Annotated in this window: 57 protein-coding genes and 1 pseudogene (1 of these 58 only partly in view); 33 read left to right on the top strand and 25 right to left on the bottom strand. The window is 59.7% G+C overall.

Annotated features, from left to right (window positions below; translation table 11 throughout):
- A protein-coding gene (locus H8F23_RS13010) for an HvfB family MNIO-type RiPP peptide maturase (RefSeq protein ID WP_194934630.1) crosses the window boundary here: on the top strand, positions 1 to 426 show its 3' portion. It extends 414 nt beyond the left edge of the window; the window shows 426 of its 840 coding nt (coding positions 415-840); its start codon lies beyond the left edge, outside the window; it ends in the stop codon at positions 424 to 426.
- Positions 419 to 1,171 carry an HvfC family RiPP maturation protein gene (locus H8F23_RS13005; protein ID WP_194934629.1) on the top strand — a complete coding sequence of 251 codons (753 nt, stop codon included), beginning with the start codon at positions 419 to 421 and terminating at the stop codon, positions 1,169 to 1,171. The genes H8F23_RS13010 and H8F23_RS13005 overlap by 8 nt, the downstream gene beginning before the upstream one ends.
- Position 1,172: 1 nt before the next feature.
- Here the strand turns inward: H8F23_RS13005 and H8F23_RS13000 are convergent, their stop codons facing one another.
- The 4 genes from H8F23_RS13000 to H8F23_RS12985 all read right to left on the bottom strand — a co-directional run bounded on the left by H8F23_RS13000 (position 1,173) and on the right by H8F23_RS12985 (position 6,654).
- A complete protein-coding gene (locus H8F23_RS13000) occupies positions 1,173 to 2,201 on the bottom strand; it encodes an NAD(P)/FAD-dependent oxidoreductase (RefSeq protein WP_194934628.1) in 1,029 nt (342 codons plus the stop codon).
- Positions 2,188 to 4,368, bottom strand: coding sequence for a hypothetical protein (locus H8F23_RS12995; protein ID WP_194934627.1), 2,181 nt, complete (start codon positions 4,366 to 4,368; stop codon positions 2,188 to 2,190). The genes H8F23_RS13000 and H8F23_RS12995 overlap by 14 nt, the downstream gene beginning before the upstream one ends.
- A 241-nt stretch (positions 4,369 to 4,609) precedes the next feature.
- The gene (locus H8F23_RS12990) at positions 4,610 to 5,917 is read right to left on the bottom strand and encodes an ATP-binding protein (RefSeq protein WP_194934626.1); all 1,308 of its coding nucleotides are present in this window, start codon (positions 5,915 to 5,917) and stop codon (positions 4,610 to 4,612) included.
- Positions 5,914 to 6,654, bottom strand: a complete 741-nt coding sequence (locus H8F23_RS12985) for a response regulator (protein WP_007919579.1) — start codon at positions 6,652 to 6,654, stop codon at positions 5,914 to 5,916. The genes H8F23_RS12990 and H8F23_RS12985 overlap by 4 nt, the downstream gene beginning before the upstream one ends.
- Positions 6,655 to 6,950: 296 nt before the next feature.
- Here H8F23_RS12985 and H8F23_RS12980 point away from each other — a divergent pair, with 296 nt between their 5' ends.
- From H8F23_RS12980 to H8F23_RS12970, 3 genes are all read left to right on the top strand, one after another.
- Positions 6,951 to 7,214: a DUF2790 domain-containing protein gene (locus tag H8F23_RS12980; RefSeq protein ID WP_194934625.1), complete on the top strand. Its 264-nt coding sequence runs from the start codon at positions 6,951 to 6,953 to the stop codon at positions 7,212 to 7,214.
- Positions 7,215 to 7,277: 63 nt separating this feature from the next.
- Complete coding sequence (locus tag H8F23_RS12975) at positions 7,278 to 7,574, top strand: hypothetical protein (RefSeq protein WP_194934624.1); 297 nt, start codon at positions 7,278 to 7,280, stop codon at positions 7,572 to 7,574.
- A 37-nt stretch (positions 7,575 to 7,611) separates the two neighbouring features.
- The gene (locus H8F23_RS12970) at positions 7,612 to 8,823 is read left to right on the top strand and encodes a cytochrome c biogenesis protein DipZ (protein ID WP_194934623.1); all 1,212 of its coding nucleotides are present in this window, start codon (positions 7,612 to 7,614) and stop codon (positions 8,821 to 8,823) included.
- Between the two features lie 16 nt (positions 8,824 to 8,839).
- Here H8F23_RS12970 and H8F23_RS12965 read toward each other — a convergent pair whose 3' ends face one another.
- The gene (locus H8F23_RS12965) at positions 8,840 to 9,301 is read right to left on the bottom strand and encodes a GNAT family N-acetyltransferase (protein ID WP_194934622.1); all 462 of its coding nucleotides are present in this window, start codon (positions 9,299 to 9,301) and stop codon (positions 8,840 to 8,842) included.
- Between the two features lie 225 nt (positions 9,302 to 9,526).
- On the opposite strand from H8F23_RS12965, the gene H8F23_RS12960 reads away from it, so the two are divergent.
- Positions 9,527 to 9,799 carry a DUF4242 domain-containing protein gene (locus H8F23_RS12960; protein ID WP_093438958.1) on the top strand — a complete coding sequence of 91 codons (273 nt, stop codon included), beginning with the start codon at positions 9,527 to 9,529 and terminating at the stop codon, positions 9,797 to 9,799.
- A 33-nt stretch (positions 9,800 to 9,832) separates the two neighbouring features.
- A complete protein-coding gene (locus tag H8F23_RS12955; RefSeq protein WP_186624851.1) occupies positions 9,833 to 10,645 on the top strand; it encodes a class I SAM-dependent methyltransferase in 813 nt (270 codons plus the stop codon).
- Positions 10,646 to 10,797: 152 nt separating this feature from the next.
- Here H8F23_RS12955 and pcsA read toward each other — a convergent pair whose 3' ends face one another.
- The gene (gene pcsA / locus H8F23_RS12950; RefSeq protein WP_007919592.1) at positions 10,798 to 11,520 is read right to left on the bottom strand and encodes a phosphatidylcholine synthase; all 723 of its coding nucleotides are present in this window, start codon (positions 11,518 to 11,520) and stop codon (positions 10,798 to 10,800) included.
- Positions 11,521 to 11,779: 259 nt separating this feature from the next.
- Between pcsA and H8F23_RS12945 the strand changes: the two genes are divergently transcribed.
- Positions 11,780 to 12,538, top strand: a complete 759-nt coding sequence (locus tag H8F23_RS12945; RefSeq protein WP_194934621.1) for a tellurite resistance TerB family protein — start codon at positions 11,780 to 11,782, stop codon at positions 12,536 to 12,538.
- An 89-nt stretch (positions 12,539 to 12,627) separates the two neighbouring features.
- Here H8F23_RS12945 and H8F23_RS12940 read toward each other — a convergent pair whose 3' ends face one another.
- Positions 12,628 to 13,086 (bottom strand): REP-associated tyrosine transposase, encoded by a 459-nt coding sequence (locus tag H8F23_RS12940; protein ID WP_194934783.1) that lies wholly within the window; start codon positions 13,084 to 13,086, stop codon positions 12,628 to 12,630.
- A 315-nt stretch (positions 13,087 to 13,401) separates the two neighbouring features.
- Here H8F23_RS12940 and H8F23_RS12935 point away from each other — a divergent pair, with 315 nt between their 5' ends.
- The 3 genes from H8F23_RS12935 to ligD are packed head-to-tail and all read left to right on the top strand — an operon-like array spanning position 13,402 to position 18,352.
- Entirely contained in the window at positions 13,402 to 14,778 is a 1,377-nt protein-coding gene (locus H8F23_RS12935) for an iron-containing redox enzyme family protein (protein ID WP_194934620.1), read from the top strand.
- A gap of 11 nt (positions 14,779 to 14,789) precedes the next feature.
- Positions 14,790 to 15,743 carry a methyltransferase gene (locus H8F23_RS12930; RefSeq protein ID WP_116255375.1) on the top strand — a complete coding sequence of 318 codons (954 nt, stop codon included), beginning with the start codon at positions 14,790 to 14,792 and terminating at the stop codon, positions 15,741 to 15,743.
- Between the two features lie 17 nt (positions 15,744 to 15,760).
- Positions 15,761 to 18,352: a DNA ligase D gene (gene ligD, locus H8F23_RS12925; protein WP_194934619.1), complete on the top strand. Its 2,592-nt coding sequence runs from the start codon at positions 15,761 to 15,763 to the stop codon at positions 18,350 to 18,352.
- Here the strand turns inward: ligD and H8F23_RS12920 are convergent, their stop codons facing one another.
- The 3 genes from H8F23_RS12920 to sodC all read right to left on the bottom strand — a co-directional run bounded on the left by H8F23_RS12920 (position 18,353) and on the right by sodC (position 19,831).
- Positions 18,353 to 18,754, bottom strand: coding sequence for a hypothetical protein (locus H8F23_RS12920; protein WP_175559657.1), 402 nt, complete (start codon positions 18,752 to 18,754; stop codon positions 18,353 to 18,355).
- Positions 18,755 to 18,834: 80 nt separating this feature from the next.
- Complete coding sequence (locus H8F23_RS12915) at positions 18,835 to 19,149, bottom strand: DUF2388 domain-containing protein (protein WP_194934618.1); 315 nt, start codon at positions 19,147 to 19,149, stop codon at positions 18,835 to 18,837.
- Positions 19,150 to 19,309: 160 nt separating this feature from the next.
- On the bottom strand, positions 19,310 to 19,831 hold the full coding sequence (gene sodC / locus H8F23_RS12910) for a superoxide dismutase family protein (protein WP_194934617.1): 522 nt from the start codon (positions 19,829 to 19,831) through the stop codon (positions 19,310 to 19,312).
- A 226-nt stretch (positions 19,832 to 20,057) separates the two neighbouring features.
- On the opposite strand from sodC, the pseudogene H8F23_RS29300 reads away from it, so the two are divergent.
- A pseudogene (locus H8F23_RS29300) lies at positions 20,058 to 20,831 on the top strand (MCP four helix bundle domain-containing protein); the annotation flags it as partial.
- Positions 20,826 to 21,689, top strand: a complete 864-nt coding sequence (locus H8F23_RS29295; RefSeq protein WP_407692560.1) for a methyl-accepting chemotaxis protein — start codon at positions 20,826 to 20,828, stop codon at positions 21,687 to 21,689. The pseudogene H8F23_RS29300 and the gene H8F23_RS29295, both read left to right, overlap by 6 nt.
- Positions 21,690 to 21,864: 175 nt before the next feature.
- Here H8F23_RS29295 and H8F23_RS12900 read toward each other — a convergent pair whose 3' ends face one another.
- Entirely contained in the window at positions 21,865 to 22,296 is a 432-nt protein-coding gene (locus H8F23_RS12900; RefSeq protein WP_038369331.1) for a nuclear transport factor 2 family protein, read from the bottom strand.
- Between the two features lie 480 nt (positions 22,297 to 22,776).
- Between H8F23_RS12900 and mqo the strand changes: the two genes are divergently transcribed.
- Positions 22,777 to 24,423 carry a malate dehydrogenase (quinone) gene (gene mqo, locus H8F23_RS12895; protein WP_194934615.1) on the top strand — a complete coding sequence of 549 codons (1,647 nt, stop codon included), beginning with the start codon at positions 22,777 to 22,779 and terminating at the stop codon, positions 24,421 to 24,423.
- A gap of 164 nt (positions 24,424 to 24,587) precedes the next feature.
- Here the strand turns inward: mqo and H8F23_RS12890 are convergent, their stop codons facing one another.
- Entirely contained in the window at positions 24,588 to 25,019 is a 432-nt protein-coding gene (locus H8F23_RS12890) for a nuclear transport factor 2 family protein (protein ID WP_194934614.1), read from the bottom strand.
- Positions 25,020 to 25,092: 73 nt separating this feature from the next.
- On the opposite strand from H8F23_RS12890, the gene H8F23_RS12885 reads away from it, so the two are divergent.
- The 4 genes from H8F23_RS12885 (at position 25,093) to H8F23_RS12870 (ending at position 27,897) form a co-directional block, all read left to right on the top strand.
- Complete coding sequence (locus H8F23_RS12885; protein ID WP_228759221.1) at positions 25,093 to 25,362, top strand: hypothetical protein; 270 nt, start codon at positions 25,093 to 25,095, stop codon at positions 25,360 to 25,362.
- Between the two features lie 88 nt (positions 25,363 to 25,450).
- Positions 25,451 to 25,897 carry an NUDIX hydrolase gene (locus H8F23_RS12880; protein WP_026000463.1) on the top strand — a complete coding sequence of 149 codons (447 nt, stop codon included), beginning with the start codon at positions 25,451 to 25,453 and terminating at the stop codon, positions 25,895 to 25,897.
- A gap of 121 nt (positions 25,898 to 26,018) precedes the next feature.
- Positions 26,019 to 27,230 (top strand): helix-turn-helix domain-containing protein, encoded by a 1,212-nt coding sequence (locus H8F23_RS12875; protein ID WP_194934613.1) that lies wholly within the window; start codon positions 26,019 to 26,021, stop codon positions 27,228 to 27,230.
- A gap of 31 nt (positions 27,231 to 27,261) precedes the next feature.
- Complete coding sequence (locus H8F23_RS12870) at positions 27,262 to 27,897, top strand: Vgb family protein (protein ID WP_194934612.1); 636 nt, start codon at positions 27,262 to 27,264, stop codon at positions 27,895 to 27,897.
- A 119-nt stretch (positions 27,898 to 28,016) separates the two neighbouring features.
- On the opposite strand, the gene H8F23_RS12865 is transcribed toward H8F23_RS12870, so the two are convergent.
- Positions 28,017 to 28,208, bottom strand: coding sequence for a hypothetical protein (locus H8F23_RS12865; protein WP_194934611.1), 192 nt, complete (start codon positions 28,206 to 28,208; stop codon positions 28,017 to 28,019).
- A gap of 291 nt (positions 28,209 to 28,499) precedes the next feature.
- Between H8F23_RS12865 and H8F23_RS12860 the strand changes: the two genes are divergently transcribed.
- From H8F23_RS12860 to H8F23_RS12845, 4 genes are all read left to right on the top strand, one after another.
- Complete coding sequence (locus H8F23_RS12860; protein WP_194934610.1) at positions 28,500 to 29,996, top strand: helix-turn-helix transcriptional regulator; 1,497 nt, start codon at positions 28,500 to 28,502, stop codon at positions 29,994 to 29,996.
- A 136-nt stretch (positions 29,997 to 30,132) separates the two neighbouring features.
- Positions 30,133 to 30,390, top strand: coding sequence for a DUF1652 domain-containing protein (locus tag H8F23_RS12855; protein ID WP_194934609.1), 258 nt, complete (start codon positions 30,133 to 30,135; stop codon positions 30,388 to 30,390).
- 740 nt (positions 30,391 to 31,130) lie between these two features.
- Positions 31,131 to 31,343: a hypothetical protein gene (locus H8F23_RS12850; RefSeq protein WP_194934608.1), complete on the top strand. Its 213-nt coding sequence runs from the start codon at positions 31,131 to 31,133 to the stop codon at positions 31,341 to 31,343.
- Positions 31,328 to 31,978 carry a trimeric intracellular cation channel family protein gene (locus H8F23_RS12845; RefSeq protein WP_228759220.1) on the top strand — a complete coding sequence of 217 codons (651 nt, stop codon included), beginning with the start codon at positions 31,328 to 31,330 and terminating at the stop codon, positions 31,976 to 31,978. Before H8F23_RS12850 ends, H8F23_RS12845 begins: the two co-directional genes overlap by 16 nt.
- Positions 31,979 to 32,103: 125 nt before the next feature.
- Here H8F23_RS12845 and H8F23_RS12840 read toward each other — a convergent pair whose 3' ends face one another.
- From H8F23_RS12840 to H8F23_RS12815, 6 genes are all read right to left on the bottom strand, one after another.
- Positions 32,104 to 32,871 carry an SDR family oxidoreductase gene (locus tag H8F23_RS12840; RefSeq protein WP_034152479.1) on the bottom strand — a complete coding sequence of 256 codons (768 nt, stop codon included), beginning with the start codon at positions 32,869 to 32,871 and terminating at the stop codon, positions 32,104 to 32,106.
- Positions 32,872 to 32,893: 22 nt separating this feature from the next.
- Positions 32,894 to 33,961, bottom strand: coding sequence for a phosphotransferase family protein (locus H8F23_RS12835; RefSeq protein ID WP_093437060.1), 1,068 nt, complete (start codon positions 33,959 to 33,961; stop codon positions 32,894 to 32,896).
- Between the two features lie 220 nt (positions 33,962 to 34,181).
- Positions 34,182 to 35,150: a 2-hydroxyacid dehydrogenase gene (locus H8F23_RS12830; RefSeq protein WP_194934607.1), complete on the bottom strand. Its 969-nt coding sequence runs from the start codon at positions 35,148 to 35,150 to the stop codon at positions 34,182 to 34,184.
- A gap of 171 nt (positions 35,151 to 35,321) precedes the next feature.
- Positions 35,322 to 35,750: a hypothetical protein gene (locus H8F23_RS12825; RefSeq protein ID WP_194934606.1), complete on the bottom strand. Its 429-nt coding sequence runs from the start codon at positions 35,748 to 35,750 to the stop codon at positions 35,322 to 35,324.
- Positions 35,751 to 35,765: 15 nt separating this feature from the next.
- Positions 35,766 to 36,245, bottom strand: a complete 480-nt coding sequence (locus H8F23_RS12820) for a DUF4822 domain-containing protein (RefSeq protein WP_099758669.1) — start codon at positions 36,243 to 36,245, stop codon at positions 35,766 to 35,768.
- A 467-nt stretch (positions 36,246 to 36,712) separates the two neighbouring features.
- On the bottom strand, positions 36,713 to 37,096 hold the full coding sequence (locus H8F23_RS12815) for a tautomerase family protein (RefSeq protein WP_095047464.1): 384 nt from the start codon (positions 37,094 to 37,096) through the stop codon (positions 36,713 to 36,715).
- 242 nt (positions 37,097 to 37,338) lie between these two features.
- Here H8F23_RS12815 and H8F23_RS12810 point away from each other — a divergent pair, with 242 nt between their 5' ends.
- The 4 genes from H8F23_RS12810 to H8F23_RS12795 all read left to right on the top strand — a co-directional run bounded on the left by H8F23_RS12810 (position 37,339) and on the right by H8F23_RS12795 (position 41,076).
- The gene (locus tag H8F23_RS12810) at positions 37,339 to 37,533 is read left to right on the top strand and encodes a hypothetical protein (RefSeq protein WP_194934605.1); all 195 of its coding nucleotides are present in this window, start codon (positions 37,339 to 37,341) and stop codon (positions 37,531 to 37,533) included.
- 102 nt (positions 37,534 to 37,635) lie between these two features.
- Positions 37,636 to 37,818: a hypothetical protein gene (locus H8F23_RS12805; protein ID WP_095047462.1), complete on the top strand. Its 183-nt coding sequence runs from the start codon at positions 37,636 to 37,638 to the stop codon at positions 37,816 to 37,818.
- 244 nt (positions 37,819 to 38,062) lie between these two features.
- The gene (locus H8F23_RS12800; RefSeq protein ID WP_093437075.1) at positions 38,063 to 39,343 is read left to right on the top strand and encodes an HAAAP family serine/threonine permease; all 1,281 of its coding nucleotides are present in this window, start codon (positions 38,063 to 38,065) and stop codon (positions 39,341 to 39,343) included.
- Positions 39,344 to 39,423: 80 nt separating this feature from the next.
- The gene (locus H8F23_RS12795) at positions 39,424 to 41,076 is read left to right on the top strand and encodes a SulP family inorganic anion transporter (protein ID WP_194934604.1); all 1,653 of its coding nucleotides are present in this window, start codon (positions 39,424 to 39,426) and stop codon (positions 41,074 to 41,076) included.
- 51 nt (positions 41,077 to 41,127) lie between these two features.
- Here the strand turns inward: H8F23_RS12795 and acnB are convergent, their stop codons facing one another.
- A complete protein-coding gene (acnB, locus tag H8F23_RS12790) occupies positions 41,128 to 43,737 on the bottom strand; it encodes a bifunctional aconitate hydratase 2/2-methylisocitrate dehydratase (protein ID WP_093437081.1) in 2,610 nt (869 codons plus the stop codon).
- Positions 43,738 to 44,205: 468 nt separating this feature from the next.
- Here acnB and H8F23_RS12785 point away from each other — a divergent pair, with 468 nt between their 5' ends.
- Entirely contained in the window at positions 44,206 to 44,676 is a 471-nt protein-coding gene (locus H8F23_RS12785) for a DUF1289 domain-containing protein (RefSeq protein ID WP_064117650.1), read from the top strand.
- Positions 44,677 to 44,836: 160 nt separating this feature from the next.
- Here the strand turns inward: H8F23_RS12785 and H8F23_RS12780 are convergent, their stop codons facing one another.
- Complete coding sequence (locus H8F23_RS12780; RefSeq protein ID WP_194934603.1) at positions 44,837 to 45,700, bottom strand: universal stress protein; 864 nt, start codon at positions 45,698 to 45,700, stop codon at positions 44,837 to 44,839.
- A gap of 159 nt (positions 45,701 to 45,859) precedes the next feature.
- Here H8F23_RS12780 and miaE point away from each other — a divergent pair, with 159 nt between their 5' ends.
- From miaE to H8F23_RS12765, 3 genes are all read left to right on the top strand, one after another.
- Positions 45,860 to 46,468 (top strand): tRNA-(ms[2]io[6]A)-hydroxylase, encoded by a 609-nt coding sequence (gene miaE, locus H8F23_RS12775; RefSeq protein WP_122600041.1) that lies wholly within the window; start codon positions 45,860 to 45,862, stop codon positions 46,466 to 46,468.
- A 245-nt stretch (positions 46,469 to 46,713) separates the two neighbouring features.
- Positions 46,714 to 47,421, top strand: a complete 708-nt coding sequence (locus H8F23_RS12770) for a winged helix-turn-helix domain-containing protein (RefSeq protein ID WP_194934602.1) — start codon at positions 46,714 to 46,716, stop codon at positions 47,419 to 47,421.
- Positions 47,422 to 48,708, top strand: a complete 1,287-nt coding sequence (locus H8F23_RS12765) for an ATP-binding protein (protein WP_116255393.1) — start codon at positions 47,422 to 47,424, stop codon at positions 48,706 to 48,708.
- 173 nt (positions 48,709 to 48,881) lie between these two features.
- On the opposite strand, the gene H8F23_RS12760 is transcribed toward H8F23_RS12765, so the two are convergent.
- Positions 48,882 to 49,370 (bottom strand): GFA family protein, encoded by a 489-nt coding sequence (locus H8F23_RS12760; RefSeq protein ID WP_194934601.1) that lies wholly within the window; start codon positions 49,368 to 49,370, stop codon positions 48,882 to 48,884.
- A 138-nt stretch (positions 49,371 to 49,508) separates the two neighbouring features.
- Between H8F23_RS12760 and glsB the strand changes: the two genes are divergently transcribed.
- Entirely contained in the window at positions 49,509 to 50,417 is a 909-nt protein-coding gene (gene glsB, locus H8F23_RS12755) for a glutaminase B (RefSeq protein WP_007911001.1), read from the top strand.
- A 180-nt stretch (positions 50,418 to 50,597) separates the two neighbouring features.
- On the top strand, positions 50,598 to 52,100 hold the full coding sequence (locus tag H8F23_RS12750) for an aldehyde dehydrogenase family protein (protein WP_194934600.1): 1,503 nt from the start codon (positions 50,598 to 50,600) through the stop codon (positions 52,098 to 52,100).
- 50 nt (positions 52,101 to 52,150) lie between these two features.
- Here H8F23_RS12750 and H8F23_RS12745 read toward each other — a convergent pair whose 3' ends face one another.
- The 3 genes from H8F23_RS12745 to cynS form a co-directional block, all read right to left on the bottom strand.
- The gene (locus H8F23_RS12745) at positions 52,151 to 52,810 is read right to left on the bottom strand and encodes a carbonic anhydrase (protein WP_194934599.1); all 660 of its coding nucleotides are present in this window, start codon (positions 52,808 to 52,810) and stop codon (positions 52,151 to 52,153) included.
- A 12-nt stretch (positions 52,811 to 52,822) separates the two neighbouring features.
- Positions 52,823 to 53,059, bottom strand: a complete 237-nt coding sequence (locus H8F23_RS12740) for a DUF2790 domain-containing protein (protein WP_194934598.1) — start codon at positions 53,057 to 53,059, stop codon at positions 52,823 to 52,825.
- An 80-nt stretch (positions 53,060 to 53,139) separates the two neighbouring features.
- Complete coding sequence (gene cynS / locus H8F23_RS12735) at positions 53,140 to 53,607, bottom strand: cyanase (protein ID WP_194934597.1); 468 nt, start codon at positions 53,605 to 53,607, stop codon at positions 53,140 to 53,142.
- A 120-nt stretch (positions 53,608 to 53,727) separates the two neighbouring features.
- Here cynS and cynR point away from each other — a divergent pair, with 120 nt between their 5' ends.
- Positions 53,728 to 54,615, top strand: coding sequence for a transcriptional regulator CynR (gene cynR, locus H8F23_RS12730; protein WP_194934596.1), 888 nt, complete (start codon positions 53,728 to 53,730; stop codon positions 54,613 to 54,615).
- The last annotated feature ends 114 nt before the right edge of the window (positions 54,616 to 54,729 follow it).

Raw genomic sequence — 54,729 nt, 5'->3', positions numbered from 1 at the left:
CGGCGCCTGGCCGTGGAAAACGTCTCCTACTATGCCGCCCCGCGCCAGGACATGGACGAGGTGAGCTTCACCAATGCCGTGTTGCGCGAGGCCGATTGTGACCTGCTGCTGGACGTCAACAATGTCTATGTCAACGCGATCAATCACGGCTTCGATCCGCAAACCTTTCTCGCCGGTATCGAGCCGGACCGGGTGGTCGGGATGCATGTGGCGGGGCATTTCGATGAGTCCGACACGCTGAAAATCGACACCCATGGTGCCTCAGTCAAACCGGTCGTGTGGTCTCTGCTGGCGGAGGCTTATAGGCGGTTTGGCGCGCAGCCAACGCTGCTTGAGCGGGACTTCAATTTCCCGGCATTTTCCGAACTGGTCGCCGAGTTGCAGACCATTCGCCATTTGCAAGCCGGAGGTCGCCCTCGTGGATAACCTGATACTGCAACAACAGGCGCTGACCCGGTATTTGCGCGATCCCGAACATCAATCGCCACCGGCCGACATGAACGTGGCGCGGGTCAACGTTTATCGCGATCTGGTGTTCAACAACGTTTCGCAATTGTTGAGCGGCACGTTTCCGGTGTTGATCCGAATCATCGGGGAACAACGCTGGGGCCTGCTGGTACGAGGCTTTTTGCGCGAGTGGCGGGCGCAGACCCCAAAGTTTGGAGAGATTGCCGAAACGTTTCTCGACTATCTCGCTTCGCCACCGCAGGTGTTGCGCGAGGGCGAGTGGCCGGCGTTTCTGCTCGAGCTGGCGCATTACGAATGGGTCGAGATGGCCTTGCAGCAGTCCGATGCTCAGGCGCTGCCGCCAAGCGATCCGGCGCTGTTGCTGGAGCGTCCGCTGCAGATCTCGGCACTGGCCTGGCCATTGGCGTATGTGTGGCCGGTGCATGCACTTGATCCGAACCATCAGCCCGCCACGCCGCCGGCGCATCCGACCCTGTTGCTGGTGCGGCGCACGGCAGACTGGAATGTGCAGTTTTCCGAGCTGAGCCCGCTGGCCTGGCGCCTGTTACAGCGCATTGAAGCGTTTCCTGACCTTGATGGCCGCCAGCAATTGCAAGATCTGGCAGTAGAAGCAGGGGTGGCCGACACCGAAACGTTCATGGACAGCGGATCGGCGTTGTTGCGGCAGTTTCACCAGGAGGGCGTGCTCGCCAGCGTCCTTTAAGTCATGCGGCAGGCAGCCACGACGGCGGGCAGGGATGCAGACGATAGAAGTCGCGCAGGTGCGCCACATCGCGTGCGAATCCTGCGTTCAGCCATTGGCGATATTGCGCCTGCGCCGCTGTTTGCAAGGCCGGTTGGCGCAGACCATCCGCTACGGCTTGCGCGGCTTGCATACCGCTCATCAACGCTTTGAGCACGCCGTGGGAGGACGCCGGGTCGAGCCGGTTGGCGGCATCGCCCACCAGAAAATAGCCGGCACCGGTGACGGCCGGGGTGATGTGCCAGGTTACATCGGCGCCGCGTATCCGCCCTACGGCTGGCAATGCTTGCAGGGCCTCGGGAAGCTTCGTCGAGCGCCTGTTGTTCTCGAACGTCAGGTGCGTCCAGTGCAGCAACTGCGGCTCGACCTGGGCGATCCAGGTCCATCCGTCAGGATCGGCCAGCAAGTGCGCGGTTGTTGCATAGGTTGCGCTGTGACCTTGCAAGTAGCCGTAACGCGCCACCAGCGGCGGTGAACAGTGGCGAACCGGCAGACCGAGTTGGCGAGCGAGCCAGTCGCAAGCGCCACTGGCATCGATCAGGCAGGTCGCGTAAAGGCGTGCGCTGTCGGTCTCCACACCGATCACCTGATTGGCCTGAGTCAGCACTCGCCGTGCCCGGCAGGGCTGACTGATCTCCACCCCTAACGTGGCCGCTTGCGCCAGTAACGTCGCATCCAGTTGCGCCCGCTCCAGATGAAAGCCCTGCCAGGCGCCGCGATCATCGGCGCCAAAGGCATTGAAGCGCGGCACACCGTTCCAGTGCACCCAGTGGCCGTCAAAGCGCCGGGCTCCGCGGCCACACAGCTGCTCGGCGACTCCCAGTTGTCGGAGCAGCGGTTCGATGCCCGGATGCAGGCTTTCGCCGGGGCGAAACCGGGGGAACGCCTGCCGTTCGATCAAGGCCACGCGCAACCCGTGACGGGCGCAACTGATAGCCGTTGCGCAGCCCGCAGGGCCGGCGCCGACGACCACAACATCAAAATGTTTCATGGGCGACCCGCCATGGCAGGGTGTCGCGTTTGATCAGGATTGCATCGGCGCTGAGCAGCAAGATCACCAGCTCTTCGACTTCGACGTGGCGCAACCTGAAATCACTTGCAGGGATCTGCACGGCACCGCGCTTGTACAGCAAAAAGCGCTGCACCCAGCCGTCGAGGAGCTGCCCGGCTTGCCCCTGCGCGCTGTCCAGTTCCGCGTTCGGCCGCTGCACGTCAACGAACGACAACAGTGGCCAGGCATTGCGCAGGGGTTTATCGCTGGCGGCGCCGAGCGCCCGGTACACGCGATACATCGAACGCACGCGCTGCTGATAGACGGTTTGCGCAGTGTGGCCGGTCGTGCTCAGGGAGAACTGGCCATCGAGGGCCACCTGTGTGTAATCGGCATGGGCGTACGCGTGGTACTGGACGATCAGCCGATCGTCTTGAGTGATCAGTTGCGGGCCGCGCTGATTATCCCAGGCCACGCCGCCCATGCCGATTTCCTCATCGGTCAGGGGAATGATGCTGTGCAGCGTCGAGCGCGGCTCAAAGACCCGTGCCGAATCCGGTGCCACGCCGGGCCAGAAAGAACCTAGCGCCGCGCAGATCTTCGCATCCTCGGGAAACGGGCTGGCCATCTGATAACCGGCGAGGACGTTGATCCACTCGTCGTCTGCCGTGCGCTGGCGAACCCAGCCGACCTCCCAGCCAGGCCCGAACACCCCGGCGGCGCCGTCGGGCAGCGAGGTCGGCCGCGATGACGGTGGTAGCGGGGCAGTGGATTGCACCGTGTCGGTTTGATCGGCGAGGGCAACGATGGCGCTCACCCCTCGGTCAGTCGGGGTGAACAGTTGATCCTGCAGATCGAGGTTGGCGCAGTAGCGTACGTTGGAGAGCGCTTCAAGTCGGGCGTGCCAGAGACCGGCACTTGGTAACGCCGGTTCGTCGCTGACCCAGTGCAACAGCTTGCGTTGACTGCATAACGGATAGAAGTCCGGGGGGCCGATCAGCGAATAGGCTGCGACGAACGGCAAATGGTTTTCCAGCATCGGGCAGCGTGGCAACACCCAGCCATCGGCAGTGCCGTCCTGATAATGCAAGGCGCGATAACCGCCCTGACGTACCAACGCCTCGACACCTTCATGCTCGTTCAGGTCTTCGATGCTGCCATCCGCTTCGACCCGATGACGTCCGTGCACCATGCCGCCGGTATTGGCCGGCAGCACAAAGGACAAGGGCTGCCCCTGATATTCGACGGGCGCCACCAGCCGGGCTCTGGCTTCAGGCACCAGCAGACCGGGGCCGAGATCTACAGTCGAGGCCCAATGCGCAAGATTTTCCGTGACGACGAAGGGTGGCTGGCTGATCTGCGGTTCCTGCCAACCGGTACCGCTGTGGCGCAAATGGACATGCCGCAGTTTTTCGTTGATCTGGTGGTTGCCCAGCGTCACCGTCAGGTTCAGACCCTCCAGGCACTGCGAACCATTGAACAGCTTGTGCACGGGCACCCAGAAATCCAGTCCGGGGTCGAGGTCCACCTGAAAATCCATCGGCCCGAAGCGCTCGGCATCGCCCTTGAGTTGCACGGCAATGTAGGCGCTGTAGCGCACTGGCATCACCCGGATGCCGTGCGGGTCATCGTCGACGAAGGGCAGGAAACTGCGCAGCGTTGCGTCATAGCACGGGGGGGCGGTGCCGACGCGGGCGATACCGGTACGCGAGAAGCACAGGTCGGCATGCCGGCCATGCACGGTGTCGGCGGCGCAGCGATATTCACTGGCAAACGCGACCACCGCCAACGGCGCGCCCCGGGCTTTGTGGCGCAGGCTGTCGAGCGTGGGCGGACTGACGCTGTAGACATAGTCGAGCACGGTCTCGATCTCGGCGGCTGTGGGAAACAGCTGTAATGTCTGGCCGTTTTCATCGCTGAGCACGTTTGGCGAGGCCAGCGCGTGATACAGCAGGCTGTGCGCCGGTGCGCCTGCCTCGATCGCCCGGCTGCCGGTCGTTGCGAAATCGGTAAATCCGGGTATTGACCGGTCGATTTTCAGGGGCTTGTGCAGTTCCGCCGCCAGCGGTTCAGCCAGCAAGTCCAGGCCGTGGGCGAGCATCAGCGAATGCCAGCCGCCGGGCGCCAGGCGCGTACACAGGTGGGTAACGGATTCGAGCAGAGTCATGTTGCGCCTCGACAGATTGGGCCAATTGTCATGGAACCGTAGCCCGGCGCTGACTTGCTACTGTCAGATCTGACAGTGGCGACCAATGGTGAACAGTGCGAAACGGGCAACACAACCATAAGCGCATCAGCCAAGGCGCACAGTCAGTGGATTCTGATGAAGTTGTAGGCATTGGCGCGGCGGTGTGCAGGCTACCGACCGGTACTGGTCGGTAGCGTTTAAACAGGCGCCGTTAAAGCGTTTATGGATGCAGCGGCAGCTTCAGTTCAGCGCACAACCCGCCACCCTCGCGATTGCTCAACGTCAGTGAACCACCGAGCGCCATGGCCAGTTGCTGGGCGATCGCCAGTCCCAGCCCGGTGCCGCCGGTATCGCGATTGCGCGAGTTTTCCACGCGGTAGAACGGTTGCAGCACCTGCGCCAGTTCGGCGTCGGCGATGCCCGGGCCGCGGTCCATGACGGTGATCGCCAGGTTGCCCTTGTTCGCTTCGACCCAGACTTCGGCGGCGCCGGCGAATTTCAGTGCGTTGTCGGTCAGGTTCACCAGAACCCGGCGCAACGCATGAGGACGGGTGTCGATGACCGCCGCACTCTTGCCGACCAGTTGCACCTGCTTGCCCATGTCCTGATAGTCGAACACCAGGCTTTCGAGGAAGGAATCCATGTTGGTGCGGCGGCTTTCTTCGGTCGAACCATGGATGCTGCGCGCATACGCCACGCCTTCGCGCACCAGGTGTTCCATCTCGCTGAGGTCATTCCACAGTTTGTCTTTCTCGGCGCAATCGTCCATGAGTTCGGCGCGCAGTTTCATCCGCGTGATCGGCGTTTGCAGATCATGGGAAATCGCCGCGAGCAATTGCATGCGCTCCTTGAGGTAAGCGGCAATGCGCGCCTGCATCGCGTTGAATGCGCGCGCAGCGTAGACCACTTCGTTCGGGCCGCTTTCGTCGAGGTGGATCGGGTGGGCGTTGGGGTCAAGAGTTTCCACGGCATTGGAAAGCCGGGTCAGCGGGCGGATCGCGATGCGCACGGCCAGCCAGGTGCAGGCAATCATCAACGCCAGTTGGCCGAGCAAGACCACCGGCAACCAGGGCGACAGCGGGACCATGGCGGGGCGCACGTCGATGGTCACCGGGCTGCCGTCGCTCAGGCGCAAATGGCCCTGAAAGTGTTTCTTTGGCCCGGGAATATCGGTGAAGGTCAGCGGATAGCGTTCACCGATGGCTTCGGTGATCGAGGTGACCGCCACCGGTACATCACCGGCCTCGATCGGTGTGCCCGGTTCGCCTTCGCTCAACAGGTAGCCATAATTTTTTCGCGCCAGACGCTCGAGCCAGGCAGGGCGCTCTTCGGCAGGCAAGCGATCAAGGATCGCAATCGAGGTCGACACGTCGGTTTCCAGATTGCCAAGCATGGTGTTCTTGGCGCTTTGGTAACGCTCGTAATATTGCGCGCCGAACGACAGCGCCTGAGCGAGCAACAGGCCGATCAGGAAAATCAGCGACAGGCGCGAGGCGAGGGTGCGCGGCCAGTGCAGATTGACACTCATGCCGGGGCCCCGAGAATTTCGACCGGCAGCGAGAACACGTAACCTTCGCTGCGCACGGTCTTGATGTAGGCCGGCTCGCGCGCATCATCCAGAAGACGCTGACGCAAACGGCTGACCAGCAAATCGATCGAGCGGTCAAACAGATCGGCATCACGACCCTGGGTCAGATTGAGCAGTTGGTCGCGGCTGAGCACCCGTTGCGGGTGATCGAGGAACACTCGCAGCAAACGGTATTCGGCGCCGCTGAGGGCGACCATGGTGCCATCCTTGTCGAGCAGGTGGCGGGCCGATGTGTCCAGTTGCCAACGGCCGAAGGCGAGCAAGCGACCGGCCTCGGTGACCACCAGATTTGGCGGCAGCATCCGCGTGCGGCGCAGTACGGCGTTGATCCGCGCGAGCAATTCGCGGGCGGCGAACGGTTTGGTCAGGTAATCGTCGGCGCCCATTTCCAGGCCGATGATGCGGTCGGTTTCATCGTTGCGCGCGGTCAGCATCAGAACCGGCGTGGCCTTGTGTTTGCCCACCCGCAATTCGCGGCACAACTGCAGGCCATCGTCGCCGGGCATCATGATGTCGAGCACGATCAGGTCGACGGTGTTGGCTTCGAGAAAGCTGCGCATCTGCCGGCCATCGGCGACCACCGTGGTGCGCAGTCCGTTCTTCTTCAGGTAATTGCCGACCAGCTCGCGGATTTCGCGGTCGTCGTCGACGATGAGTATGTGATCGACATGATCCATCGGTGCAAACCTCTATCAAAAGGGACTGCCGTGCAGTGTATCGAGCCTGCTGCGGCTCGGCTGCCTGCCTTTGTATTGCAGTGTATCTGCCGTATCGGTGGATACACGGGAACGCAAAAACGCGAATTTTCCAGGGTTTTGTATCGCTGTGTATCCCCCGATGGCAGGGATACACAGCGATTGAAACGCGCCTGTTCCTGACACAGAGGCGATACCTCGCGAGCCTCAAATAGGCCCCATCGAGGCCCACACAGATCGCCTCGGCTCAAACCCACTGAAGCCTTGAGGAAAACGCCATGAACAACAAATCCGTAATCGCCGCCTGCCTGTTTGCCGCGCTGAACATCTGCACGCTCTCGGCCCGGGCCGAAGCCGCTATTACCGCGCAAACCTACATCTACGGCACCCACCTGGATATCCAGAAAGTGATCTCGCTGAAGGAGGACAACTCGGTGGGTTGCGGCATCGTCGAGGCACGCATGACCTACCTCGATTCGGCCGGCAAAACCCGTGTGCTCGATTACAGCAAATTTGCCGACGGTTGCAACAACGACAACTGAGTCATCAACGGCAATCAAGCCATCAACGGCACCAGGCCAACTCTTTATAGAAGGAACCAGACCATGAACAACGTCGCGCGCTTTTTCACCGCCATTGCTTTCTCCCTGGCCGGCGTCGCCGCCCATGCCAACGCTGCGGTTGAACAGCATAGCTGCCACAGCAGCACCTGCTTCCAACTGACGCCGGTGGCCCAGCAGGGCAGCGACGGCCTGATCGCGGCTGACGGTACCAGTCGTACGCCACAAGGGCAGATGTTTGCCGCTGATGGCTCCAGCCGCACGCCACAGGGCCAGATGTTTGCCGAGAACGGCGCCAGCCGTACGCCGCAGAGCCAATGGCTGGAAAGCCAGAGCGTCTGAACGGCTCGTTACAATCATTGATCAAGGGTGACTCACTATGTACCTCATCGCATTTCTCGGCGGTCTGCTGACCGTGCTCAGCCCCTGCATCCTGCCGGTGGTGCCGTTTCTGTTTGCCGGCGCTCAACGCAGTCGCGCTTCGATACTGTTGACCCTCGGCGGCATGGCCCTGACCTTCGCGCTGATCTCCAGCCTCGCCGTGGTCAGCAGCGAATGGGTGATCAAGGCCAGCAACAGTGGCCGGTACGTCGCGCTGATCGTGATGAGCGTGTTCGCCCTGTCGCTGATCTCGGCGCGCATCGGCGACTGGCTGACGCGTCCTCTGGTGATGCTCGGCAATCGTCTGGACCCGGACACCCGGAAAAAGGCCGGGCCTATGGGTTCGATCATGCTCGGCGTGGCCACCGGACTGCTGTGGGCACCTTGCGCGGGACCGATTCTCGGGGTGATTCTCACCGGTGCCATGCTGCAAGGCGCCAACGCGCAGACCAGCCTGTTGCTGCTGGCCTACGGTGCCGGCAGTGCATTGTCGCTGGGCACACTGATCTTCGCCGGGCGCGGCTTGGTCAACCGCTTGAAACCGTCGATCCCGTTCACCGGTTGGTTGCGTCGTGGTGCCGGGGTTGCGGTACTGGCGACGGCAGCGGTGATTGCCACCGGCTTCGATAAAACCTTGTTGGCGAACACCTCCTCTGAAGGCGTCGCCAGCGTCGAAAAAAGCGTGTTGGAAAACGTGCCGAAAGTGGTCGACTACTTCATCAGCAAAGTCCGTGCGGACTCGCCGATGGAGGAGGGCAAAGGCGCGATGCCGTCACTCGCTGGCGCCGTGCAATGGTTGAATTCGCCTGAACTGAACGCAGATGCCCTGCGTGGCAAAGTGGTGCTGGTGGACTTTTGGACCTACGACTGCATCAACTGCCAGCACACCCTGCCGTACGTCAAGGACTGGGCGAAGAAGTACGAGAAGGACGGCCTCGTGGTGATCGGCGTGCACACCCCGGAATACGGCTACGAGCGGATCATCGACAACGTCAGGGATCAGGTGAAAAAGCTCGGCATCACCTACCCGGTGGCCATCGACAACAACTACGCGATCTGGCGTAACTTCGACAACCAGTACTGGCCGGCGCATTACCTGATCGACGCCAAGGGGCAGGTGCGTTACAGCCACTTCGGCGAAGGTCGCTACGAGGCGCAGGAACAGATGATCCAGCAGTTGCTGGAGGAGGCTAAGGCGCCTGCGGCGTGATCAGCAAACCAATGGCTCAAAGGTCGCGGACCATGAGCCATTGTTCATTGTCCCAGGCGCGAAAACGCTCCAGGACCTGCCAGCCGCGTTTGGCGTAATAGTCCTGCTTGGTCTGCGTATGCAGATACAAACGCGCAAACCCGCACTCTTTCGCCTCCTGACAAATCCCTGCAATCAAGCGTTCTGCCAGGCCTTGCCCGCGCGCTTCAGGACTGACGAACACGCAGGCCAGCCAAGGACCAAGATCAGGGCGCAGGGCGAGGTCATCGCGTGCCAGCGCCGCGCCGCCGACCAGATGTTCACCGTCCATGGCGATCAGGCAGGACCAGTCGCCATTGCCTTGGCCCTCGGCAAATTCACGCTGCCATTCAGCCAGCGGTTGGTCGATGTATTCGTAGGGGAATTGCTGGTGGATCCATTGAGCATAACGGTCGCTGTGGTGCATGTGATGCGCGAGCCAATCGAGTTTCAGTGACATCGGTAGAGTCCGTTCCAGAGGCGAGCGGGCATCAGAAACCAATCCTCGAACGTTGGCAATCTTCCAGGTGTTCCAGACGCTTTACAGATTTCCACCGCTCATCGGCAAACCCCCGGTTTTACGGGGTTGCCAGACGATTGGCAGGGACGCCGAGCGGTCTCGGCGCGATAGTGCCTGAGCAGGGTCACTGCCGGCCTTGCCCCATAACAAGAGCGCGAGGTTGCCATGCCGAAATTCGTGATTGAACGCGAGATTCCAGGGGCCGGGAAGCTGTCCGAAGCCGAACTCAAAAACGTCTCACAAACGTCCTGCCAGGTGTTGCGCGAACTTGGGCCACAGGTGCAGTGGCTGCAGAGTTATGTCACCGCCGACAAAATCTATTGCGTGTACATCGCGCCTGACGAAGAGCAGGTACGCGAACACGCCAGGCTTGGAGGATTTCCTGCCAACAGTGTGGCGCGAGTGATGACGGTCATCGATCCGACGACGGCCGAATGATCACCGACCCCACCCGCAGCGGAGTTCACTCTTATGAGTACCCCGATTGATCTGACAGCCCTGAAGGAACGCCAGAAAGTCGCCTGGGCCAGTGGCGACTACGCCTTGATTGGCACGACGTTGCAAATCGTCGGCGAAAACCTTGCCGAAGCCTGTGACCTGCGTTGCGATGAAGAGGTGCTGGATGTCGCTGCCGGCAACGGTAATGCGACGCTGGCGGCGGCGCGCCGTGGCTGCCAGGTCACCTCGACCGACTACATCGCGGCTTTGTTGGAACGCGGCCAGGATCGGGCCCGGGCGGAGCATCTGGACGTGACGTTTCAGGTGGCCGATGCCGAAGCGCTGCCGTTCGCCGACGAGAGTTACGACGCGGTGCTGTCGACCTTTGGTGTGATGTTCGCGCCGGATCAGGACACGGCTGCGGCCGAGCTGGGCCGGGTTTGTCGCCGTGGTGGGCGGATCGGTCTGGCCAACTGGACGCCGGAAGGTTTTGTCGGGCAGATGTTCAAGGTTTTGGGCCGGCATCTGCCACCGCCGGCTGGTGCCCAGCCTCCCTCGAATTGGGGCTCCGATGCCTGGCTGCACAAACATTTCGATGACCGTGATTTTCTGCTGCGGGTGACACGGCGCGATTTCAATTTCCGCTATCGCTCGGCGGCGCATTTCATCGACATCTTTCGCCATTGGTATGGGCCGGTGCATAAGGCCTTTGCGGCATTACCGCCGGAGAGCGGGCAGGCGCTGGAGAGTGATCTGGCGGATTTGCTCAATCGGTTGAATCGGGCGGGAGAGGGTTCGCTGGTGGTGCCGAGTGAGTATCTGGAGGTGGTGATCACTAAACGCTGAGTCACACACCATTTTCAAATTTGTGGTGATCCCCCTGTGGGAGCGAGCTTGCTCGCGAAAGCGCTGTGTCATTCAACACAGATGTTGTCTGACACTCCGTCTTCGCGAGCAAGCTCGCTCCCACAAGGGTAAATGTAGCTGGGGCGGAAGACCTATTTCACCTGCGGCCGATCAAACCACTCCAGCGCCGTGCGCCAGATGCAGATCCCCAGAAAGTACGCCGACATCAGCAACCACAAGCCCATCACCAACGGGTTGATCACCGGGTGGTTGAGCACCAGCGACAAACTGCACAGCAGCCAGATCGCCGTCACCGCAATGTTGATCGGCATGAACCGGCGCACGCGGAACGGGTGCAGGAACTTCATTCGCGTCACCGTCAGCAACGCCAGACCGATCACGGTCAGGAAGGTGATCCACGGCCCCGGCCCAATGATGTAAAGGCACAGTGCGACCACATTCCACGCCGCCGGAAAGCCGACAAAGTAGTTGTCCTTGCTCTTCATGTTGACGTTGCAGAAGCAGAACAGCGACGACACCAGAATCAGCGACACGGTCAGCAGCAGGGTGTAGTCGGGCAACGGAATGTAGCGATAGATGAACAGCGCCGGGATGAACACGTATGTCAGGTAATCGATCACCAGATCGAGGATCGAACCGTCGAAGCTCGGCAGCACCGATTGCACGTTGACCTTGCGCGCCAGTGCGCCGTCGAGGCCGTCGACAATCAGCGCCACGCCCAGCCACATCAGGCAATGGGTCGGCTGGTTTTCCAACAGGGCGAGGGTGGCCAGGAAGGCTGTGACCACGCCAGTCGCGGTAAAACCATGTGCGCCCCATGCTTTGAGCCTGGCGATGTGTACGGTCGATATCACGGGGGCGTTCTCCAGAAAGTGAAGCAAGCCGGGTATCACCCTTGAGTAGCAGGGCGCCGGCAAACCGGGTCGGGGTTGCAGCTATCGACCGGTCTGGCCGGGATAAGGTTCACCACTGATCAATCTTAGCTGGCCGGCGAAAAAAAACGCGGGCGAAATCCGTCAGACCCTTGAGTGTCAGCCAAACGGTGCTGGCGCTATGGCTTGAGGGGTCTATCGTTGCCAGACGCAGTCACTGCCAATGCTTGAGGATGACGTCATGAACACCAGCGATTTGCTTGAACAACTGCTGCGAGGCCAGGCCTCGGCGGGACAACAATCTTCAGCGTCTGCCGGCGCTGGTTTGGGTGGTTTGGGTGGGTTGCTGGGTGGACTGCTCGGCGGCGGCTCGGGCGCGGCCAGCGGCGGCGGATCTGCCGGTGGACTTGGCGGCTTGGGCGGCTTGCTCGGCGGCGGTGCCGGTGGTGGTCTTGGCGGCGCATTGGGTGGGGCACTGGGCGGTGGGGGCGGTACGCAAAGTCGCTCCGGCGGCACCAACTATGCGGCGTTGGCGTCACTGGGGATGATGGCCTATCAGGCGTATCAAGCCTGGCAACGCAGTCAGGCCAGCGCAGCCCCGCAACAGGTCCCGCAAACGGCGAATCTGCTTGCCGGCCCGGAAGTCGAGGAGCACAGCCACGCTGTATTGCGCGCGTTGATCGCGGCGGCCAAGGCTGACGGTGAGATCGACGCCCGGGAACAACAGATGATCAGTGGGGAAATCAGCAAACACACCGACGACCCACAATTGCAGCAATGGTTTGAGGACGAAGTCTCGAAACCGCTGGACGCCAGCGAAGTCGCGCAGGCGGCCAAAGGCGATCCGGCCATGGCCGCTGAAATGTATCTGGTCAGCGTGATACTCGTGGATGACCAGCAGGACGACGAGCGCAGTTATCTGGATGAACTGGCAGCAGCATTGCGGATCGATCCTGAGTTGCAGGTGCATCTGGAACAGCAGGCCAAGGGCCAGGCCTGAAAGCAACATCAAAAGATCGCAGCCTTCGGCAGCTACAGGGTGTACATCATTCCATGTAGGAGCTGCCGAAGGCTGCGATCTTTTGATCTTCAAAACCAAATTGCATCCCATAACGGGTAGTCCCCCACACGCCGAACCAATCCGGCGCGTATCGGGTTCATAACGATATATCGGGCCGCCGCTTTAAGATCTTCATCGCGACGCAACGCCCGGTCGTAGTAACCGCGATGCCATAACCGTCCCTGACTGCCACGCTTGAGATTGATCGAGCGACAACTGCGCGATTTCACGCGGCACATGAGCGCTGCCAATGAACCTTGTTTCAATTCAATCAGCCAATGCAGATGATCCGGCATCACCACCCACGCCAGCGACTGAACCATTCCCTCGTCATCGGCTGCACGCATTTGCTCTACCAGCAGTCTTCCCAAACGCCAATCCGAAAATATTGACTGACGTTCGTAAACGACGGCGGTGAGCAGATAAATACGTCCAGCCTCGCTATAGCGTCCCTTGCGTAATCCACACGCCTTTGCAGCAACAGGCATTCCTTTGCCCTCCCAAAAACATCGTTCCTGAACGTTAGCCATCCCTCACCTTTACGCGAACTCAACCCATTGCACGATGTAACCCCGTAGGAGATGCCGAAGGCTGCGATCTTTTGATCTTGTTTTTTAAAATCAAAATCAAAAGATCGCAGCCTTCGGCAGCTCCTACAGAGGAATCAAGTGTGTGCGAGGATCGCGCAGACGGCCGTCCGTCCGGGCAATTTTCACGTCGATTGAATTTTTCGCAGGCGCTGCCTCTCTGCTGCTGTAGAGGCGTGTGGAACAGCGTCCTGCCAACCGACCGAGAATTTTGCCATGACTGTCCTGACACCCCTGCAAGCCGCGCCTGCCCAACCGCACCTGATGAACGCCGCCGGGAACATGCGGCAGGTCTATGAAGCGTTGTTGCGCGATGACGATTCCCAAGACCTTGCGCAGGCGTTTTTGCAGGAGCAACTGCAACACGCCGCGCAACTTACCGATGTGTTGCCTGAAGACCCGGCAACGTGGCACGCCTGGGTAGCCGAACATTGCGCCGACGTCGCCCGGCAATACGCCGATTACCTGCAACAGCGCAAGGCCGGCGGGCCTCGGCAATTCTTCCGTGGCAAGGCGCAGGCACTGTATTTTCTGCAAGCGGTCGCACCGACCAAACTAGTCGACGGCGCTTGGCTCCATGGTCTGTTGCCGCGCTGGCAAGACCCGCGTTTCCAGGGCCTGCTGCGAACCTTTCTGGAAGAGCTGGGCGAAGGCAATCCGGCGCAAAATCACGTGGTGATTTATCAGAAATTACTCGCCGAGCACGATTTGCAGGATGGCAGCGCCATCGACGATGAACGCTACCTGCAAGGCGCGATACAGCTGGCCCTCGGTGTCTGTGGTGCTGATTATTTGCCCGAGGTGATCGGCTACAACCTCGGCTATGAACAACTGCCGTTGCACCTGTTGATCAGCAGTTACGAACTCAGTGAGCTAGGCATCGATCCGTACTATTTCACCCTGCACGTGACCATCGACAACGCCAGCACCGGCCATGCGCAAAAAGCCGTACAGGCGGCGCTTGACCTGCTGCCGCTCGAGGCCGATCGCGCCGAATTTCTGCGTCGGGTAGCGCTGGGCTATCGGCTCAACGATCTGGGGCAGGGCAGCCGCGCAATCATTGAAGGCTTCGACCTCGAGCAGCAATTGCTGGCGATGCTCGAGCGCAAGTGCCCATTCGCCCAACACATGCATTCCGATTACTGCCGTTTCGAAGGGCAGACCGTCAATCAGTGGCTGGCCGCACCGGAGCAATTGCCCGGATTTCTTCAAGCGTTGCAGAACAAGGGCTGGATCAAACGCCACGAAGACCCGCAGGCCAGCCGTTTTTGGCAACTGATCGCAGGCGACGGTGCGGCGATGTTCGGCGTGTTCAATGCCTACGAGAAACAACTGGTGCACGACTGGATCGCCGGCGACTGGACGCTGTCGGATAAAGCGAAACCCGTTCGGCGGCACAGTCAGACCGCAGCGCCCATCGAAGGGCTTGCACAGGACCCCGACGTACAGGCGCTCAACACCGCGCTGCAAGGTCAGGATGCCTCGGCGCAAATGGCGATTTTGATCCCCTGGCTCGCCCCGGCCCGCCATGCACACCCGGCCGGGCTGCTCGCCACCCGGCGTTTTATCGAACTCAAATCCCGCTTGCCTTAAGGACACCGCCGATGAATCAGGAAGAACAACTCTGCCCCAACGACCTCGTGCTGCTGCAATTGGGCCGGCGCTTGTTGGCAGACGGATATCGGTTCACCACGCCGACGCCGTTGACCCATCAACGGGTCAACCAGCGTGACGAGGGCCAGATGGCCGACTCTTTGCGCGATGTGTTCGGCTGGTCGCGTCCGTTCACGCCGGGGTTGTTGTCGGCCGATGAACAGCGGCAACTGCAAGATGCACAGATCATTGATCACTACGAAGGTGAGCTGAAGAGTCGGGTGCGCTGGTCGAGCCTGGATGATTTGCTGTTCGTCCATTCGGCATTTCCCACCGAGGCCGCTGACGCGGTGTTTTTCGGCCCCGACACCTACCGCTTTGCGCAATTGATCCACGCCCATCTGCAGCAGAACTTCGCGCCGATCCATCGCGCGGTGGACATCGGCTGCGGCGCTGGCGTCGGTGCGATTCTGATCGGCCGCGCCCGTCGCGAGGCAGAGGTGCTGGCGCTGGACATCAACCCTGCAGCGCTGCGTCTGACCGCGATCAACGCCGCACTGGCGGAAGTCGCTAACGTCGACGTGCGCGCCAGTGATCTGTTGCAGGGCGTCGACGGCGAGTTCGACCTGATCGTCGCCAACCCGCCGTACATGGCCGACCCGGCGGAACGCGCCTATCGCCACGGTGGCGGGACGCTGGGGGCAGGGCTTTCGCTGCGCATCGTCGAACAGGCCTTGAATCGATTGGCGCCTGGTGGCTCGCTGCTGCTCTACACCGGTGTGGCGATGGTCGATGGTCGTGATCCGTTTCTCGACACCGTGCTGCCACGCCTCGATGAAAAACGTTTCGGCTGGACGTACCGCGAACTCGACCCGGATGTTTTTGGCGAAGAACTGCTCAACCCCGGCTATCAACGGGTCGACCGCATCGCAGTGGTGGCGCTGACCGTGACCCGAATGGGCTGAAACAAGGCAGGTGCACGATGAACAGGAACCTCGACGACTACAACCGCATGCGCGATTTTTCGGCGACCTCGGAACCGGCTGCCGTCAAGCGCTCGGGACGTAAAACCGCTGCCGAGCATGCTCTGCAGTTCTGCATCCAGAAGCACGACGCTTCACACCTGCATTATGACTTTCGCCTGGAACTCGATGGCGCACTGAAGAGCTGGGCGGTGCCAAAAGGGCCGTCACTCGACCCCAAGGTCAAGCGGCTGGCGGTGCATGTCGAGGATCATCCGCTGGATTACGCAACGTTTGAGGGCAGCATTCCGCAAGGGCATTACGGCGCCGGCGATGTGATTGTCTGGGATCGTGGCGTGTGGATACCGCTGGAAGATCCGCACAAGGCCTACGCCAAGGGCAAGCTCAAGTTCGAACTGCAAGGCGAGAAGCTCGGCGGTATCTGGAACCTGGTGCGCACGCACATGCCGGGCAAAAAAGAACAATGGTTTTTGATCAAGCATCAGGACAGCGCCGCACGGCCGCAGGATGATTACGACGTGTTGCTGGCCGAACCGGACAGTGTGCTGAGCGAACGCACGTTAGTGGGCAAACCCAAACTGGCCGCCGAGCAAAGCAAACCGCTGAAAAAGCCCCCGGCCAAGACACGCAAAACTGCGACCGGCAAGCTCAACGGTGCGCAAAAAGCCAAACTGCCGGCACAACTGAAACCGGAACTGGCAACGCTGGTCGACAGCGCGCCGCAAGGGCAGTGGAGTTACGAGATCAAATTCGATGGCTACCGGATCATGGCGCGCATCGATCATGATCAGGTGCAACTGTTCACTCGCAACGGTCATGACTGGACGCACAAGTTGCCGCAACAGGCCGCTGCCCTGGCCGCGCTGGGATTGGAATCGGCGTGGCTCGACGGCGAAATGGTTGTCGCCAACGAACACGGCGTACCGGACTTTCAGGCCCTGCAAAATGCTTTTGAAGCTGGAAGCAGCGGCAACATTCTCTACTACCTGTTCGATCTGCCGTATCTCAACGGTGTCGACCTGCGTGAAGTGCCGGTCGAGGAACGTCGCGCTGCGCTGGCCACGGTGCTCGGCAGTCATGAGCAACCGTTGTTGCGCTTCTCCGAAGCCTTCGACGAAACCCCGGATGCGCTGCTCAACAGCGCCTGCCAGATGCAGATGGAAGGCCTGATCGGCAAACGCCTCGGCTCGCCTTATGTATCCCGGCGCAGCAGTGACTGGATCAAGCTCAAGTGCAAACATCGCCAGGAATTCGTCATCATCGGCTACACCGATCCGAAAGGTTCGCGCAGTGCCTTCGGCGCCTTGCTGCTGGGGCTGCATGATCGCGACAGCGGCGAGTTGCGCTACGCCGGCAAAGTCGGCACCGGTTTCAACGAGTCGACGTTGAAAAGCATTCTGGCCCAGCTCAAACCGTTGCAGGTGAAGAAGCCGGCGGTGGTCAATCCACCCAGCGGCTTCGAGGTCAAAGGCGTGCACTGGCTCAAGCCGAAACTGCTGGCGGAAGTCGCATTTGCCGAAATGACCAAGGACGGTTCAGTGCGCCACGCCGTGTTTCATGGCTTGCGCAATGACAAACCGGCCAAAGCCATCACTGAGGAGCGAGCGAAACCGGTGAAGACTGCAGCGAAGAAATCAGCCACGAAGAAAGCGCCGAAAAAAGCCCCGGCGAGCAGCGCAGAAACCGCACCGTCGCAGCTCGGACTGGCCAACGGCAAGGTGCGCATCACTCACCCGGATCGGGTGATCGACACAGTCAGCGGCACCACCAAGATGCAACTGGCCGAGTACTACGCTAGCGTTGCCGAATGGATCCTGCCGCAGCTCAAGGATCGTCCGGTCGCGCTGGTGCGCGCGCCGGACGGCATCGCCGGCGAATTATTCTTCCAGAAGAACGCTGAACGCCTGGCGATCCCCGGCATTACCACGCTGGACAAAGACGTCACCGGGCAACCGGTGATGCTGATCAACAACGCCGAGGCGCTGATCGGCGCGGTACAGATGAGCACCGTCGAACTGCACACCTGGAACGCGACCACGGTCGATCTGGACAAGCCCGATCGCTTCGTTCTTGACCTCGATCCGGATCCGGCACTGCCATGGAAAAGCATGGTCGAAGCGACGGCACTGACATTGACCGTACTTGATGAACTGGGTCTCAAGGCGTTTCTCAAAACCAGCGGCGGCAAGGGTATTCACCTGGTGGTGCCGCTGACCCGCAAACTCGGTTGGGACGAGGTCAAGGACTTCAGCCACGCCATCGTCAGTCATATCGCCAAGCTGTTGCCGGAGCGTTTTTCTGCGGTGTCCGGGCCGAAAAACCGCGTCGGGCGGATCTTTATCGATTACCTGCGCAACGGTCTGGGCGCCACCACTATCTGCGCTTACGCCGCGCGCACCCGCGAAGGCTTGCCGGTGTCGGTGCCGCTGTTTCGCGAAGAGGTTGCCGAGCTCAAGGGCGGCAATCAGTGGAACGTGCACAACGTTCATGAGCGGTTGGCTGAGGTCGGTGACGAGCCGTGGGCCGACATGAAGAAAACCCGCCAGAGCATCACCGCCGAAATGCGCAAACGCCTGGGGCTGAAAAAGTGATCAGGTGTCGCGCAGCAAGTCGTGAGCGTTGAGCAATTCGAAGGCGATTTCCGGGTGGTTTTCCAGTCCGCGGCGAATGGCGGCCGGGATTGCTGCACGTGTCTTGCGGCACAGGCCCGGTAACTCGTCGATTTGAATTGCGATACCACGCATGGTGCGCACTTCGTTGAAACCGGGAGCGACGTCGACGCGAATCCCCAATTGCTCGAACATGCGCTGTTGCAGATGTTTGAGGTCATTCAGGTCTTTGAGCATTTCGAGGCGAGCGAGCAGGCGTTTTTCTTCCTCTCGGGTCAGGCGCAGGATGCGCAAATCCGCGCCGGGCGTCTCCAGCAACGGATCGCGCCCGCAAATGCAGGCGCCGGGCGGGCAGGGGGAGCGCAAGGGCACAGAAGTCGTCATGGCCTCCATCATAGAGGCCGTCGGACAGTTTTGCCTATGCGCCTTCAGCAGCCATCCATCGGCTGCGTTTTCCGTGTCGGCTACTGATTCAGGCCTTCGTAATGCACCAGAATCGCGTTGGCCAGATCTTCATCACTGGCATTGAGTCCAGGATTTTCCTGGCGAGCCTGTTGCAGCACCGATTCAAGATAAACCCCACGAATGGCCCCGCCACTGGCGACAAATGCAGACAAGTCGTCACGGGCCGGAATCACCATTTTGTGATCCTTAAAGGTCGAGTACAGCGACGCGGAGACACCGGCCGAGGTGGCGACATCACCCGCATCGACGCGGGCCAACGCCGAACCGACCGGCAGGCATAAGAGTAAGGAAGAAATAAGCACTAACTTGCGCATGACGGTGTTCCTCCACAAGCGCGAAGCAAAAAGGGAAGGTCTACATAATGTGAGAGGGGCGCGCGCGACGGGAGTTCCGTGGCGCTGAAAAGTCTGAGTTATTGCAAAACAGATGCGGGCAACGCCGTGGCGGGTTGCCCGTTTTTCAAGCTGCGATGAGTCAGATCACCCCGCAGGCCATGCGATCACCGCCACCGCCCAGTGGTTTGGGCATATCGGCGTGGTTGTCGCCCCCGGCGTGGATCATCAGGGCGTGACCTTTGATCTCGGATATCTTCTTCAGACGCGGCGCCAGTACGGGATAGTTGGCGATGCCGTCCGCAGTCACATAAATCGCCGGAAGGTCACCCAAATGACCGTCAGCATACGGGCCTAGGTGTTTGCCGGTTTTTTGCGGGTCGAAATGCCCGCCCGCAGCCAGTGCGGCGCCTTTCACGCCATCCTTCATGCCGGGCTCGCAGCTGCCGTTTTCATGCACGTGGAAACCGTGCACGCCGGTCGGCAGAGATTTCAAGTCAGGCGTGAACAACAGGCCATACGCCGTTTCACTGATGGTGACCGAGCCGATCGCCTGCGGCGCGCCGTCAGCGCTGACCAGATTGATCGCGACTTTTTCCGTCGCCGCTTGTGCGGTGCCGATGGCGAAGGTGCCGAGCAGACCCAACCACAATGCGCGTTTCATAGGCGTTTCCTTTTCTGTACGAATGTTCAGAGCGACGGACTCAATAGCCTGCCGGCATTAACCGGCGATGAAGGCGTTGGCCGTGCGCGTTGAAAAGTGAGACTTGCCGCGCAATCCGAAAGTTTTGCTGCCTTTGGCCAGCATGCCGACACCTGCCGACACGCTCTGGCGCGGCAGACCTGCGCAAATAGGCTTAACTGAAGGCTGACAAGCGCTTACGGGCGTGATGAGTGAGGAAAATCCGGTGTCGATCAAACTGCGTTTAGTGTTGCTGATTGTGACAAGTCTGCTGACAGCCTTGATCGTGAGTCTGGTCAGTTATGTCGGCAATCAGCGGATGGCCTCGGCGGTCAGCGATAACGCGGTCAGCATGAGCGCGCTGCGCAACCACATGGAAGCCGACATGATGCACGACGCCCTGCGCGCCGATGTCTACTCGGCGATGCTGGTCGGGCTGGGCAAAAGCACCAGCACGGCAAGCGAGGTACGCGATTCGATCAACGAGCATGCCGGGCATTTTCGTGAGGTGCTCGAGGAAAACCTCAAGTTACCGATCAATCCGGCATTGCGCACGGCGCTGGAGCAGATCAAACCGAGCCTCGATACCTATATCAATGCGGGCGAACGGATTGTCGGGCTGGCGCTGGACAACCCTGATGCAGCTCAACAGGAACTGGGCACGTTCAACACGGCGTTTGGCCAGCTTGAAGAACAAATGGCCGCGTTGAGCGAGCTGATCGAGTCCAATACGCGGCAGACCAGCGCAGGCACCGAGTCAGCCATCCGCAGCGCCAACGTCGCGCTCGGCGTGGTGTTGATCGCCAGTCTTGTGTTGCTCTTGATACAGGGGCGCTGGGTCATTCTGAGCATCATGGGGCCGTTGAAGACTGCCAGTCGCATCGCCGAAAGCATCGCCCACGGCAATCTCAGCGAGTCGATTGCCGAGCCATCCGGCAAGGACGAAGCCAGTACTCTGATACGCACACTGGCAACCATGCAGCGCGACTTGCGCAACATGATCGACGTGGTGCGACGCAATGCTCACGGCGTCAGTGGCATGAGCGAGCAACTCAGCCACGGCTGCCATCAGGTCGCCGACAGCAGCCAGCAACAAAGCGTCGCCGCCAGCACCATGGCCGCTGCCGCCAGCCAGATGACCGCGAGCATCGAGGAAATCACCCGCCACGCCGAACGAGCCCTGAGCATGGCCAGTCAGGCCGAAACCCTGGCCAAGGAGGGCGGCGGGGTCATTCATCAAGTGGTCAGCGACATGGACGATATCGCCCGATCAGCGCAACAGTCAGCCCAGGTGATCCGCACGCTGGATCAGGAATCCGAAGCCATTTTCAACATCATCCAGGTGATCAAGAGCATTGCCGACCAGACCAATCTGCTGGCGCTCAATGCCGCCATTGAAGCGGCCCGTGCCGGCGAGCAGGGTCGGGGCTTTGCGGTGGTCGCGGACGAAGTGCGTAGTCTGGCGGCACGCACCAGCGCCTCGACCCAGGAAATCGCCGCAATGGTCGCGCGCATTCAACACAGCACCCGCGAGGCGGTCAGCAGCATGGAGGCGGGTGTCGCGCAGGTCGACAAGGGCATGGCGGTGACGGCGGATGTCGAGCGGGCCATCCGCGAAATCCTCGATGCGACGTTGAGCACGACGCAACTAGTCAACGACATCACCCGCACGATTGGTGAGCAGAGCCAGGCCAGTAACGAGATTGCCCATCAGGTGGAAATGATTGCCGGGATGTCCGAGGGCAACAGCCGGGTGATCGGGCAGACGGCGAATACTACTGACGAGTTGTCGAGTCTGGCGGGGCAGTTGGCGCAGTCGGTAGATCGGTTTCGGTTGTAGAGGTGAAATCCATCGTATTTGTGTTAGCCGGGCTGCAGCTTTCGCGAGCAAGCTCGCTCCCACAAGTTTCGTGGTGTACATGCAATATTCGCTGCGCCACCGAACACTGTGGGAGCGAGCTTGCTCGCGAAGAGGTCAGTTCAGCCGACACTAATGCTGGATAAATTCACCACAATCAAAACTTGAACGCCTGCCGCCCCACCAACAACCATTTGCCGTCCTGCTTCTGCCAGATCTGGAAATTCTCGATCTCGGTCGGCACGACTTCGGTCCCCTTCAACGCCTGCGCGGAAAAGTGGTGGCGCACCAGCGCGGTATCGCCGGACAGGGTAATGGTCTGGTTTTGCATCTCTAGTGTTTTGAACGCGCTCTTGCCGGTTTCGATGTCGGCGATGAACTCTTTCTTGTCCTGGATCTTGCCGCTGGAATGGCCATAAGTCAGGTTGGGCGCGGTGAGCGCGTTCAGTTCGGCGATGTCCTTGTGCAGCATCGCCTGGGTCAGATGATCGACCGCTTGGGCAACGTCTTTTTCCGCCGGGGCAGAGGCGGCCATGGCGTAGCCGTTAAAGGCGCAGAGGAAACCGATGAGGAGTCGGGTTTTGGTCATGGAAGTTGTTTCCTTGTTGTTATGGGTGATGACTGCGCGACTTGTTCGTCAGTCATCGTACAACTTAGCAGGTTATCCAGAACTTAGGCACTCCTTCCACATCCTTAGTCTTCAGGGGTCATGTTCAGCCTTCGTCGGCCGATAGTGTCCTGAGCGGAAAAAGACTCTCAAGTCGGGAACAGACGCGCGGGTTTGCCCTGACGTGATATTCTTCGCGCCAACTTGGTTTGACCTTATTCAGTTTGCTTGCCTCTGGGCGGGCCGACGGAATCCCTGTCGCTCAAGTAGCTGAGCCAATAATGATAAGAAGTCAGTTCAGAAGGGACATTAACTGAGGTCGATGCAGCATGTCGGCCTTGTGTGCCCACCCGTCAAAATTGAAGTGTGCCGGAATCTGCGACGCGAGCCTGAGCGTCATCAAAGCGGATCGCATACTGATAACAGCGGCGGGCGGAAGGCGTTTTATCATAGGTGCAACAGATGTTTAAAAAAGTGAACACAGCCCTGCTGGGTCTGGCTTTGGCGATGGGGATGACATCCGCCAATGCTGACGAAGCAAAGAAAGTCGACGTCCTGCTGATCGGCGGCGGCATCATGAGCACCACCCTCGGTGTGTGGATCAATGAGCTGGAGCCAACCTGGTCGATGGAAATGGTCGAGCGCCTCGACGGCGTCGCCCTGGAAAGCTCCAACGGCTGGAACAACGCCGGTACCGGTCACTCGGCGCTCGCTGAGCTGAACTACACCCCGGAAGACGACAAAGGCAACGTGACGATCCCGAAAGCCGTCGAGATCAACGAAGCGTTCCAGGTCTCCCGTCAGTTCTGGGCCTGGCAGGTTCAGCAAGGCGTTCTGAAGAACCCTCGCTCGTTCATCAACACCACGCCGCACATGAGCTTCGTGTGGGGCGATGACAACATCAAGTTCCTGAAAAAGCGCTACGAAGCCCTGCAAGCGAGCCCGCTGTTCGCCGGCATGCAGTACTCCGAAGACCCGGCTGTGATCAAGAAGTGGGTCCCGCTGATGATGGAAGGGCGTGACCCGAACCAGAAAATCGCGGCCACCTGGAGCCCGCTGGGTACCGACATGAACTTCGGCGAAATCACCCGCCAGTTCGCCACGTACCTGCAGACCAAGCCTAACTTCGATCTGAAACTGTCGAGCGAAGTCCAGGACATCACCAAGAATGCCGATGGCACTTGGCGCGTCAGCTACAAAAACCTGAAAGACGGCACTAAAACCGAAACCGACGCCAAGTTCGTGTTCATCGGCGCTGGCGGCGGTGCACTGCACCTGCTGCAGAAGTCGGGCATTCCTGAAGCCAAGGAATACGCTGGCTTCCCGGTAGGCGGCTCGTTCCTGGTGACCGATAACCCGGCCATCGCTGAACAGCATTTGGCCAAGGCCTACGGTAAAGCGTCGGTTGGCGCACCACCGATGTCCGTTCCGCACCTGGACACCCGTGTTCTGGACGGCAAGCGCGTCATCCTGTTTGGCCCATTCGCAACCTTCAGCACCAAGTTCCTGAAGGAAGGTTCGTACCTCGACCTGCTGACCAGCACCACCACCCACAACATCTGGCCTATGACCAAAGTCGGCATCAAGGAATACCCGCTGGTCGAGTACCTGGCTGGCCAACTGATGCTGTCGGATGAAGACCGTCTGAACGCGCTGAAGGAATACTTCCCGAACGCCAAAGCCGAAGACTGGCGCCTGTGGCAAGCCGGCCAACGCGTGCAGATCATCAAGCGTGATGAAGCCGCAGGTGGCGTGCTGAAACTGGGCACCGAAATCGTTGCTGCACAAGACGGCTCCATCGCCGGCCTGCTGGGCGCATCGCCAGGCGCGTCGACCGCTGCACCGATCATGCTGAGCGTGCTGCAGAAAGTCTTCAAAGACAAAGTCGCAACGCCTGAGTGGCAGTCCAAGCTGCACCAGATCGTGCCAAGCTACGGCACCCAGCTGAACAACGATCCAGCCAAAGTGGCTGCAGAGTGGGCGTACACCGCCAAGATCCTCGAACTGCCGACACCTCCAGTGATCGGTCAGGTGACTGCTCCGGCTGCACCTGCCGCTGGAAAAGCTGAAGCACCGAAGGAAAACGCTGCACGTGACATGGCGCTGTAACTAAACGCCTGACACACAAAGCCCACTGAACCGGCGACGGTCAGTGGGCTTTTTTATCGCAAATAGTTTTGTAGGAGCTGTCGAGTGAAACGAGGCTGCGATCTGTTGATCTTGATCTTGCTTTTGAAAGATCAAGATCAACAGATCGCAGCCTGCGGCAGCTCCTACAGGGCTTTGGCGGACGCCAGATAAGCGCCGAGCCGCCGGCCCATCTCTTCGCCCAAGACTTGTAGACCGCTGAGCGGCCGCACCATCACCTCAAACTCGACAATCTTGCCGTTCTCGTCAAAGCGAATCATGTCGATACCTTTCAGCTCCTTCGAACCCACCTTGGCGCTGAACTCCAGAATCACATTCAAGCCATCGGCAGTCGCCAGTTCGCGGTGGTAGGTGAAGTCTTCAAACACTTCAAACACGGTATTGAGGATCATCGACACCACCGGCGCACCCGGGTAAGGCGTGTGGGCCATCGGCGAGCGGAACACGGCTTGCGGGTCGAGCAGGCCGGGCAGGGCGCTGAGGTTGCCGGTGCGGATCATTTCGTGCCATTTGGCTAGCGATGCGGCGACGTTGGCTTGCAGGTTCAGGTCGGTCATGTTCACTCCAGGATTTTTCTTGTTGTTGTCGCGACGGCAATGACTCTAGATCAACCACGCCGAAATTGAACCCTTGTGCCGCGATCTGAATATCGGCCCATGCGGATCAGATGCGCATCTGATCCGCATTTTTTCGTCTTATCTGCCTCTGTTACCAGCTCAGTCATCCGCTCAAAATAGCCCCACGGTTCGGCACTCGCGGCAGTCCTTCATCCCGAAGCGCCCGGTGCACCGCAAGCTCAGCATTGAGGAGAGCAACATGAACAAAATGGCGATTTTTCTGGGTGGCTTTCTGACACTGACCATTCTGATCGGCCTGCTCGCAACGATTTCTCCGGTCTGAGGCGACCCTTTTCCAGTGACGTCCACGGGTGTGTCGCGCAAAACATGTTCAAATGCCGCGCCCCACACCTGTAAACGGACTTCAGCCCATGACCGAACACCGCATCCGCGCGCTCGCACTCTGTGTCTTTCATCACAACGGCAAAATTCTGGTCAACCAGTTTCGTGACCCGGTCAGCCAGCAAACCTGCTTTCGGCCTATTGGCGGCGGTATTGAATTTGGCGAGACCAGCGCCGCAGCGATCGTGCGCGAAGTGCAGGAGGAGTTGGGCCTGTCCGTGACTGACGTGCGCCTGCTCGGCACACTCGAAAGCCTTTTCGTCTACAACGGCAAACCGGGTCACGAAATCGTTCAGGTGTATGACGCGACGTTTGCCGACCCCAGTGTCTATGCGAATTCGCAGATCGACGGCCATGAAAGCGACGGCGCTCCCTTCACCGCGCGTTGGCATGCCAGTTCAAGCTTCAGTGAGCAGTCGCCTCTGGTGCCGAAAGGCTTGCACGATCTGCTGAAGAGCGCCGGACTGCTGGCTTGAGGGCTGGAGCCGCGCTCGACTTCCTGCGTTTTTCATCCCCTGTCAAATGTGTTGCGACGTCGACCGTCATTCCAGGTATTAGACTCAACTGACGATTCGGTCGTCAGGGTATGAATAAGCCATGGATTCGCTGATCAACGCCGCCGGCAGAGCGCTGTCCGCTGGTGACCCGCTGGGCGCGTTGAATTACGTCGCCCTGCGTGAAGATCCACCCGCGCTGGCCCTGCGCGCCATTGCCATGGCTCAGCTCGGTGATCTGCCACGTGCCAAGGCGTTGTTGCAACGGGCGATAAAGGCGTTCGGCAGCAATGAACCGCTGTCGCGGGCACGTTGTGTGGTGGCCGAGGCCGAAGTCGCGTTGGCGGCGCGCGATCTCGGCTGGCCGGTGAAGGCGCTGGAGGCGGCGCGCCAGGTGTTGCAGGCGCACGGTGACGGTGTGAATGCGGCACACGCGCGCTATTTGCAGATTCGCCGGTTGCTGTTGATTGGCGAGCTGCAAGAGGCCGAAACGTTGCTGGGTGAAACTGACCCGGCGCCGTTGCCGCCGGCGCTGCGTACTGCTCATGAGTTGATTGCCGCCGGGATCGCCGTGCGTCGGGTCCAGGCACACAAGGCCAGCGCGGCGCTGGCTCGGGCGCAGGCTGCGGCGCAACAGGCCGGGATCGCCGCACTGAGCGCCGAGGTCGATCACGCCAGTCACATGCTCGCTGCGCCGGCAGCGCGGCTGATCGTTGCCGGTCAGGCGCAACAGGTGAATCTGGCGCAGGTTGAAGCTTTGTTCAACTCGTCGACACTGATCGTCGATGCCTGCCGCTACAGCGTGCGCGGTGCCGGCATGACGGTGGCGCTGGCCACGCGGCCGGTGCTGTTCAATCTCGCACGATTACTTGCGCAAGCCTGGCCGGACGATGTGGCGCGCGAAACACTGTTCGTCACAGCCTTTGGTTTTCCCCTCACGGATGAATCGCACCGTGCTCGCCTGCGGGTCGAAATTGGCCGCTTGCGTGCGGCACTGAAGCCGCTGGCGAATATCGCCGCAACGCCAAGGGGTTTTGCGCTGGTGGCCGAGGACGTGGCGTTGCTGACGTTGCCGGTTGAAGACAAATACGCGGCGTTGCTGGCCTTGCTTGCCGACGGCGAGGCTTGGTCGAGTTCGGCGTTGGCACTGGCCTTGGGCAATAGTCAGCGCCAGGTGCAGCGGGCGTTGGAGGCATTGGCGCTGGCGGACAAGGTGCAGGCCTTCGGCGTGGGCCGGGCGCGGCGCTGGATGACGCCGCCGCTGCCGGGTTTCGCGACGATCTTGTTACTCCCGGTGTCGTTGGGCAATGGCTAGGCTGGACCCACACATCCACGAGGAAGTTGCCATGAAACAAGCAAACGCAGAAATCCTTCGCGAGTACGGTCCTTTTGATGACATCAAAGGCGTTCACGGCGTGACCTTCGATGGCCAGCAGGTCTGGTTTGCCAGCGACGGCCAGCTCAATGCACTCGACCCGGTCAGCGGTGAAACCGTACGCACGATCAAGGTTGGCGCCGACGGCGGCACTGCGTTCGACGGCCAGCACCTGTACCAGATTGCCGATCGCCACATCCACAAGATCGACCCCGCCACGGGGCGCGTACTGCACACCATCCCGGCCCCGGGCAATGGCGGTGATTCAGGCATGGCCTGGGCGGATGGCTCGTTATGGGTCGGGCAGTATCGCGAGCGCAAGATTCATCAGATTGATCCACAGACCGGCGAGATCCTGCGCACGCTGGAGTCGAACCGGTTTGTCACCGGGGTGACCTGGGTGGATGGCGGGTTGTGGCATGGCACTTGGGAGGCGGATGAGAGTGAGCTGCGGCGGATCGATCCGCAGGACGGAAAGGTGATCGAGTCGCTGAAGATGCCCGCGGGGCAAGGTGTTTCCGGACTGGAAGCCGACGGCGCTGATCGCTTCTATTGCGGCGGCGGAGACACTGGGCGGGTGAGGGTGGTGCGTCGGCCCAAGTCGTGAGGGTGACTGCACCGGCCTCTTCGCGAGCAGGCTCGCTCCCACAGTGATTGCGGGTGAACACACGCTTTGTGAGTAACCCAAAACCCTGTGGGAGCGAGCCTGCTCGCGAAAGCACAGTATCAGCCACCGCTGTTGCGACGACGTTCGACGCCGTCAGGACTGCCGATGTCCAGCAACCTTCTTTCCACCAGGACATTCTCAAGGGCCTGACGCTCGACCGGCGCCATTTGGTGTTCACGTTTTTTCAGCTCCAGCAGAATCGGGCTGGACCAGGTGCGGTAGGTCTGTTCGATGTTGCGACGCGACGTCATCAGTCTCTCCTTGATCAAGAGCCGGGTGTTGCGGGCAGGGGCTCAATCCGATGAGGTATTAACCTTAGTCGACAAACTATCGGTATGCGAATGCACCGCAATCCCCTGTAGGCCTTCGCCTGCTCGCGATAGTGATGTGTCATTCAACGGCTTTGCTGGCTGACACACCGCTATCGCGAGCAGGCGAAGGCCTACAAAGGGATTTGTGCCGTTGCGAACATTTATGCTCGGCACGATCAGAGGTGGCTGCGGTCGTACTCTTCACATGGCCGTATCACTTGTGGAGATCCAATGAGCCAGGAAGTCCTGACCACCGAAACCAACCGCCGCCAGTTGCAGCAGATCATCGCCGGGCTGTCCGACGGGGTGATCCTGTTGGAGCTGGATCAGAGCATTCTTTGGGCCAACGAAGCCGCGCTGGCCATGCACGGTGTCAAACGGATCACCGATCTGGGCCACAATGCCGACGAATACGCCAAGAAATTCAATCTGCGCTATCGCAATAATCACTCGATCACCGCCGAAAACTACCCGATCAGCCGGGTAGCGCGCTGTGAGAGTTTCAATGACGTGCTGATCGAAGTGTCGCCGACCGACGACCCGGAACGCATCTGGGTGCACAGCGTACGCAGCATGATTCTCACGGACCGCGAAGGGCAGCCGGAGTCGCTGGTGCTGATCATGAGCGATGTCACCGATTGGGCCAACGCCGAGCAGCGCTTCGAGAGGACGTTTAACGCCAACCCGGCACCGGCGGTGATCTGCCGGCTCAGTGATCTGCGTTACATCAAGGTCAATCCGGGGTTTCTGGAAATGACCGGGTACACCCGCGAGCAGGTGATTGGCACGTCCTCTTATGAAATCGACATTTTCGAGCAGGCCGAACACCGGGACCTGGCTATTCAGCGCCTGCGCGATGTCGCGACCATCCCGCAGATGCAAGCCGAGCTGCGCCTGCCCGATGGCAGCAGCAAGCAGGTGATCGTGGCCGGCCAGCCGCTGACGCTCAACGATGAGGATTGCATGCTGTTCTCCTTTGTCGACATGGAGCTGCGACACAAGGCGGAAGTGGCGTTGCGGCAGAGTGAGGAGCGTTTTGCCAAAGCGTTTCGTCTGACGCCGGTGCCGATCCTGATTTGCAGTGCCGACGAGCAGCAGGTGATCGACGTCAATCAGGCGTTCCTCGAAACCATGGCTTATGACAGCGACGACGTGCTCGGCAAAACCGTGCCGCAGCTGGACTTTATCGATGACAGCGGTGCGCGCACGCGGTTGCTGGCGGCGCTGGCGAAAAACGGGCGAGTCGATCGGGTGGATGTTCGGGTGCGCAGGAAGGATGCGGAACTGCTCGAATGTGCGCTGTCTGCCGACACCGTGAATATTCAGGACACACCGTGTTATTTGCTGGTGTTGATGGACATTACCGAGCGCAAGCGTACCGAGCTTGAGTTGGTGGCGGCGATTGAGGAGGTGATGAAAGACGCTTCCTGGTTCAGCCGTACGTTGATCGAGAAATTGGCGAATGTGAAGAAGGTCAACTCGCCGCAACTGCCTAGCGTTTCGTTTACCGATCTGACGGCGCGTGAGCGTGATGTGTTGGGGTTGATCTGCGAAGGGCTGGCGGACAAGGAGATCGCGGCGCGGCTGAAACTGGCGCCGAACACGGTGCGTAATCATGTCGCCACGGTGTATTCCAAGCTCGATGTGCACAGTCGCAGTGAGGCGATTGTCTGGGCGCGCGAGCGTGGATTGTTTTCCGGGGAGTGGGGCGCCAAGGGTCAGCGCTGAGGTGCAAATGCACTAGTTCATCAGGTGCATATTGAGGTGTTGGCGGTCGACGGCTGTTCTTAGTCTGGCGGGGTGCGATACGAGTTTTTTCTGGCTCGGGATCGCGGCCCTTCGCAGTCGTTATAGGAACAGTCTGATGATGAATCTTGCGCAGTTGCGCACGCAGCTTGAACGCAGTTTTTCGCCGCTGGCGTGTGAGTGTCTGGTGGATGGGGATCATTCGCTGACCGTGAAGCTATATCACCCGGTGTCGGGGCAGGTGGATCTGGTGATCAGTGGGCTGAAGCTTGATGCGCTGCGCACGCCTGAGTCGGTTGATGCTTTGATTGAAGAATTGCGGTATGAGCTTGAGAGCAATTCTTTGCGTTCGTTTCGGGACCCGGATTTGGCTTAGGGCTTTTGGGTTTCGGTTTCGGTGTCGGTTTGGGCTTGGCGGCCTTTGGGCCGACCATGCTCTTGGGGGTTGGGTGTATATCCGTTTCTGCGGGTGCTGCGGCTGGCGGTTTCGCTCTTACAGCGACTCACTTTTCCAGACGCCGAAAAGTAAGCAAAAGGCTGGGCCCCGGCGTTCGGCCCGCTCGCTGGGGCTCGGGGTTCCTTCGCTCCGGGATCGATCCGGGCGCAGCGCCTACGGTTTGCTTCGCTGCACCTCCTCTCGCTGTGTTTGGCTTCGCCAAACGGTCGCTGCGCTCCCACCCCCGGATCAATCCCTCCACTCAGCCTGCCGAAGGGGCCAGCACGGCAAGATCAAGAGCTGCAGCCGAGCTAACGCTCATCCTGTTGAGTGGTGAGAAGCACAAGCGATGCGCGATGCGCGGTGTGCGCTGTTTTGCTTTGGCTGTTCTGTGGGAGCGAGTCTGCTCGCGAAGGCGGCCTGACAGCCGACCAATCTCTGCCAGATGTACTCTGTTCAATTGTAGGAGTGAGCCTGCTCGCGATGAGGCTCTATCAGGCAAAGCACATTTCAATTTGCCAATCCTCTCGAATCCGAACGCAAAATCGACAGCCACTTCCTTCCGATCCGGCCGATTTACTGGCGCTTGCGGGTGTCTCGGCTATAAAGAATGAGTGGTCAGGTCTTCCGTGGTCGGTTCGGTCGCGGGAGTTGCTCTTCCATTTGTCGCGGGTCGTCCTATGAACAATCTTGGGAAACGCGTGTTGCCGTTGGCTTTCTTTACAGTGTTGTTGGCGGGTTGCGCCAGTCCTCCACCCCCTCCACCGGCAGCGCCGCCGCCACCGCCGGAGCGCACGTGTCAGGTGCTCGAAAACACTGAAGTCGCCGGTGACGTGTACGCCGACGGCCAGGTTACTCGACACATCACGACCACCCGTTGCGTCACGCAATAGCGCCGGCGGGGCGGCAGTCCCGGGTTGAGCGGATTGTGCTGGTGGCCGACCTGGCCGGCACTGCGGTGTTTGCCGTGGAAGGCGCTATTGCGGCGATGCGCAGTCAGCTCGACTTGCTCGGTGTGATGGTGATTGCGTTTATCGTCGCCCTCGGTGGCGGGGTGACTCGTGACTTGTTGATCGGTGCGACGCCACCCAATGCCGTGGCCGATTGGCGCTACCCGGCACTGGCGTTTTTCATGGGCGGGCTGGCGTTTGCCTTTCATGAGCAGGTGCTGGGCTGGTCCGGTTCAACCCTGATTGTGCTGGATGCAGCAGGCTTGGCGCTGTTTGCCGTGGCCGGTGCGCAGAAAGCGTTGAATTTCGGGATTACGCCGTTTGTGGCGATGCTGATGGGCACCATCACCGGCGTCGGTGGCGGGGTGATACGCGATATTGTGCTGGCGCGGATACCGGTGGTGTTGCAGGCGGATTTGTATGCGAGTTCAGCGTTTGTCGGTGCGGCGGTGTTGATCATCGGCCGCAGGCTGGGCGTTTCGCCGGTAGCGGCGGCGTTGCTGGCGGGGGCGGCGTGTTTGCTGTTGCGTTTGCTGTCGGTGCATTTCGGCTGGCAGTTACCGAAAGTCATTGCCTGATACACAACCCTTGTAGGAGTGAGCCTGCTTGCGATAGCGGTGTGTCAAATAGATAAATTTTGACTGACGCACCGCTATCGCAAGCAGGCTCACTTCTACAGGGGATTATGTGTTTGCAATGGGGATCAGGACAGAAACCCACCGTCCACATTCAGCGCAACCCCGGTGGTGTAGCTCGACGCATCGCTCGCCAGGTACAGCACCGCGCCGGCCATTTCGCTCGGATCAGCCACACGTTTGAGCGGGATCTGCGTCAGCGCTTGCTTGAGAATCGCATCATTCTTCACCAGCGCCGAGGCAAATTTGGTGTCGGTCAAACCCGGCAGCAGCGCGTTGCAGCGGATGCCGAACTGCGCGCACTCCTTGGCGAAGACCTTGGTCATGTTGATCACCGCCGCTTTGGTCACCGAGTAGATGCCCTGGAAGATCCCCGGCGAAATGCCGTTGATCGACGCGACGTTGATGATGCTGCCGCCACCGTTTTCGCGCATCAGCTTGCCGGCTTCGACCGACATGAAGAAGTAGCCACGGATGTTCACGTCAACGGTTTTCTGGAACGCACTCAGATCGGTGTCCAGCACATTGCAGAATTGCGGGTTGGTCGCAGCGTTGTTGACCAGAATATCGAGGCGGCCGAACTGTTCCTTGATCCCCGCGAACACCTGGCTGATCTGTTCCATTTCACCGATGTGGCAGGCCACGGCCGTGGCTTTGCCGCCAGCGGCGATGATTGCATCGGCGACGTGCTGGCAGCCGTCGAGCTTGCGGCTCGACACGATCACATGGGCGCCTTGCTGGGCCAGCAGTTTGGCGATGGCTTCACCGATGCCACGGCTGGCGCCGGAAACGAAAGCAATTTTACCGTCGAGGTCGAACAACTGAGTCTTGGACATAAGGGTTCCTGGGTGTGGGCCGTCAGAGGCTCGATTTCGCAATGACCTGCAAGCTCATCTGCTCCAGCAGTTTATTCATGTGAATGAACTGCGCGAAGCGTTTGTCCTGGGTCTGGCCGTGGTAGAAGCGGTAGTAGATCTGCTGCACGATGCCGGCCAGACGGAACAGGCCGTAGGTGTAGTAAAAGTCGAAATTGTCGATCTGGATGCCCGAACGTTCGGCGTAGTAATCGACGAACTCGCGGCGGGTGAGCATGCCCGGCGCGTGGCTTGGCTGGCGGCGCATCAGTTGCACCGGCGCCGGATCGTCCGCCTGAATCCAATAGGCAAGGGTGTTGCCCAGATCCATTAACGGGTCGCCGAGCGTGGTCAGTTCCCAGTCGAGTACGCCGATGATCTGCATCGGGTTGTGCGGGTCGAGGATGACGTTGTCGAAGCGGTAGTCGTTGTGGACGATACTTGAGGTCGGGTGGTCGGCCGGCATCTTGTCGTTGAGCCAGGCTTTCACTGCTTCCCAATGCGGCGCATCCGGGGTCAGGGCTTTTTCGTAACGCTCGCTCCAGCCTTTGATCTGACGGGCGACGTAGCCTTCCGGTTTGCCCAGATCGCCCAGGCCGCAGGCGTTGTAGTCGACGCGGTGCAGTTCGACGAAGCGGTCGATAAAGCTTTTACACAGGGCTTCGGTCTTTGCCGAATCAAGGCCCAGCTCCGGCGGCAGCTCCGAGCGCAGGATGATCCCTTTGACCCGCTCCATGACGTAGAACTCGGCGCCGATCACCGATTCGTCGGTGCAGTGCACGTAGGCCTTAGGGCAATACGGAAAACCGTCGCGCAATTGATTGAGGATGCGGAATTCACGGCCCATGTCGTGGGCGGACTTGGCCTTGTGGCCGAACGGCGGACGGCGCAGGACGAATTCCTGTTCCGGGTATTCCAGCAGGTAGGTCAGGTTCGACGCACCGCCAGGAAACTGGCTGATCGCAGGAGTGCCGCTCAGGCCGGGAATGTGCGCCTTGAGGTACGGATCGATCAGGCTGGCATCGAGTTCTTCGCCAGAGCGGATACGGGTGGACTGGTCAGTAAGCGCCATGCTTATCCCTTCTGCTTATTTTGGAGGCCAGACATCATTGGTTAATCTAATGGCGCGCTCGGGTCGCCACAAGCGCGAGTCGGTCTTATAGGCTAGCGTGTTGCCCGATAATCACCTTTGGGAATGTGCGCGAAAAGTCGCGTTGAACCAAGGTTTTGCGGATATGCCGTGGCCGAAAAGGAGGGCTGGGACGAGCGCTCGACACGTCGTCCGGCGTGCTTCAATGCACGCGCTGGTTGTTGAGTTTCGGTGGCAAGGCAATAGGCGTCAGTACCGGTTCGCCCGAAAAAAACGCCACGAGATTTTTGCCCACCAACTCCACGGTACCTTGAGTGGCTTCCGGTGACAGGCCGGCGACGTGTGGCGTCAGTAGCACATTGCTCAGGGTTTTCAGCGCATCCGGCACTTGCGGCTCGTGGTCGAACACATCCAGTGCGGCGCCGGCAATTTTGCGTTGCTCAAGCGCCGTGATCAGATCCGCCGTGGCGATCACACTGGCGCGGGCGATGTTGACGATAAAGCCTTTCGGTCCAAGCGCATCGAGCACCGGGCGAGTCACCAGATGCTGTGTACCGATGCCGCCAGGCGTGGCAATGATCAGGAAATCCGAAGTTCGTGCCAGTTCGGTCGGCGTCGAGCAGAACGTGTAAGGCACATCGCTGCGCACCTGGCGGCTGTGATAGTTGATCTCCATGTCGAAGCCAAGGTGGGCGCGTTTGGCTATTGCCATGCCCACGGCGCCCAGCCCGAGAATCCCCAGGCGTTTGCCGGCCAGCGACGGGCGCATGATCTTCGGCCATTCACCGCGGCGTACCGCCGCGTCACAACGGGGGATATCCCGGACCAGCGCCAGCAGCATCGCCATCGCATGGTCGGCCACCGACGAGGCATTGACCCCGGCGCCGTTGGTGACGGTAATGCCACGGTTACTGGCGGCTTGCAGGTCGACCTGCTCGTAACCGGCGCCGATCACCGTGATGATTTTCAGCGCGGGCAGGGCGGTGATTTCATCGGCGGTCAGGCCCAGCGGGCCGCGGGTCAGCACTGCATCGATGCGGCTGCCGTGAGTGGCGATGGCTTGCGCACGCTCGGCCGGCGTGGGGGCGAGGATCAGGTGAAAACCCTGATGTTCGAGGATCGGCAAATAGTCATTGATGGTTTCAACCAGTACCAGAACGGTTGCGGGCATTGCGCGGCTCCTGTGAACGTCGGCGGGTCGGTCGCGAAAGTCGTTTCAGAGTGCTGAATCCGCAGCGGCTTGGCAATCGTTGTCATTCGCGCAGTGGTGCTTTGATTCTGGACGGCTTCGGGCAAGAAGCAAGGGTAGGCAGCACACCGGTGATCCGGTGTGCTGTCGGCATCATTGGGCCGCTTGGGCTTTGGTTTGTTCTGCGAGGGCAATCGGCTTGAAATCATAGGTTGGATAAAACTCGGTTCGGTAACTGCCCCATGCGGTGTTTTCCAGGGCGAGGTTCACTTCTGCCAGCCGTGAGGCGGGGAAGCGTACGGTCACCACTTGGCCAATGCCCATCATGATGTTCCAGCTCACCACTTCGACCCCGGCGGGGGGGAAGGTCTTGTAGAAGCCTTGTTGTGTGAGCTGGGCCTTGAGTTCGCTCAGCGGGCGGGTCTGATCATGTTTCAGAAACACGGTCAGCATCATTGCATTGTCGGCGGTGGCAACAGTATTTGTGGCGGGTTGGGTGGCAGCTTGCGCACTGACTCCGGCGCAATACACCGAGGAGGCCAGCAACGTCGACATCAGCAGGGTTTTGACTGTCTTTTGCATGTTGAACTCCTGGTTTTATTGTTTGATGGCGGATTTGGTTTCTACGGTGCCGGTATACGGCGCGTGAACGACATGAATACGTACAAGTGGATTGTTGTCGATCATGTCGCGGGGGACTTCCCGAGAGTAAGTGAATTCACTGTTGTTCAGTGTTTCCAAGCGCCTGACAATTGTTTTGGTCGGACCGATATCGGGTACCAGAATGTGCTGTTTCTGGTTGCCGGTGACAAAGAAATAACCGCCTCCACCTTTGTTGTACTTTGACTCGCCTGTGTCGGTGTAAAAGAACTCGTATCGATTACTCTCGGGATCCCAGGTCGATATACCTACGACGCCGGGATACTTCGCCTTGACGTCTGTTTCAGGAGCGCCATCGATGTAGACCTTGGTAGTCAGCCATCGCGGCGAAGAAGCCAGCTCGCGGACATCAGCGCTGGCAAGCGGGGTGAAAAGCAGTCCGGTCAACAGCAGGCCGGTGATCGTGCGCTTTTGCATGCTTTTTCCTCTTTATCAAACTTCGAAGGTCGTTTGCGATTGGTCTTTCGTCATTCAGGGCGTGAAAAATATAGGCCTGAAAAAGAGGAATGTTCAATGGCTGCGTAGTTGCTTGTAACAAATGAATGTTATTCGGATTTCGGTAATATTCCGTCGTGGTTTTATTAGGTGTTTTTGGTTGTAGGACTATTCTGAAGTATTGATGAGTGAAGGGCTTTTTATTGGTGTTTTCTGTAACTCATAGCGCAGATGACATTAGAGAAGTACACGCAGTTGTAGGACGGAGGATAAGGTTACAAATTCGTGATTGACGCAACCGCAGCCAGCGAAGTTGCCTCAATTTCAAGGAGCATTTCTTTTAAAACCTGACATCCGCATTGTCGATTACTCGTGCGAAGGCAGCGCCGAGGGTTGCGTTGTGGTGTTTGATGATCGCTTCGGCCGGTAGTTGGCTGTCAATTGCGGGGTCAGGTGACGTACTGGGCAATGCCATTGCCGAATGACCAGTTTTCTTTTTTCACCTCGACCAGATTGATGAACACGTCTTCCAGACGTACCGCCAACTGCGCGTGCAGGCGCTCGGCGATGGTTTTGAACAGCAACTGCTTTTTCTCCACCGTGCGCCCTTCGCTGATGGTGATCTGAATGAATACCACGCCGTCGCTGCGCTGGATCCCCAGATATTGCGGATCGTAGACCAGGTGCTGGCCATCGTGCTCGGTCAGGATCTGAAAGTTGTCGTGCTCGGGCACATCGATACAACTGCGCAGGGCGGCGTAGATCTGCTCGCCGATGCGTTTGGCGAAGTTGGGGTCGGGGTTTTGTCTGATGTCGACGCGAACCAATGGCATGGGAAGGCTCCGCAGGGCAGGGGGACTCAGTTCACGCTAGATCATGTGGGCCAAATTGAAAGGCACGGGTACTTGATCGCGAGGTGTTTTCTGAAAGGTCTCTGTATGAGGCTGCCTACCTGACTCGCGGATTTTGCCTACGAAAACGCCGGATTCATCCGCTATCTGGCGCGAGATGATTTAGGAAATCATGAGGGCACAAAGCAGACCGGCCAGTCACTGCCAATAGCCAAGGAAGGCGCATGCTTCAGGACGATCGCGAAAACCTGGAACTCGAAAGACTACAAAACGAATCCCGCAAGCTCATTGTCGAGAGGCGCAAGCTCATGGCTGAGGAAAACAAACTCAAGCGAGAAAGGTTCTGGTACCCGGTGGTCGTAGGCACGGGACTGCTAACTGCGATTACGGCTGTATTCGGGATATTGACCAAGCTTTGAATGAAACGCTGCAAGCATCATGGTTTGCGATCAGGCGTATCGGATGCTCAACAACGATTTGCATAGCAGATTGATCTCGTGACTTCGCAAAGGACAATAAACATGTACACAGAAGATCCCAAGGCCAGAGTCGAACGACTTCGACGAGAGGACGCCGAGTTCGCTGAAGAGGCGAAAGGTCTGTCCCCCGCGGAGATTCGCTCTGAATTATTCAGGTTCGCCATGGGGGCAATATTCGCGCTGGTCGTCATCACAATCGGAACGCTGGTTCTTCGTTCGGTCTGAAATGTGTTCTTGAACTCGCACGGTCATACTAAAAACGACATTCGGCGTGTCTTTGTGCGACAGCCATTTTTCCAAAAACGACACCCGACTGATCTGCTCCGCGCAACCATTCCTCAGCTAAGTCTTTGCTTCTGCTCATTTATCGCGGAGAATCGCGCCCCTGTTTCGGCCGGAGCATGTCTGTCGGTTTTTTCCGACGCGTCTGACCGAGTGGCAAGTGACCGGAATGCGGAGATCCGACCGGATGAATGATCAGGCCAATAGCGTCGAAGAACGCTTTGATGCAGCAGCACCCGCTGAACTTTCGAGCTGGAATCGCCAGGACACCACCTGGATGTTGGGACTGTTTGGGACCGCCATCGGCGCCGGTACCCTGTTTTTGCCGATCAACGCAGGACTGGGTGGCTTCTGGCCGCTGGTGGTCCTTGCGCTGCTGGCCTTCCCGATGACGTTCTACGCGCACCGTGGCCTGACCCGCTTTGTGCTTTCCGGTCGTGAAGGCGCCGACATCACTGAAGTGGTCGAACAGCATTTCGGCATCAAGGCCGGCGCGCTGATCACCTTGCTGTACTTCTTCGCGATCTTCCCGATCCTGCTGATCTATAGCGTCGGTCTGACCAACACGGTCGCCAGTTTTCTCGAACATCAATTGCACATCACGCCGCCACCGCGCGCTCTGCTGTCGTTCGTGCTGATCCTCGGTCTGCTGGCCGTGGTGCGTTGCGGTGAGCAGGCGATCGTCAAGGCGATGAGCCTGATGGTGTATCCGTTTATCGTCGCGCTGCTGTTCCTCGCCGTTTACCTGATTCCACACTGGAACGGCGGCATTCTCGCCACGGCTTCGCACGTGCCGGCACCGTCTGCGTTGCTGCACACGCTGTGGCTGGCGATTCCGGTGATGGTGTTCTCCTTCAACCACTCGCCGATCATCTCGGCGTTTGCGGTCGATCAGAAGCGTCGATACGGCGTCCACGCTGAAGAGCGCAGCTCGCAGATCCTGTCCCGCGCACACCTGTTGATGGTGGCGATGGTGCTGTTCTTCGTGTTCAGCTGCGTGTTGACCCTTTCGCCGGAGCAACTGGCCGAGGCCAAGGCGCAGAATCTGTCGATCCTGTCGTACCTGGCCAACCACTTCAGCAATCCGACCATCGCTTTCGCAGCGCCGTTGATTGCGTTTGTGGCGATCTCCAAGTCGTTCCTCGGTCACTACATCGGTGCCAGCGAAGGTCTCAAAGGCCTGATTATCAAGAGCGGCAAGCGCCCGGGCGCCAAGGCGCTGGATCGCATCGTGGCGGCCTTCATGCTGGTGGTGTGCTGGATCGTGGCAACCCTGAACCCGAGCATTCTGGGCATGATCGAAACCATCGGCGGCCCGGTGATCGCGGCGATTCTGTTCCTGATGCCGATGTACGCAATCCGTAAAGTGCCAGCGATGGCCCGCTATCGCGGCCAGGCGTCGAACGTGTTTGTAACGGCTGTCGGCCTGGTAGCGATTTCGGCGTTGATTTATTCGCTGACTGCGTAAGCTACAGCTCCAGATACTCAGCTACAGTGGCCGCTGCATACGACGTATGCAGCGGCTTTTTTTCGTCTGGAGACAGTGGATTGTCGAGCGCCCCGCAACCTGTAGAACAACCCAATCGCTGGCGGGATGTACTCGCCGGTCTATCGATAGCCGGTCTCTTGCTGCCCGAAGCGGTGGCGTATTCGACCATCGCCGCGTTGGCGCCTCAGGCCGGGGTGATCGCCCTGTTTGCCGGGTTGCTGTGTTATGGGGTGTTCGGTACCAGTCGTTTTGCGATTGTGTCGGCAACGTCCTCGTCGGCCGCAGTGCTGGCGGCCGCGACGGCGACGCTGGCCAATGGTGACCCGCAATTTCGCTCGACCCTGGCAGTCGGCCTGGTGTTGGTCACGGGCGGATTGTTTCTATTGGCTGGGCTCTTTCGTCTGGGCAGTGTCACCTCCTTCATCGCCAAACCGGTTTTGCGCGGATTCGCCTTCGGCCTGGCGCTGACCATCATTCTCAAGCAGGTCGCCAGCGTGGTCGGCGTGCATCTGACCGACGCCAATCTGGTGCGCTTCGCCCCGCAATTGCTTGAACAGCTGCCGCAATGGAACTGGCCGGCCGCGGCCGTTGCGGCTGTCGCGCTGGTGTTGCTCGCAGTGTTTTCACGATTCCCGCGGGTGCCCGGTGGCTTGCTGGTAGTAGTGATCGGCATCGCCGCCGGGCAATGGTTGAATCTGTCGGCGTACGGCGTGCAGATGATCGGCATTATCGACCTGAGCCTGGAAGTTCCCAACCTGCCGGTGCTGCCATTCGCCGACTGGCTACGGCTGGGGGAGGTGGGTTTTGCGCTGGTGATGATTCTGTATGCGGAGTCTTACGGGTCGATCAGTGCGTATGCGCTCAAGCATGGCGATCGCGTCACCTCAAACCGTGATCTGTTGGCGTTAGGCGCATCGAATCTGCTTTCCGGTTTGTTTCATGGCATGCCGGCTGGGGCAGGGTACTCGGCGACCTCGGCGAATGAAGCAGCGGGTGCGACGTCACGCTGGGCCGGTGGGGTGGCGGCGTTGGTGGTGTTGATCATCGTGCTGACGGTGTTGCCGTGGATCGCCCTGACCCCGGAGCCGATCCTCGCCGCGATTGTCATGCATGCGCTGGGTCGCGGTTTGAGTCTGCAGCCACTGGGCCGCTACTTCATCTGGCGCCGGGATCGTGTGCTGGTGATCTGCGCGGTTTCGGCCGTGTTGGTATTGGGCGTGCTGGACGGTCTGCTGGTTTCGGTGGCGATCAGTGTGCTGCTGATGCTCAAGCAGATGTCGGCCGCGGACATTCAAGTGCTCGGGCGGATTGATGGCGGGCACGATTTTGTCGATGTGCAGCGTCATCCCGTTGCGCAAACGGAGCCTGGCGTACTGATCATTCGGCCCAGTGAGGCGTTGTTCTTTGCCAACGTTGAGCGGATTCTGGGCGCGGCGTTACGGCTGATCCGCCATGCAGAAATGCCAGTGCATACGGTGATTCTGAGTCTTGAGGAGACGCCGGATCTGGATGGCACCAGCATTGAGGCGATGCAGGAGTTCTTTGTGCGGGTGCATCAGGAAGGCAAGCGTTTGATCCTGGCGCGGCTCAAGCATGAGGCGCTGGCGGTGCTGGAGGCGTTGCCTGAAATGCAGGCCAACGCTGTGATACTCAGCGGTTTGAGCGTTGATGGCGCTGTGCAGAAAGCCCTCACACTAAAGCCCAAGCCATAAAAAAACGCCGCACATCTCACGATGGGCGGCGTTTTTCATTGCTTTGTAGCGTTAGGCTTGAACGACCGGGATATTGGCGTTCGCAGCAGCTTCACGGAACTCGGCGATCTGGTCGAAGGACAGGTAGCGGTAGATATCGGCCGCCATACTGTCGATCTTGCCAGCGTATTCCATGTACTCCTCGACGGTCGGCAGGCGACCCAGGATCGAAGCCACGGACGCCAGCTCGGCCGAAGCCAGGTAGACGTTCGCGCCGTCGCCCAGACGGTTCGGGAAGTTACGGGTCGAAGTCGAGACCACGGTGCTGTTCGGCTCAACGCGTGCCTGGTTACCCATGCACAGCGAGCAGCCTGGCATTTCCATGCGTGCGCCAGCCTTGCCGTAGATGCCGTAGTAGCCTTCTTCGGTCAGTTGGTGAGCGTCCATTTTGGTCGGCGGCGACAGCCACAGACGGGTTGGCAGCTGACCCTTGACCTGATCCAGCAGTTTACCGGCAGCGCGGAAGTGACCGATGTTGGTCATGCACGAACCGATGAACACTTCGTCGATCTTTTCGCCAGCAACGCTGGACAGCAGACGGGCGTCGTCCGGATCGTTCGGCGCGCACAGTACCGGCTCGTTGATGTCGGCCAGGTCGATTTCGATGACTTCGGCGTATTCGGCGTCGGCATCGGCTTCCATCAGTTCCGGGTTGGCAACCCAGGCTTCCATCGCTTGAGCGCGACGTTCCAAGGTACGCGCATCGCCGTAGCCTTCGCCGATCATCCAGCGCAGCAGGGTGATGTTGGAGTTCAGGTACTCGGTGATCGACTCTTTCGACAGCTTGATGGTGCAACCGGCAGCCGAACGTTCGGCCGAGGCGTCGGACAGTTCGAACGCCTGCTCCAGGGTCAGACCTTCCAGACCTTCGATTTCCAGGATGCGGCCGGAGAAGGCGTTTTTCTTGCCTTTCTTCTCGACGGTCAGCAGACCGTTCTGGATAGCGAAGTAAGGAATGGCATGAACCAGGTCACGCAGGGTGATGCCAGGTTTCATTTTGCCTTTGAAGCGCACCAGGATCGATTCCGGCATGTCCAGCGGCATAACGCCGGTGGCTGCGGCGAACGCGACCAGACCGGAACCGGCCGGGAACGAGATGCCCATCGGGAAACGGGTGTGCGAGTCACCACCGGTACCCACGGTGTCTGGCAGCAGCATGCGGTTCAGCCACGAGTGGATGATGCCGTCGCCCGGACGCAGGGAAACGCCGCCGCGGGTCATGATGAAGTCAGGCAGGGTGTGGTGGGTGGTCACGTCGATCGGCTTTGGATACGCCGCGGTGTGGCAGAACGACTGCATTACCAGATCAGCGGAGAAGCCCAGGCACGCCAGGTCTTTCAGTTCGTCACGGGTCATTGGACCGGTGGTGTCCTGAGAACCCACGGTGGTCATTTTCGGTTCGCAGTAGGTGCCAGGACGGATGCCTTTGCCTTCTGCCAGACCGCAAGCCTTGCCGACCATTTTCTGCGCCAGGGTGTAACCCTTGGTGCTTTCGATCGGTGCATCAGGCTTCTTGAACAGGTCGAACGGCGGCAGACCCAGTTCGGCGCGAGCCTTCTCGGTCAGGCCACGGCCGATGATCAGCGGGATACGGCCGCCGGCACGGACTTCGTCCAACAGCACCGGAGTTTTCATTTCGAAGGTGGTCAGGACTTCGTCGGTGCCGTGTTTGCAGACTTTGCCAGCATGCGGGTACAGGTCGATCACGTCGCCCATGTTCATGTTGGAAACGTCGAACTCGATTGGCAGTGCGCCGGCATCTTCCATGGTGTTGTAGAAGATCGGAGCGATTTTGCTGCCGAAGCAGAAACCGCCAGCGCGCTTGTTCGGCACGTAAGGTACGTCGTCGCCGAAGAACCACAGTACCGAGTTGGTAGCGGATTTACGCGACGAACCGGTACCGACCACGTCACCGACGTAGGCGATCGGGAAGCCTTGACCGCGCATTTCTTCGATCTGCTTCATCGGGCCGATGGCGCCCTGCTGATCAGGAACGATGCCGTCGCGGGCCATTTTCAGCATGGCCAGGGCGTGCAGCGGGATGTCTGGACGCGACCAGGCATCGGGAGCAGGGGACAGGTCGTCGGTGTTGGTTTCGCCGGTTACCTTGAACACGCGCAGGCTGATCTTGTCGGCCAGGGTCGGACGGTTTTTGAACCACTCGCCGTCAGCCCAGGATTGCAGCACGGCTTTAGCGTGAGCGTTACCGTTCTTGGCTTTTTCCGCGACGTCGTGGAACGCATCGAACATCAGCAGGGTGTGCTTGAGTTGCGCGGCAGCGACTGGCGCCAGCTCGGCGTCGTCCAGCAGGTCAACCAGAGTGACGATGTTGTAGCCGCCCTGCATGGTGCCGAGCAGTTCTACAGCGCGTTTTTTGTCCAGCAGAGGGGAGGAAACTTCGCCCTTGGCCAGTGCAGACAGGAAGCCGGCTTTGACATAGGCCGCTTCGTCCACGCCTGGTGGAATGCGATTGGTGATCAGGTCAACGAGAAATTCTTCTTCGCCAGCCGGAGGGTTTTTCAGCAGCTCGACCAGGCCTGCTGTTTGTTCGGCGTTAAGCGGCTGGGGAACGATACCCAGGGCTGCACGCTCTTCGATATGTTTGCGGTAGGCTTCAAGCACAGTTATTACCCTCATCAGTGGTCCCAAATGGGTGTCCGGGACGCTCATCCCGAAATTGCCGTACTCATGCTCCTCACGACGTTGTGGGTCGTTCGGCCAGAATTACCGGCAATTCCTTACAGAAGCTGCTTTCAAAGTTTTACGCCTGCAGAACGGGGAGCTGATGAGGGTTGGCGCTGGACTTTTCCCCGCTGGAAAAATCCCTCGCCAACACCGCTCTGAAGGAACGACTGTGCTCGTGACGCTTTGAAAACAGCTTCTAACGGACATTGGCGCCTTAAAAGGCTGGCTGATTCTACGGCAAAAAAAATTTAAAGGTAAGTCGGGCTCTATTGGACTTTCGTGGCAATGCACGTGGTCATGGCAAACGCCGCGCGTGGCTGTGACCCTGAAGTTTGAGGGGTGATCAATGCCCGACAAAGGGCTAACATGCCGACCTGTTCCGCGTTTCAGTGTTTTACCTACCTTATGCCCAATCAGACCATCAAGACCCCCTGCGTCGGCCTCTGCTCCACTGTTTACGGTGATCTGGTGTGCCGTGGCTGCAAGCGTTTCCACCACGAAGTGATCCACTGGAATGGCTACAACGAGGAAGAAAAACGTGCGGTGTGGTTGCGTCTGGAGCAATTGCTGTCACAAGTGATGGCGGCCAAGGTCGAGATTTTCGATTCGGCGCGCCTGCGCGAGCAACTGGAACAGCGCAAGATCCGCTTCGTGCCGCATCAGTCGGAATATTGCTGGGCGTATCAGCTGATTGCCCGTGGGGCGCGGGTGATCATTAATCTGGAAGCCTACGGAATGGTGTTGCTGCCGGAGTTTCGCGACTGGAACCTGCCGGAATTGCGCGATGCCATTGATCGGGAATTTTTCCTGCTGTCGGAAGCGCATTATCAGCGCTACATCGCCCCAGGCTTCTTGAAAGACGCCTTCGGCGCCTGAAAGCTTCGCGAGCAAGCTCGCTCCCACATTTGGAATGCGTACCCCTGTGGGAGCGAGCCTGCTCGCGATAGCGGTCTATCAGTCAACACTGTTGTCGTATGACACACCGCCATCGCGAGCAGGCTCACTCCTACAGGGATCGCATTTCAATGTGAGCTGTTTAGTGTTTCACCGCCAACTCCACCAAATGATCCTCAACCTCCTGCGGCTTGAGCACCAGCACATCGCTTTCCAGCGCATCCAGTACCACTTCCGCGGTATTGCCGATCAGCGCCCCTGACAACCCGGTCCGCGCCACCGTGCCAATCACGGTCACCGCCGCCTGCAGCTTGTGCGCCATGAACGGGATCAACACGTCCGCCGGGCCTTCCTCGATGTGCAGATGCTCATCATCGACATCGAATTCCGCCTGAAACGCTCGACATTGCTCGCGGTAACGCGCCTCGATGGTTTCGCTCAGTTGCAGCGTCGGGTCTGCAGCCGACAGCATCGGTGATGGATGTGCAGCGATCACATGCAGATGCGCCTTGGCCAGGCTGGCGATGTCGTAGCCATGATCAATGATCGTCGTGTGCAAATGCCGATGTTCACCATCGGCATTGCCCACATCAACCGCCGCCAGAATCACTCGATCCTTCCAAGGTGTACTGGTTTTCACCAGCAGCACCGGGGTAGGGCAGTGGCGCAGGAGCTTCCAGTCCGCCGGGGTCAGCAGGGCTTTTTTCAGTGAACTGTCGGGGAAGTGCTGCTTGATCACCAAACCGCAGCCCTCTGCCTGCTGCACCTCGATGATGGTTTCATGCAGACTCTCGTTCCACGCCTGTTCGGTGGTCACGCTGTAGCCGTCGGCGATCAGCGCGGCTTTGAGTACGCCAAGCATGCCGGCGTGGTCGTGCTTCTTGTCGCACACCAGCAGGTGCAGATGGGCCTGGGTCACGCCGGCGATCAATTTGGCGCGCTTGAGCGCCAGGCTTTCCGAATGTTCGGGTTCGATGACCACCAGAATGCTGCGAATGGCTTGCATGAGCGGAGTCTCCAGCAAAGAAAAGGCACGGCGTTGCACAACTATAGTTGCTGTCCGATCGTGCGCGACTTGATGCATATCAACGCCAGCCGCTGGTGGTCTGCGGACAGGCCGGTATAATCGGCGCCCTTCGCTCGAACACCTTTTACCGTGAGCCCCATGATCCTTCCCGAAATCCACGAATTCCTTGGCTGCCGCACCCCCGACGCCTGGGTTCAGGCAGCACTGGCCGATCAGGAAACCCTGCTGATCGACCACAAGAACTGTGAGTTCAAGGCTGCCAGCACCGCCCTGAGCCTGATTGCCAAGTACCATTCCCACGTCGACCTGATCAACATGATGTCGCGTCTGGCCCGGGAAGAACTGGTGCACCACGAGCAGGTCATGCGCATCATGAAACGGCGCAAGATCGAACTGCGTCAGCTCCACGCCGGCCGTTACGCTTCGGGTTTGCGCAAAGTCGTGCGTAGCCACGAACCGGTGAAACTGGTGGATACGCTGGTGGTCGGCGCGTTTATCGAAGCGCGCAGTTGCGAACGTTTCGAAGCGCTGGTGCCGCATCTGGACGAAGAACTCGGCAAGTTCTACTTTGGCTTGCTGAAAAGCGAGGCGCGGCATTTTCAGGGTTATCTGAAACTGGCCTACCAGTACGGTGATGCGAAGGATATTGCCCAGGTCATCGATAAAGTCCGCGCCGCCGAGCAGGAACTGATCGAGTCGCCGGACGAAGAATTCCGCTTCCACAGCGGCGTGCCTGCCACCGCATGACTCCGTGTAGGAGCTGCCGAAGGCTGCGATCTTTTGCTTTTGAAGAAGCCGGATCAAAAGATCGCAGCCTTCGGCAGCTCCTACAGATGTAGCGATCAGTGCATGAATGTTAAAAACTCTTAAGAGTATGAAACATCACTGAAAACCGGCCCCTGCGGCCGGTTTTTGCTGCCTGAAACAAACGCCACCCCCACGAAAGCCGCCATAATGCCGACCACTTCACACATGGGCGGCAGACGGTCGTTATGGATAACCTGGGTTTTGGCAAGCTCCTGCTGGTGGAAGACGATGAGCGCCTCGCCGCGCTCATTGCCCACTTTCTCGAACAACACGGCTACGAGGTGCGCACGGTGCATCGCGGTGATCTGGCCGTGCCTGCCTTTCTCGAGTTCAAACCGAAAGTCGTGGTGCTCGACCTGATGTTGCCGGGGCAGAGCGGTCTGCACGTGTGCCGGGAGATTCGCAGCGTGTCGGACACACCAATCGTGATTCTGACCGCCAAGGAAGATGACCTCGACCATATCCTCGGTCTGGAGTCCGGTGCCGATGACTACGTGATCAAACCGATCAAGCCACCGGTATTGCTGGCCCGGCTGCGAGCGCTGCAGCGGCGGCAGGTGCCGGACAGCAATGTGGTGAGTTTTATGGAGTTCGGCCAGTTGAGCGTCGACCGCAGTTGCCGTGAAGTGCGGCTGGCGGGTGAGGTCATTGAAATGACCACCATGGAATTCGAGCTGCTGTGGTTGCTGGCCAGCGCGGCGGGCAAGGTGTTGTCGCGGGATGACATTCTCAATCGCATGCGCGGGATTGCCTTTGACGGGCTCAATCGCAGCGTCGACGTGTACATCAGCAAATTGCGCAACAAGCTCAAAGACAATCCCCGCGAGCCGATGTGTATCAAGACTGTGTGGGGCAAGGGTTATCTGTTCAATCCGTTCGCGTGGGAGCTGTAGATGCTGCGGTTATTTCTCGGGCTGTTTCTGGTCATGACGTTGGGTCTGGTGCTGGCCTTGCAGACGGTCGAGCGCACCTTTGATGCCTTGCTCGATTATCAGATGCAGGACTACAACCGTGAGGCCGTGCGCGGCCAGGCCTGGACGTTGGGCCAGCAGTTGCGCGACCTCGACGGCCCGGCCCGGGAACAACAGCTGGAAACAATCCGCCCGCATTACGGTTTGGGGCTGACGCTGGTCGACGCCTCTGAACTGGCCCTGAGCGACGAGGAAAAAGCCGAGCTGGCCAAAGGGCTGCTGGTGATCCGCGACAAGTACACCCAGTACATTTCTGCGATTGACGAGGGGCCGCAGTTGCTCAGCATCCGCTTGCCGGCCGAGCCGAGCCTGATGCCGTTTTATATTGCCGCCGCCTACCTGATGATTGCCGTGTTGATCGGCATTGTGCTGTTCTTCTGGGTGCGCCCGCACTGGCGCGATCTGGAGAAACTGCGCCTGGCTGCCGAGCGTTTCGGCGACAACGATCTGTCGGTGCGCATTCAATTGTCGAAACGCTCGAACATTCGCGATCTGGCCGAACACTTCAATCTGATGGCGGCGCGCATCGAAGGGCTGATCGCCAATCAGCGTGAGCTGACCAATGCCGTGTCTCACGAACTGCGCACGCCGATCGCGCGGCTGTCGTTTGAACTCGACCAGCTCAAGCAACAGCCGGACGCTAGTCAGAACCGCGAACTGATCGCCGACATGTACGCCGACCTTGGTGAACTGGAGGAAATGGTGTCCGAGCTGCTGACCTACGCCAGCCTTGAGCGCGGCGCGACGGTGATCAAGCGCGAAAACATCCAGGCCGCCAATTGGCTCGATAGTGTGGTTGGCAGTGTGGCGCTGGAGGCCGAGGCGGCGGGGGTGCAGTTGCTGATCGCGGATTGCCGGATCGACACGGTGCGCATCGAACCACGATTCATGGCGCGGGCGGTGATCAATCTGCTGCGCAACGCGATTCGTTATGCCGAGCAGCGCGTGGAGGTGACGCTGGAACGCACGGGCGATTATTACCAGGTGCGGGTCAACGACGATGGGCCGGGGGTGCCGGTGGACGGGCGCGAGAAAATCTTTGAACCGTTTTCGCGGCTGGATGCCAGCCGCGATCGCCGTACCGGTGGGTTTGGCTTGGGCCTGGCGCTGGTGCGGCGGGTCTCGCAATCCCATGGCGGGCAGGTTGAGGTGGGTGATTCGCCTTGGGGTGGGGCGTCGTTCCGGATGACTTGGGCGCATCTGGATTAAATGCGCTGCCCTGTGCCGTCCCCTTCGCGAGCAAGCTCGCTCCCACATTGGATTTGTGAACGCCAGAGATCATTGTGGGAGCGAGCTTGCTCGCGAAGAGGTCAGTCCAATCGGCATTTTTGCTACTGACCCACCGCTATCGCGAGCAGGCTCACTCCTACAGGGGGCACGGTTCAGCGGGTCAAGCCGAGGCGTTCATGCCACTGGGCAATCGACTCTTCGGGATATTCGTCAAATTGCTGGTCCTTGGGTTTCGCCTCGACTTCGACCCAGGTTGCTTTCGAACCGAGCATCAAATGCGTATGTTCCGGTGGCACCGGCAACGGCGTGTCGATGGCCGAGGCAAACGGGTGAATCAGCTCTGGCCACTCCGGGCTGAACAGCCATAGGCCGCTGCCGCACAATGAACAGAAATGCCGCTCGGCCGTGCTGCGATGGGCGCGTTGGTCGCCTTCGTCTTTCATCTTCGCGTGGTAAATGCTGATGTGTTTGCGCCCGCGCACCTTGAGGCTGGTCGCGTCGCCGCCAAGGTTGATCGCATAACCGCCGCCGCCCTGAGTCTTGCGACAGATCGAGCAATAGCAGCGTTGATAAGGGTAGGGATGGGTGCTGGTGAGGCTGAATGTGACCTCGCCACAATGGCAGGAGCCTTCGAGTTGCATGGTTGTTCTCCCGTTTTTGAATGTGCGGTTGAGCCTAGAACATTCAGTGCGATGGCGGCCGGTGTGATTCGACGGGCGGGCGCAGCGTCTAGCCCCAGTGTCCCCGCAATCCCATGGGGCGAGACTTCGGAACCCGGCATGCAAGCGCTGTTGAACGAGATTCTTGACGCTGTACGCCCGTTGATCGGGCAGGGCAAGGTGGCTGACTACATTCCTGCCCTCGGCACCGTGCCGGCCAATCAGCTGGGCATCGCCGTGTACGGCAACGACGGCGAGATGTATTGCGCCGGTGACGCCGAGACACCGTTCTCGGTGCAGAGCATTTCCAAGGTGTTCAGCCTGGTGCAGGCGATCGATCATTCCGGCGAAGCGATCTGGGAACGCCTCGGTCACGAGCCGTCCGGGCAGCCGTTCAACTCGCTGGTGCAGCTGGAATTCGAGCGCGGCCGGCCGCGCAATCCGTTCATCAATGCCGGTGCGCTGGTGATCTGCGACATCAACCAGTCACGCTTCGCCGCGCCGACCCTGTCGATGCGTGACTTCGTCCGGCGCCTGTCAGGCAATCCGCAGATCATGATCGACGGCAAAGTCGCCGACTCCGAATACCAACACCGCGCGCGCAATGCGGCGATGGCGTATCTGATGCAGTCGTTCGGCAACTTCCACAACGACGTCGAAGCGGTGCTGCGCAGTTATTTCAGCCACTGCGCCTTGCGCATGAATTGCATTGATCTGGCGCGGGCGTTCTGCTTTCTGGCCAACGACGGTTTCTGCAAACACAGCGGCGAACAGATCCTCACGCGTCGGCAGACCCAGCAGGTCAACTCGATCATGGCCACCAGCGGGCTGTATGACGAAGCGGGCAACTTCGCTTATCGCGTTGGCTTGCCGGGCAAGAGTGGTGTCGGCGGCGGGATTGTTGCGGTGGTGCCGGGGCAGTTCACGGTGTGCGTGTGGTCGCCGGAGTTGAATGCCGCCGGGAACTCGCTGGCGGGCATGGCGGCGCTGGAGATGCTTAGTGCGCGGATTGGTTGGTCAGTCTTCTGATCTGAAACCCAATCCCTGTAGGAGTGAGCCTGCTCGCGATAGCGTAGTGTCAGTCAACATGTGTGTAGCTGATCCACCGTTATCGCGAGCAGGCTCACTCCTACAAGGGGTTTTGTGTTGCCTGGGGAGAGGGTGTTCCTATACATTTTCCGGCCGCTCCCTGCATGGTGAATCCGCTTCATGTCTCTTGCGCTCGAACGTCTAGTCGCTGGCACGCCGATCCCTTTCGCTGGTAACCGCGTCACCGTGGTCAGCCCCGAACTGGCCGCGCGCTTTCAGCCCGGTGACCACTTGTTGGTCGAGCAGGTCAGTGGCGAGTTGCTGTTGATTCCCGTGGCGGATCAGCAAGCGGCGTCCGTGGCGATCGAGCGTGCGGCAGCGGCATTCACGGCGTTGTCGGCGGTGTCCGATGAGGCCATCAGCCAGTTTTTCGACCTGTTTGCGCAACGTCTGGAAACCCCTGCGTGCTGGGCACACATCGAAACCGCCAACCTCGCGGACATCGAGCGGGCCAAGGCGCGCGGTCGTTCCACCACCCGATTGCTCGCTGATCAGCGTATGCGCCACGACATGATCGCCGGCCTGCGCGCCTGGCGGGATGCCGCCGCCACGCGGGGCAAAGTCATCAGCAGCGTCGAACACGATGGCTGGAAAGTCGAACAAGTGGTCTCGCCGTTGGGCATCGTCGCGTTTGTTTTTGAAGGTCGGCCGAACGTGTTCGCCGACGCGGCGGGTGTCTTGCGCACTGGCAACACCGCCGTTTTGCGCATTGGCAGCGATGCGTTGGGCACCGCGCAAGCCATCGTCACTCATGCGTTGAACCCGGCGCTGGCCGATGCTGGTCTGCCGGCCGGTGCGGTGGCGTTGGTGGAAAGCGTCAATCATGCCGCCGGTTGGGCGATGTTTGCTGACCGGCGTTTGTCGCTGGCGGTGGCGCGTGGTTCGGGTCGTGCGGTCAGTCAGTTGGGCAGTATCGCCCAGCAGGCTGGCACCGCTGTCAGCCTGCACGGCACGGGAGGTGCGTGGTTGATCGCTGATCGTGATGCGGATGCCCAACGTTTCGCCGCCGTGGTGCGCAACTCGCTGGATCGCAAAGTCTGCAATACGTTGAACGTCTGCCTGATCCAGCGTGATCGCGCAGCGGAACTGGTGCCGTTGTTTCTTGAGGCATTGCAACAGGCCGGCACCGCGCGTGACCAGGGCTGCAAATTGCACATCGTCGAAGGCAGCGAAAGTTGCTTGCCGAGCGAGTGGCAGAACGCGACGGTCGAGGTCTATCGAGCCGAGGGTTATCAGACCGAAGCACTGGCCGAACCCTTGGCGCAATCGGCGTTGGGACGCGAGTGGGAATGGGAAGAAACTCCGGAAGTCAGCCTGATGATCGTTGACGATCTGGATCAGGCGATTGCGCTGTTCAACCGTTACAGCCCGCAGTTCACTGTGTCGTTGATCAGTGAAGACGCGCAGGTTCAGGAACGCTTTTACAACGCGGTCAACGCGCCGTTCGTGGGCAACGGCATTACCCGTTGGGTCGATGGGCAATACGCGCTGAACAAGCCAGAGTTGGGGCTTTCGAACTGGGAGAGTGGGCGCTTGTTTGCGCGCAGTGCGATTCTTTCGGGGGATGGCGTGTTCACCGTGCGTAGCCGCATGACCCAGATCGATCTCACGGTAAAACGCTGATCTGGCGGACAATGATCGTTCCCACGCAGAGCGTGGGAACGATCAGTTGCTCAGGCGGCGTGGGTGGTTTGTGCATGGATCGCGCAAGTCGCTGGCTGCTCAGCCAGCGGCACAAACGTGCGGCGGTCGGCGGACAGCGCATCGATCGAGCCGGTCTCGATGTCATACACCCAGCCATGCAGATTCAGCAGGCCTTTTTCCTGGGCCAGACGCACACTTGGGTGGGTCTGGATATTCGCCAGTTGCGCAATCACGTTTTCGCGCACCATCGAACTCAACTTCGCCGCGTCACTGGCATGTGGCCGCGCTTCGTTAACCACTTTCGCCGACTCGGCATGCTGCAACCAGCCGCTGACCGCAGGTAGGTGATCCATGCATTTGCACTTCGCGATCGCGGTCATCGCGCCGCAGTCCGAATGCCCGCAGATCACAATGTCAGTCACGCCAAGCACCGCCACCGCGTATTCCACCGTCGCCGAAACCCCGCCCGGATGCGGGCTGTAGGACGGCACAATATTGCCGGCATTACGGATCACGAACAGCTCGCCGGGCTCTTGTTGGGTCAGCAGTTCCGGCACGACACGGCTATCGGAACAGGTGATGAACAACGTGCCGGGCTGTTGCGTGGTCGCCAGGTGTTTGAACAGTTCGGTGCGTTGCGGAAACGCTTCGTTCTGGAATTTCAGGAAGCCATCAATCAGGTTTTTCATGGTGTTGTCCTCTCAGTTCGAGCAACCGCTGCCGAATTCGCTGTATTGAAGGATGTGTTTGCCGCCGTGGCTGTCCAGATACGTCATCTCCACCGGTACCACGCCACACACGTCGGCAGCCGGGGTGATGCTCAGCACTTGGGCGATATCCAGTTGCATGCCGTAGCGGTAGGCTACGGCCTCGTCAGCGGCAGATGCCTGGACGGAAAAGCCGCCGAGCAGGGCCAGGATCAGTAGAATTTTTTGCATGGTGCAGCCTCCAGACGCAGTGGTGACGGGTAACCATTTGGGGTGGATTGGCCCGCACGCAGGGTGCGGGCCGGTGCGGATCAGAACGGACGCAGGGGCAGGAACTTGCCGTCGAGGGTAACCACAGCGCGGGAGCCGCCTTCCGGGTCTTCGACTTTCTTGATGTCGAGCTTGAAGTTGATCGCGCTGATGATGCCGTCGCCGAACTGCTCGTGGACCAGTGCTTTGAGGGTGGTGCCGTAGATCTGGATCATCTCGTGGAAGCGGTAGATGGTCGGGTCGGTCGGCACACCGCTGAGGCTGCCTCGCAGCGGGATGATCTGCATCGCCGCGACGTCGTCAGCGCTCAGCTCCAGCTTGTCACCGACCACTTGGGCGGCGTTCTCCGGCAGCGGGTGCTGGCCAAGCAGAGCAGCGGTGACGTATGCCAGGCTCAGGCCGGTGTCGTCAGCGAGATCCTGCCACGACAGATCTTTGCGTGCCTTGGCGTCGAGAATGCGGGTGGTCAGGGCCAGGCTGGTGTCGTTGTAGGCGTGGGACTGTTGCATGGTGTCACTCCTTTCAGGGGTTGGCTTGCTGTGTGGGATTGATCTTCTGCCGATTGATCCATAGCGTCCAAGACCGATATACAATGCTTTGCATAAGTCCTGCCTATAGATGGTGTTCCCATGCTGCTGCGACATTTGCGTTACCTGCTGGCTGTTGCCGATCACGGCGGCTTTACCCGTGCCGCCGAGGCGTTGCATGTTTCACAGCCGACCCTGTCGCAGCAGATTCGCCAACTGGAAGAGACACTGGGGGTCAATCTGTTTGATCGCACCTCGCGGACGGTCAAACCCACCGATGCTGGCGAGGCCTACATCGAATGCGCGCGACGGGTGCTGGTGGAGCTGGAGGCGGGCAAGCGCGCGTTGCATGACGTGAAGGATCTGTCTCGCGGGACGTTGCGTCTGGCGATGACGCCGACGTTCATGGCGTATCTGGTCGGGCCGTTGGTGCGCGATTTTGCCGCGCGCTATCCGGGGATTCATTTGCAGATTTTCGAGCTGTCGATGGACGACATCGAGGCGGGGCTGGCAGATGACTCGCTGGATATTGCGATTGCGTTTACGCCGGTGCGCAATGCCGATATCGAATGCATTCCGGCGTTTACCGAAACGTTGGGGATCATGGTCGGGCGTGAGCATCCGCTGTATGACAGTACGTTGGTGCTGACGCCGGAAGACATCGCTTCGCTGAATTTCGCCTTGCTGGCGCCGGACTTTATTACGCGGTTATCGGTTGATGAGTATTTCCGGCAGCACGGGATTACGCCGCAGGTGCGGATCGAGGTGAACTCGGTGAGTACGTTGCTGGAAGTGGTGCGTTGTTCGCCGATGGCGACGATGCTGCCGCAGGCGATTGCGACTGAGGATCGCGCGTTGTTCCGGTTGCGGGTTGAAGGTGATGCGCCGCAGCGTGGAGCGGCGTTGTTGCGGCGGCGCAATAATTATCACAGTGCGGCGGCAGTGGCGTTTGTGGAATTGGTGCTGGGCATGGGAAGCCCCTCACTGTAGAGACCGGTACATCCTTTACAAATTAGACCGGGGACATCGTTTACACCTTTACAGGCTTGAAACGCGTTTGGCGCCGCTTTCAAGCCTGCCTAAACAGTGGCTGCAAAGGTACAG

Source organism: Pseudomonas neuropathica (assembly GCF_015461835.1).
Lineage (GTDB): Bacteria > Pseudomonadota > Gammaproteobacteria > Pseudomonadales > Pseudomonadaceae > Aquipseudomonas > Aquipseudomonas neuropathica.
The sequence above is the reverse complement of the archived record's forward strand: the minus strand, read 5'-3'. Positions and strand labels throughout refer to the sequence as shown.

What these genes read in the sequence shown, in the direction of transcription:
- H8F23_RS13000 (WP_194934628.1), bottom strand. Translation starts at nt 2,201, where the DNA reads ATGAAACATTTTGATGTTGTGGTCGTCGGCGCCGGCCCTGCGGGCTGC.
- H8F23_RS12995 (WP_194934627.1), bottom strand. Translation starts at nt 4,368, where the DNA reads ATGACTCTGCTCGAATCCGTTACCCACCTGTGTACGCGCCTGGCGCCC.
- H8F23_RS12990 (WP_194934626.1), bottom strand. Translation starts at nt 5,917, where the DNA reads ATGAGTGTCAATCTGCACTGGCCGCGCACCCTCGCCTCGCGCCTGTCG.
- H8F23_RS12985 (WP_007919579.1), bottom strand. Translation starts at nt 6,654, where the DNA reads ATGGATCATGTCGATCACATACTCATCGTCGACGACGACCGCGAAATC.
- H8F23_RS12980 (WP_194934625.1), top strand. Translation starts at nt 6,951, where the DNA reads ATGAACAACAAATCCGTAATCGCCGCCTGCCTGTTTGCCGCGCTGAAC.
- H8F23_RS12975 (WP_194934624.1), top strand. Translation starts at nt 7,278, where the DNA reads ATGAACAACGTCGCGCGCTTTTTCACCGCCATTGCTTTCTCCCTGGCC.
- H8F23_RS12970 (WP_194934623.1), top strand. Translation starts at nt 7,612, where the DNA reads ATGTACCTCATCGCATTTCTCGGCGGTCTGCTGACCGTGCTCAGCCCC.
- H8F23_RS12965 (WP_194934622.1), bottom strand. Translation starts at nt 9,301, where the DNA reads ATGTCACTGAAACTCGATTGGCTCGCGCATCACATGCACCACAGCGAC.
- H8F23_RS12960 (WP_093438958.1), top strand. Translation starts at nt 9,527, where the DNA reads ATGCCGAAATTCGTGATTGAACGCGAGATTCCAGGGGCCGGGAAGCTG.
- H8F23_RS12955 (WP_186624851.1), top strand. Translation starts at nt 9,833, where the DNA reads ATGAGTACCCCGATTGATCTGACAGCCCTGAAGGAACGCCAGAAAGTC.
- H8F23_RS12945 (WP_194934621.1), top strand. Translation starts at nt 11,780, where the DNA reads ATGAACACCAGCGATTTGCTTGAACAACTGCTGCGAGGCCAGGCCTCG.
- H8F23_RS12940 (WP_194934783.1), bottom strand. Translation starts at nt 13,086, where the DNA reads ATGCCTGTTGCTGCAAAGGCGTGTGGATTACGCAAGGGACGCTATAGC.
- H8F23_RS12935 (WP_194934620.1), top strand. Translation starts at nt 13,402, where the DNA reads ATGACTGTCCTGACACCCCTGCAAGCCGCGCCTGCCCAACCGCACCTG.
- H8F23_RS12930 (WP_116255375.1), top strand. Translation starts at nt 14,790, where the DNA reads ATGAATCAGGAAGAACAACTCTGCCCCAACGACCTCGTGCTGCTGCAA.
- ligD (WP_194934619.1), top strand. Translation starts at nt 15,761, where the DNA reads ATGAACAGGAACCTCGACGACTACAACCGCATGCGCGATTTTTCGGCG.
- H8F23_RS12920 (WP_175559657.1), bottom strand. Translation starts at nt 18,754, where the DNA reads ATGACGACTTCTGTGCCCTTGCGCTCCCCCTGCCCGCCCGGCGCCTGC.
- H8F23_RS12915 (WP_194934618.1), bottom strand. Translation starts at nt 19,149, where the DNA reads ATGCGCAAGTTAGTGCTTATTTCTTCCTTACTCTTATGCCTGCCGGTC.
- sodC (WP_194934617.1), bottom strand. Translation starts at nt 19,831, where the DNA reads ATGAAACGCGCATTGTGGTTGGGTCTGCTCGGCACCTTCGCCATCGGC.
- H8F23_RS29295 (WP_407692560.1), top strand. Translation starts at nt 20,826, where the DNA reads ATGCAGCGCGACTTGCGCAACATGATCGACGTGGTGCGACGCAATGCT.
- H8F23_RS12900 (WP_038369331.1), bottom strand. Translation starts at nt 22,296, where the DNA reads ATGACCAAAACCCGACTCCTCATCGGTTTCCTCTGCGCCTTTAACGGC.
- mqo (WP_194934615.1), top strand. Translation starts at nt 22,777, where the DNA reads ATGTTTAAAAAAGTGAACACAGCCCTGCTGGGTCTGGCTTTGGCGATG.
- H8F23_RS12890 (WP_194934614.1), bottom strand. Translation starts at nt 25,019, where the DNA reads ATGACCGACCTGAACCTGCAAGCCAACGTCGCCGCATCGCTAGCCAAA.
- H8F23_RS12880 (WP_026000463.1), top strand. Translation starts at nt 25,451, where the DNA reads ATGACCGAACACCGCATCCGCGCGCTCGCACTCTGTGTCTTTCATCAC.
- H8F23_RS12875 (WP_194934613.1), top strand. Translation starts at nt 26,019, where the DNA reads ATGGATTCGCTGATCAACGCCGCCGGCAGAGCGCTGTCCGCTGGTGAC.
- H8F23_RS12870 (WP_194934612.1), top strand. Translation starts at nt 27,262, where the DNA reads ATGAAACAAGCAAACGCAGAAATCCTTCGCGAGTACGGTCCTTTTGAT.
- H8F23_RS12865 (WP_194934611.1), bottom strand. Translation starts at nt 28,208, where the DNA reads ATGACGTCGCGTCGCAACATCGAACAGACCTACCGCACCTGGTCCAGC.
- H8F23_RS12860 (WP_194934610.1), top strand. Translation starts at nt 28,500, where the DNA reads ATGAGCCAGGAAGTCCTGACCACCGAAACCAACCGCCGCCAGTTGCAG.
- H8F23_RS12855 (WP_194934609.1), top strand. Translation starts at nt 30,133, where the DNA reads ATGATGAATCTTGCGCAGTTGCGCACGCAGCTTGAACGCAGTTTTTCG.
- H8F23_RS12850 (WP_194934608.1), top strand. Translation starts at nt 31,131, where the DNA reads ATGAACAATCTTGGGAAACGCGTGTTGCCGTTGGCTTTCTTTACAGTG.
- H8F23_RS12840 (WP_034152479.1), bottom strand. Translation starts at nt 32,871, where the DNA reads ATGTCCAAGACTCAGTTGTTCGACCTCGACGGTAAAATTGCTTTCGTT.
- H8F23_RS12835 (WP_093437060.1), bottom strand. Translation starts at nt 33,961, where the DNA reads ATGGCGCTTACTGACCAGTCCACCCGTATCCGCTCTGGCGAAGAACTC.
- H8F23_RS12830 (WP_194934607.1), bottom strand. Translation starts at nt 35,150, where the DNA reads ATGCCCGCAACCGTTCTGGTACTGGTTGAAACCATCAATGACTATTTG.
- H8F23_RS12825 (WP_194934606.1), bottom strand. Translation starts at nt 35,750, where the DNA reads ATGCAAAAGACAGTCAAAACCCTGCTGATGTCGACGTTGCTGGCCTCC.
- H8F23_RS12820 (WP_099758669.1), bottom strand. Translation starts at nt 36,245, where the DNA reads ATGCAAAAGCGCACGATCACCGGCCTGCTGTTGACCGGACTGCTTTTC.
- H8F23_RS12815 (WP_095047464.1), bottom strand. Translation starts at nt 37,096, where the DNA reads ATGCCATTGGTTCGCGTCGACATCAGACAAAACCCCGACCCCAACTTC.
- H8F23_RS12810 (WP_194934605.1), top strand. Translation starts at nt 37,339, where the DNA reads ATGCTTCAGGACGATCGCGAAAACCTGGAACTCGAAAGACTACAAAAC.
- H8F23_RS12805 (WP_095047462.1), top strand. Translation starts at nt 37,636, where the DNA reads ATGTACACAGAAGATCCCAAGGCCAGAGTCGAACGACTTCGACGAGAG.
- H8F23_RS12800 (WP_093437075.1), top strand. Translation starts at nt 38,063, where the DNA reads ATGAATGATCAGGCCAATAGCGTCGAAGAACGCTTTGATGCAGCAGCA.
- H8F23_RS12785 (WP_064117650.1), top strand. Translation starts at nt 44,206, where the DNA reads ATGCCCAATCAGACCATCAAGACCCCCTGCGTCGGCCTCTGCTCCACT.
- H8F23_RS12780 (WP_194934603.1), bottom strand. Translation starts at nt 45,700, where the DNA reads ATGCAAGCCATTCGCAGCATTCTGGTGGTCATCGAACCCGAACATTCG.
- miaE (WP_122600041.1), top strand. Translation starts at nt 45,860, where the DNA reads ATGATCCTTCCCGAAATCCACGAATTCCTTGGCTGCCGCACCCCCGAC.
- H8F23_RS12770 (WP_194934602.1), top strand. Translation starts at nt 46,714, where the DNA reads ATGGATAACCTGGGTTTTGGCAAGCTCCTGCTGGTGGAAGACGATGAG.
- H8F23_RS12765 (WP_116255393.1), top strand. Translation starts at nt 47,422, where the DNA reads ATGCTGCGGTTATTTCTCGGGCTGTTTCTGGTCATGACGTTGGGTCTG.
- H8F23_RS12760 (WP_194934601.1), bottom strand. Translation starts at nt 49,370, where the DNA reads ATGCAACTCGAAGGCTCCTGCCATTGTGGCGAGGTCACATTCAGCCTC.
- glsB (WP_007911001.1), top strand. Translation starts at nt 49,509, where the DNA reads ATGCAAGCGCTGTTGAACGAGATTCTTGACGCTGTACGCCCGTTGATC.
- H8F23_RS12750 (WP_194934600.1), top strand. Translation starts at nt 50,598, where the DNA reads ATGTCTCTTGCGCTCGAACGTCTAGTCGCTGGCACGCCGATCCCTTTC.
- H8F23_RS12745 (WP_194934599.1), bottom strand. Translation starts at nt 52,810, where the DNA reads ATGAAAAACCTGATTGATGGCTTCCTGAAATTCCAGAACGAAGCGTTT.
- H8F23_RS12740 (WP_194934598.1), bottom strand. Translation starts at nt 53,059, where the DNA reads ATGCAAAAAATTCTACTGATCCTGGCCCTGCTCGGCGGCTTTTCCGTC.
- cynS (WP_194934597.1), bottom strand. Translation starts at nt 53,607, where the DNA reads ATGCAACAGTCCCACGCCTACAACGACACCAGCCTGGCCCTGACCACC.
- cynR (WP_194934596.1), top strand. Translation starts at nt 53,728, where the DNA reads ATGCTGCTGCGACATTTGCGTTACCTGCTGGCTGTTGCCGATCACGGC.